Source organism: Agromyces sp. NPDC052230, assembly GCF_040679595.1.
Lineage (GTDB): Bacteria > Actinomycetota > Actinomycetes > Actinomycetales > Microbacteriaceae > Agromyces.
Genome location: NZ_JBFAVC010000004.1, coordinates 1 through 56912, shown reverse-complemented (window position 1 = coordinate 56912; position 56912 = coordinate 1). Strand labels below are relative to the sequence as shown.

The 56912-nt window shown below is 70.7% G+C and carries 49 protein-coding genes, 1 tRNA gene and 1 other RNA gene (1 of these 51 running past the window's edge); 19 read left to right on the top strand and 32 right to left on the bottom strand.

Annotated features, from left to right (window positions below; translation table 11 throughout):
• Positions 1 to 96: the beginning of a hypothetical protein gene (locus tag AB0K73_RS10305; RefSeq protein WP_360512913.1), read on the bottom strand. The gene continues 180 nt to the left of window position 1, outside the view; only the first 96 of its 276 coding nucleotides appear in the window; its start codon is at positions 94 to 96; the stop codon falls past the left edge of the window.
• Positions 97 to 113: 17 nt separating this feature from the next.
• Positions 114 to 374 carry a WXG100 family type VII secretion target gene (locus tag AB0K73_RS10300; RefSeq protein WP_360512915.1) on the bottom strand — a complete coding sequence of 87 codons (261 nt, stop codon included), beginning with the start codon at positions 372 to 374 and terminating at the stop codon, positions 114 to 116.
• A 181-nt stretch (positions 375 to 555) separates the two neighbouring features.
• On the opposite strand from AB0K73_RS10300, the gene AB0K73_RS10295 reads away from it, so the two are divergent.
• Positions 556 to 5268 (top strand): FtsK/SpoIIIE domain-containing protein, encoded by a 4713-nt coding sequence (locus AB0K73_RS10295; protein WP_360512917.1) that lies wholly within the window; start codon positions 556 to 558, stop codon positions 5266 to 5268.
• On the opposite strand, the gene AB0K73_RS10290 is transcribed toward AB0K73_RS10295, so the two are convergent.
• Both AB0K73_RS10290 and AB0K73_RS10285 read right to left on the bottom strand, forming a co-directional pair.
• On the bottom strand, positions 5232 to 6416 hold the full coding sequence (locus tag AB0K73_RS10290) for a BTAD domain-containing putative transcriptional regulator (protein WP_360512919.1): 1185 nt from the start codon (positions 6414 to 6416) through the stop codon (positions 5232 to 5234). The two genes, AB0K73_RS10295 and AB0K73_RS10290, sit on opposite strands and share 37 nt — an antisense overlap.
• A complete protein-coding gene (locus AB0K73_RS10285; RefSeq protein ID WP_360512921.1) occupies positions 6413 to 7057 on the bottom strand; it encodes a hypothetical protein in 645 nt (214 codons plus the stop codon). Before AB0K73_RS10285 ends, AB0K73_RS10290 begins: the two co-directional genes overlap by 4 nt.
• A gap of 370 nt (positions 7058 to 7427) precedes the next feature.
• Between AB0K73_RS10285 and AB0K73_RS10280 the strand changes: the two genes are divergently transcribed.
• Positions 7428 to 8438 carry a hypothetical protein gene (locus tag AB0K73_RS10280; protein WP_360513020.1) on the top strand — a complete coding sequence of 337 codons (1011 nt, stop codon included), beginning with the start codon at positions 7428 to 7430 and terminating at the stop codon, positions 8436 to 8438.
• A 35-nt stretch (positions 8439 to 8473) separates the two neighbouring features.
• Here AB0K73_RS10280 and AB0K73_RS10275 read toward each other — a convergent pair whose 3' ends face one another.
• Genes AB0K73_RS10275 through AB0K73_RS10265 form a run of 3 tightly spaced genes read right to left on the bottom strand, consistent with a single transcriptional unit; the run spans position 8474 to position 11501 of the window.
• Positions 8474 to 9265 (bottom strand): hypothetical protein, encoded by a 792-nt coding sequence (locus tag AB0K73_RS10275; protein ID WP_360512923.1) that lies wholly within the window; start codon positions 9263 to 9265, stop codon positions 8474 to 8476.
• Complete coding sequence (locus AB0K73_RS10270) at positions 9262 to 10746, bottom strand: hypothetical protein (protein ID WP_360512925.1); 1485 nt, start codon at positions 10744 to 10746, stop codon at positions 9262 to 9264. Before AB0K73_RS10270 ends, AB0K73_RS10275 begins: the two co-directional genes overlap by 4 nt.
• Positions 10743 to 11501: a DUF2510 domain-containing protein gene (locus tag AB0K73_RS10265; protein WP_360512927.1), complete on the bottom strand. Its 759-nt coding sequence runs from the start codon at positions 11499 to 11501 to the stop codon at positions 10743 to 10745. The genes AB0K73_RS10270 and AB0K73_RS10265 overlap by 4 nt, the downstream gene beginning before the upstream one ends.
• A gap of 314 nt (positions 11502 to 11815) precedes the next feature.
• Here AB0K73_RS10265 and AB0K73_RS10260 point away from each other — a divergent pair, with 314 nt between their 5' ends.
• The gene (locus tag AB0K73_RS10260; RefSeq protein WP_360512929.1) at positions 11816 to 13438 is read left to right on the top strand and encodes a tannase/feruloyl esterase family alpha/beta hydrolase; all 1623 of its coding nucleotides are present in this window, start codon (positions 11816 to 11818) and stop codon (positions 13436 to 13438) included.
• A 43-nt stretch (positions 13439 to 13481) separates the two neighbouring features.
• Here the strand turns inward: AB0K73_RS10260 and AB0K73_RS10255 are convergent, their stop codons facing one another.
• Genes AB0K73_RS10255 through AB0K73_RS10245 form a run of 3 tightly spaced genes read right to left on the bottom strand, consistent with a single transcriptional unit; the run spans position 13482 to position 15654 of the window.
• The gene (locus AB0K73_RS10255) at positions 13482 to 13841 is read right to left on the bottom strand and encodes a nuclear transport factor 2 family protein (RefSeq protein ID WP_360512931.1); all 360 of its coding nucleotides are present in this window, start codon (positions 13839 to 13841) and stop codon (positions 13482 to 13484) included.
• 50 nt (positions 13842 to 13891) lie between these two features.
• The gene (locus tag AB0K73_RS10250) at positions 13892 to 14497 is read right to left on the bottom strand and encodes a response regulator transcription factor (RefSeq protein WP_360512933.1); all 606 of its coding nucleotides are present in this window, start codon (positions 14495 to 14497) and stop codon (positions 13892 to 13894) included.
• Positions 14494 to 15654, bottom strand: coding sequence for a histidine kinase (locus AB0K73_RS10245; RefSeq protein WP_360512935.1), 1161 nt, complete (start codon positions 15652 to 15654; stop codon positions 14494 to 14496). Before AB0K73_RS10245 ends, AB0K73_RS10250 begins: the two co-directional genes overlap by 4 nt.
• 109 nt (positions 15655 to 15763) lie before the next feature.
• On the opposite strand from AB0K73_RS10245, the gene AB0K73_RS10240 reads away from it, so the two are divergent.
• A complete protein-coding gene (locus tag AB0K73_RS10240; RefSeq protein WP_360512937.1) occupies positions 15764 to 16654 on the top strand; it encodes a hypothetical protein in 891 nt (296 codons plus the stop codon).
• A 65-nt stretch (positions 16655 to 16719) separates the two neighbouring features.
• Positions 16720 to 17220 (top strand): GNAT family N-acetyltransferase, encoded by a 501-nt coding sequence (locus AB0K73_RS10235; RefSeq protein WP_360512939.1) that lies wholly within the window; start codon positions 16720 to 16722, stop codon positions 17218 to 17220.
• Between the two features lie 56 nt (positions 17221 to 17276).
• Here AB0K73_RS10235 and recR read toward each other — a convergent pair whose 3' ends face one another.
• Together recR and AB0K73_RS10225 are read right to left on the bottom strand one after the other, a co-directional pair.
• Positions 17277 to 17873: a recombination mediator RecR gene (recR, locus tag AB0K73_RS10230; protein ID WP_360512941.1), complete on the bottom strand. Its 597-nt coding sequence runs from the start codon at positions 17871 to 17873 to the stop codon at positions 17277 to 17279.
• A 3-nt stretch (positions 17874 to 17876) separates the two neighbouring features.
• A complete protein-coding gene (locus AB0K73_RS10225) occupies positions 17877 to 20081 on the bottom strand; it encodes a DNA polymerase III subunit gamma and tau (protein ID WP_360512943.1) in 2205 nt (734 codons plus the stop codon).
• Positions 20082 to 20161: 80 nt separating this feature from the next.
• Here AB0K73_RS10225 and AB0K73_RS10220 point away from each other — a divergent pair, with 80 nt between their 5' ends.
• On the top strand, positions 20162 to 20536 hold the full coding sequence (locus AB0K73_RS10220) for a TraR/DksA C4-type zinc finger protein (protein ID WP_360512945.1): 375 nt from the start codon (positions 20162 to 20164) through the stop codon (positions 20534 to 20536).
• A 3-nt stretch (positions 20537 to 20539) separates the two neighbouring features.
• On the opposite strand, the gene AB0K73_RS10215 is transcribed toward AB0K73_RS10220, so the two are convergent.
• Positions 20540 to 20743: a hypothetical protein gene (locus AB0K73_RS10215; protein WP_360512947.1), complete on the bottom strand. Its 204-nt coding sequence runs from the start codon at positions 20741 to 20743 to the stop codon at positions 20540 to 20542.
• 87 nt (positions 20744 to 20830) lie between these two features.
• On the opposite strand from AB0K73_RS10215, the gene AB0K73_RS10210 reads away from it, so the two are divergent.
• A complete protein-coding gene (locus tag AB0K73_RS10210; protein ID WP_360512949.1) occupies positions 20831 to 21289 on the top strand; it encodes a hypothetical protein in 459 nt (152 codons plus the stop codon).
• A gap of 145 nt (positions 21290 to 21434) precedes the next feature.
• Here AB0K73_RS10210 and AB0K73_RS10205 read toward each other — a convergent pair whose 3' ends face one another.
• Together AB0K73_RS10205 and pta are read right to left on the bottom strand one after the other, a co-directional pair.
• Positions 21435 to 22679: an acetate kinase gene (locus AB0K73_RS10205; protein ID WP_360512951.1), complete on the bottom strand. Its 1245-nt coding sequence runs from the start codon at positions 22677 to 22679 to the stop codon at positions 21435 to 21437.
• Positions 22676 to 24844 carry a phosphate acetyltransferase gene (gene pta / locus AB0K73_RS10200; protein ID WP_360512953.1) on the bottom strand — a complete coding sequence of 723 codons (2169 nt, stop codon included), beginning with the start codon at positions 24842 to 24844 and terminating at the stop codon, positions 22676 to 22678. Before pta ends, AB0K73_RS10205 begins: the two co-directional genes overlap by 4 nt.
• Before the next feature lie 140 nt (positions 24845 to 24984).
• Here pta and AB0K73_RS10195 point away from each other — a divergent pair, with 140 nt between their 5' ends.
• The 3 genes from AB0K73_RS10195 to AB0K73_RS10185 are packed head-to-tail and all read left to right on the top strand — an operon-like array spanning position 24985 to position 28309.
• Positions 24985 to 26394, top strand: coding sequence for an NAD(P)/FAD-dependent oxidoreductase (locus tag AB0K73_RS10195; protein ID WP_360512955.1), 1410 nt, complete (start codon positions 24985 to 24987; stop codon positions 26392 to 26394).
• Positions 26391 to 27362, top strand: a complete 972-nt coding sequence (locus tag AB0K73_RS10190) for a bile acid:sodium symporter family protein (RefSeq protein WP_360512957.1) — start codon at positions 26391 to 26393, stop codon at positions 27360 to 27362. The genes AB0K73_RS10195 and AB0K73_RS10190 overlap by 4 nt, the downstream gene beginning before the upstream one ends.
• Positions 27359 to 28309 carry an NAD-dependent epimerase/dehydratase family protein gene (locus AB0K73_RS10185; protein ID WP_360512959.1) on the top strand — a complete coding sequence of 317 codons (951 nt, stop codon included), beginning with the start codon at positions 27359 to 27361 and terminating at the stop codon, positions 28307 to 28309. Before AB0K73_RS10190 ends, AB0K73_RS10185 begins: the two co-directional genes overlap by 4 nt.
• A 37-nt stretch (positions 28310 to 28346) precedes the next feature.
• Here AB0K73_RS10185 and AB0K73_RS10180 read toward each other — a convergent pair whose 3' ends face one another.
• The 3 genes from AB0K73_RS10180 to ffs form a co-directional block, all read right to left on the bottom strand.
• The gene (locus AB0K73_RS10180; RefSeq protein WP_360512961.1) at positions 28347 to 30200 is read right to left on the bottom strand and encodes an amidohydrolase family protein; all 1854 of its coding nucleotides are present in this window, start codon (positions 30198 to 30200) and stop codon (positions 28347 to 28349) included.
• Between the two features lie 70 nt (positions 30201 to 30270).
• The gene (locus AB0K73_RS10175; RefSeq protein WP_360512963.1) at positions 30271 to 32025 is read right to left on the bottom strand and encodes an amidohydrolase family protein; all 1755 of its coding nucleotides are present in this window, start codon (positions 32023 to 32025) and stop codon (positions 30271 to 30273) included.
• Positions 32026 to 32369: 344 nt separating this feature from the next.
• An RNA gene (ffs, locus tag AB0K73_RS10170) (signal recognition particle sRNA small type) lies at positions 32370 to 32466 on the bottom strand.
• A gap of 209 nt (positions 32467 to 32675) precedes the next feature.
• Here ffs and AB0K73_RS10165 point away from each other — a divergent pair.
• Positions 32676 to 32763: transfer RNA gene (locus AB0K73_RS10165), tRNA-Ser, on the top strand.
• Between the two features lie 56 nt (positions 32764 to 32819).
• Here AB0K73_RS10165 and AB0K73_RS10160 read toward each other — a convergent pair.
• Entirely contained in the window at positions 32820 to 33827 is a 1008-nt protein-coding gene (locus AB0K73_RS10160) for a patatin-like phospholipase family protein (RefSeq protein ID WP_360512965.1), read from the bottom strand.
• A gap of 324 nt (positions 33828 to 34151) precedes the next feature.
• On the opposite strand from AB0K73_RS10160, the gene AB0K73_RS10155 reads away from it, so the two are divergent.
• Positions 34152 to 34628 carry a hypothetical protein gene (locus tag AB0K73_RS10155; RefSeq protein ID WP_360512967.1) on the top strand — a complete coding sequence of 159 codons (477 nt, stop codon included), beginning with the start codon at positions 34152 to 34154 and terminating at the stop codon, positions 34626 to 34628.
• A 41-nt stretch (positions 34629 to 34669) separates the two neighbouring features.
• Here the strand turns inward: AB0K73_RS10155 and AB0K73_RS10150 are convergent, their stop codons facing one another.
• Both AB0K73_RS10150 and AB0K73_RS10145 read right to left on the bottom strand, forming a co-directional pair.
• Positions 34670 to 35296, bottom strand: coding sequence for a GNAT family N-acetyltransferase (locus AB0K73_RS10150; protein WP_360512969.1), 627 nt, complete (start codon positions 35294 to 35296; stop codon positions 34670 to 34672).
• Complete coding sequence (locus tag AB0K73_RS10145; RefSeq protein ID WP_360512971.1) at positions 35293 to 37209, bottom strand: helicase HerA-like domain-containing protein; 1917 nt, start codon at positions 37207 to 37209, stop codon at positions 35293 to 35295. The genes AB0K73_RS10150 and AB0K73_RS10145 overlap by 4 nt, the downstream gene beginning before the upstream one ends.
• A gap of 217 nt (positions 37210 to 37426) precedes the next feature.
• On the opposite strand from AB0K73_RS10145, the gene AB0K73_RS10140 reads away from it, so the two are divergent.
• Both AB0K73_RS10140 and AB0K73_RS10135 read left to right on the top strand, forming a co-directional pair.
• On the top strand, positions 37427 to 37627 hold the full coding sequence (locus AB0K73_RS10140) for a helix-turn-helix domain-containing protein (RefSeq protein WP_360512973.1): 201 nt from the start codon (positions 37427 to 37429) through the stop codon (positions 37625 to 37627).
• Entirely contained in the window at positions 37624 to 38832 is a 1209-nt protein-coding gene (locus AB0K73_RS10135; protein WP_360512975.1) for a HipA domain-containing protein, read from the top strand. Before AB0K73_RS10140 ends, AB0K73_RS10135 begins: the two co-directional genes overlap by 4 nt.
• Before the next feature lie 39 nt (positions 38833 to 38871).
• On the opposite strand, the gene AB0K73_RS10130 is transcribed toward AB0K73_RS10135, so the two are convergent.
• Complete coding sequence (locus AB0K73_RS10130) at positions 38872 to 39333, bottom strand: SRPBCC domain-containing protein (protein ID WP_360512977.1); 462 nt, start codon at positions 39331 to 39333, stop codon at positions 38872 to 38874.
• 88 nt (positions 39334 to 39421) lie between these two features.
• On the opposite strand from AB0K73_RS10130, the gene ligD reads away from it, so the two are divergent.
• A complete protein-coding gene (gene ligD / locus AB0K73_RS10125; protein WP_360512979.1) occupies positions 39422 to 40684 on the top strand; it encodes a non-homologous end-joining DNA ligase in 1263 nt (420 codons plus the stop codon).
• On the top strand, positions 40681 to 41532 hold the full coding sequence (locus AB0K73_RS10120) for an aminoglycoside phosphotransferase family protein (protein WP_360512981.1): 852 nt from the start codon (positions 40681 to 40683) through the stop codon (positions 41530 to 41532). Before ligD ends, AB0K73_RS10120 begins: the two co-directional genes overlap by 4 nt.
• Before the next feature lie 35 nt (positions 41533 to 41567).
• Here AB0K73_RS10120 and AB0K73_RS10115 read toward each other — a convergent pair whose 3' ends face one another.
• From AB0K73_RS10115 to AB0K73_RS10075, 9 genes are all read right to left on the bottom strand, one after another.
• Positions 41568 to 42044, bottom strand: a complete 477-nt coding sequence (locus tag AB0K73_RS10115) for a nitroreductase/quinone reductase family protein (protein WP_360512983.1) — start codon at positions 42042 to 42044, stop codon at positions 41568 to 41570.
• 22 nt (positions 42045 to 42066) lie between these two features.
• Positions 42067 to 43374, bottom strand: coding sequence for an o-succinylbenzoate synthase (gene menC, locus AB0K73_RS10110; protein ID WP_360512985.1), 1308 nt, complete (start codon positions 43372 to 43374; stop codon positions 42067 to 42069).
• Positions 43374 to 44219: a hypothetical protein gene (locus AB0K73_RS10105; protein ID WP_360512987.1), complete on the bottom strand. Its 846-nt coding sequence runs from the start codon at positions 44217 to 44219 to the stop codon at positions 43374 to 43376. The genes menC and AB0K73_RS10105 overlap by 1 nt, the downstream gene beginning before the upstream one ends.
• Complete coding sequence (locus AB0K73_RS10100) at positions 44216 to 45490, bottom strand: saccharopine dehydrogenase C-terminal domain-containing protein (RefSeq protein ID WP_360512989.1); 1275 nt, start codon at positions 45488 to 45490, stop codon at positions 44216 to 44218. Before AB0K73_RS10100 ends, AB0K73_RS10105 begins: the two co-directional genes overlap by 4 nt.
• A 96-nt stretch (positions 45491 to 45586) precedes the next feature.
• Entirely contained in the window at positions 45587 to 46498 is a 912-nt protein-coding gene (pucL, locus tag AB0K73_RS10095) for a factor-independent urate hydroxylase (RefSeq protein WP_360512991.1), read from the bottom strand.
• Between the two features lie 2 nt (positions 46499 to 46500).
• On the bottom strand, positions 46501 to 46842 hold the full coding sequence (uraH, locus tag AB0K73_RS10090; RefSeq protein WP_360512994.1) for a hydroxyisourate hydrolase: 342 nt from the start codon (positions 46840 to 46842) through the stop codon (positions 46501 to 46503).
• The gene (gene allB, locus AB0K73_RS10085) at positions 46839 to 48269 is read right to left on the bottom strand and encodes an allantoinase AllB (protein WP_360512996.1); all 1431 of its coding nucleotides are present in this window, start codon (positions 48267 to 48269) and stop codon (positions 46839 to 46841) included. Before allB ends, uraH begins: the two co-directional genes overlap by 4 nt.
• The gene (locus tag AB0K73_RS10080) at positions 48266 to 49105 is read right to left on the bottom strand and encodes a bifunctional allantoicase/(S)-ureidoglycine aminohydrolase (RefSeq protein ID WP_360512998.1); all 840 of its coding nucleotides are present in this window, start codon (positions 49103 to 49105) and stop codon (positions 48266 to 48268) included. Before AB0K73_RS10080 ends, allB begins: the two co-directional genes overlap by 4 nt.
• Positions 49102 to 50403 carry an aldolase gene (locus AB0K73_RS10075; protein WP_360513000.1) on the bottom strand — a complete coding sequence of 434 codons (1302 nt, stop codon included), beginning with the start codon at positions 50401 to 50403 and terminating at the stop codon, positions 49102 to 49104. Before AB0K73_RS10075 ends, AB0K73_RS10080 begins: the two co-directional genes overlap by 4 nt.
• Before the next feature lie 86 nt (positions 50404 to 50489).
• Here AB0K73_RS10075 and AB0K73_RS10070 point away from each other — a divergent pair, with 86 nt between their 5' ends.
• From AB0K73_RS10070 to xdhC, 3 genes are read left to right on the top strand one after another with little or no spacing between them, the layout of a single operon-like run.
• Complete coding sequence (locus AB0K73_RS10070) at positions 50490 to 51980, top strand: FAD binding domain-containing protein (protein ID WP_360513002.1); 1491 nt, start codon at positions 50490 to 50492, stop codon at positions 51978 to 51980.
• Positions 51977 to 54430, top strand: a complete 2454-nt coding sequence (gene xdhB / locus AB0K73_RS10065) for a xanthine dehydrogenase molybdopterin binding subunit (RefSeq protein WP_360513004.1) — start codon at positions 51977 to 51979, stop codon at positions 54428 to 54430. Before AB0K73_RS10070 ends, xdhB begins: the two co-directional genes overlap by 4 nt.
• Before the next feature lie 12 nt (positions 54431 to 54442).
• The gene (gene xdhC / locus AB0K73_RS10060; protein WP_360513006.1) at positions 54443 to 55279 is read left to right on the top strand and encodes a xanthine dehydrogenase accessory protein XdhC; all 837 of its coding nucleotides are present in this window, start codon (positions 54443 to 54445) and stop codon (positions 55277 to 55279) included.
• Positions 55280 to 55428: 149 nt separating this feature from the next.
• Here xdhC and AB0K73_RS10055 read toward each other — a convergent pair whose 3' ends face one another.
• Positions 55429 to 56772, bottom strand: a complete 1344-nt coding sequence (locus tag AB0K73_RS10055) for a D-arabinono-1,4-lactone oxidase (protein WP_360513008.1) — start codon at positions 56770 to 56772, stop codon at positions 55429 to 55431.
• Between the last annotated feature and the right edge of the window lie 140 nt (positions 56773 to 56912).

Sequence of the window (56912 nt, the reverse complement as noted above, 5' to 3'; positions counted from 1 at the left end):
CACTTCGGATGTGTAACCGCACAACTCATCGGCGAGCGCCCTGATCGATGCAGCAGTCGCCCGCATCGAGCCGGGATTCTCCTGCACGGTCGTCATGTCGTCGTCCGCTGGATTCAGCTGCCGGCCTGGGCCAGCGCCTCACGACGGCGACTGACCTCGGTGGCGGCATCGTCGATCGCCTCGCGGAGGCGACGCAGGCTCGGTTCGAACTCGCCGCTCCAGGTGGCCCGGAATCGATCGGCGGCGGGGCCCTCCCACTGCACGTTGTTGAGCTCGTTGCGAATGGATGTGGTGAGCGCTTCGACTGCGCCGCTGTTGCGGGTGAGCGTGTTCTGCAAAGCGAAGAGCTGTTCGAGGTTTCCGCCGATAGCCATGATGTCTCCTTCGTTGGATGCGGCTCCGACGCCTTGCGGCCGTCGCTCCGGCAGACGAACCTGCCTGAGGTTCCCAGTGCACGCCTCTGCGCTGAAGGCTCGCTTAAGTCGTGCCGGCCGGTTCAGTAGACCGCCGTGACCGTCGGCGGTAGTGTCGACCCACCGTTGCGACGGATGGGGGATGGCAGTGCCGAGTGGTCCGTTGGTCCTACGTGTGGTCGAGGGGCCGGATGCCGGCGCCCAGGCCCCCGTGGACGGGCGCCTGCCGATCGGCCGCGCCGGCGGCGGCCTCACGCTCAGCGACCACCGAGTCTCCCGATTCCACGCCGTGGTCGATACCAGCACCGACGACGGCAAGCCGGAAGGCGCGATCGCCGTCACGATCGCTGATGCCGGTTCATCCGGCGGTACGCTGCTCGACGGTCGTGATGTCGATGCGCCCGCGCCGTTCGTGCCCGGATCGGTCGCGAGGGTCGGCGACTCCTCTCTGGTGCTGTTGGAAGGTCGGCGCTACAGCCTCGAGACGGGCCTGCGGCTGGAACTGACCGGGCCCGATGGCCGGACGGCTCCGGTGTTCGTCCCCCCCGACGGATCGGTGGTGGTCGGTCGACGCGGCGACGTCGTCATCGACGATCCCGCCATCTCGCGTCGCCACCTCGAACTGCGAGCCGTCGACGGTGACATCGTGGCCCACGACCTCGGTTCGCGCAACGGCATCTCGCTGCACGGGCAGCGGCTCGACCAACCATCCGCGCTCCGCGCCGGAGATGAGCTATTGCTGCGCGGGTCGGGCTGGATGCTCCGTGCCTCGGCCCCGGCCGAGCCGCTCGCCGCGACGATCGAACTCCTGGTCCGTTCGGAGCGCACCCCGTCCAGGTCATCGCAGCGGGCGCGGCCTCGCGCGGCGAGAGTGCGCGCGGAGGCTGCCGCCCGCGTCGGCGACGTCGCGCGAGCGATCGCCGGATGGCTGGGGCTCGACGGCGCGGACGACTTCGCGGGCGAAGTTGCGGGCGCCGCTGGAACCGAGGGAACCGCATGGACGCTCTATCGGGCGGCCGACGGAGTGCTGCTGCACCCCGACGACGCCTGGGCCGCCACACCGGTGGAGCGTGGCGAGACCTGGACGGTCGCCCGAGTCGCGTTTCCGGGAGATCCGGAACCACTGCCGGCTCCCGAGCGTGCCTCCTCGGTCGTGGATGTCGTGCCCCGACTCGCGGCGCATCCCCTTGCGCAGCGTTTCTCCGTGCCACGGCCACCCGAACAGGCCACCCTCCGCGGCAAGGGCCTGCTCTGGCAACTCGGCGGGGGCCTGCTCGGCGTGGCCGGCGGTGTCACGCTCGGTGCAGTGACCGGCAACTGGCTGTTCGCTGTGCTCGGGTCCTTCGCCGGGCTCGGCACGATGGGCTTCGGCATGCTGGCCGAGCATTCCCGCCGTCGCGCGCAGGTGGCGCAGTTCCGCGAACGGCTCGCGTCCCTCGAGCAGTCGATCGGGGCCGCGCTCGACGATGAGGCAGCCTGGATCGCCGCCCAGGCCCCGGACCCGGAGCAGTGGGAAGCGCTGCTCGCTCAGCGGGATCCGCTGCTGTGGTGTCGGCGCCCCGAGGACGAGGACTTCCTCGCGCTCACGCTCGGTACCGGCATCCGTGTCTCGTCGATCGAGATCGATCACACCCCGGGTGCGGAGACGGGCCTGCTTGCAGATGAAGCACGGGCGGCCACCGCCGCTCGACGCCTGCCGGCCGGACCGGTGCCGACCCCGACCACGGGGGTGTTCGGCATGGCCGGGCCCGCTCGAGCCGTCGACGCACTGGCGATGCGGCTTCTGCTGGAAGCCGCACTGGCGCATGCACCATCCGTGCTGCAGGTCGCTGTCGTGGCCACCGACCGAGTCTGGGAATGGGCGCGCTGGTTGCCGCATCTCGACAGTGGCCCATCCGGCGTGCTGCTCAGCCAGGACCCCGGCGGTGCGGTCCGGCTGATCGAGCAACTGCGGGCGGGCGCCACGAGTGCCGTCCACCACGGCACCGATGCCGGCACGAGCGCAACCCGCGCCGCCCCGAGCGTGCGTCGGCTCGTACTCGTTGCACGCGGCGCGGCGTCGATCGCAGCGCGGCTGCTGGCGGAATGGGGCGAGCACGACGGACTGCTGATCGTGCTCGCGGACGATGAGCGAGCGCTGCCGCTGGAGGCGAAGGCGCGCGCGATGGTTTCCGGCGCCGATCCGTCATCCAGCACGCTCACGGTGCTGGGCGACTACGCGGCGGTGCCGATCGGGGCGGTCGATGTGCAGGGGATCGACCGGGACACTGCAGAGCGGCTCGCCATGCGGATCGGCCGGCTTCGTGACCCACGTGCCCCGGACTCGCGCCGTACGGCGGCAGTGACCCTTCTCGACCTCGCGGGATTGCGCGATCACGGCCACCTCGATCTCCAGGCGGCACGCAGGAGTCGGCGCCCTCATGACCTCGCGGTCGAGATCGGCATCGGTGACGATGGCGTGCCGGTCGCGGTCGATCTCGAGCGTGACGGGCCTCACGGCGTGATCGCAGGCACCACGGGCTCAGGCAAGAGCGAGGTGCTGGCATCCCTGCTGGCCGCGCTGGTGGGGACGCACCGCCCGTCTGAGCTGGCGCTGTTCCTCATCGACTTCAAGGGCGGTGCGACCTTCGCCCGATTCGCCGGTCTCCCGCATTCGGCGGGGGTGGTCACCGATCTCGAAGGTGACGAAGCACTCGCCCGCCGCGCGTTCACCGCTCTCGAGGCGGAACTGCGACGGCGCAAGACGCTGCTCAGCCGGACAGGAGTGGCCGATCTGCGGGCGTATCGTGCCGCGGGAGCGCCACATGGGGCGGTGCCTTCGCTGCTCGTGGTGATCGACGAGTTCGCCCTGCTGGTACAACAACAGCCCGCAGTCAAGGCACGATTGGACACCGTCGCGAGTCAGGGTCGCAGCCTGGGAGTGCACCTGCTGCTGGCCACGCAGAGTCCGGGTGGGGTGATCACCCCGGCGATCCGGGCGAACACGAACCTGTGGCTGTGCCTGCGGGTCGTGAGCGAGGCGGAGTCGCGTGAACTGCTCGGAACAGCCGAGGCGGCCATGCTGCCGGTTGACCGCCCGGGCCGCGTTCTCGTGCGACGCGGCGCGGAGGCCCGCACGGTGGCATTTCAATCCGCACGGGTGACGGTGCCGTACTCGGATACCGTGAGCACGGTCACCGTCGAGCCGTTTGCCGACGATGCGCCGTTCTCGAACGATTCGCCCGCCGCAGAGACGAGCGCGCGAACCCAGCTGGCCGCACTGATCGATGCCGCCAGCGTCGCCTCGGAAGACGACGGCGAGCCGCCGGTCACGCCGCTGTGGCTGCCTCCGCTTCCGAACCTCCTGTCACTGGACGCACTTCCCGCCGCCGACGACCCGACCGACGTCCATGCACCCGTGGCCGTCATCGGCCTGGTCGATCTCGTCGCCGCGCAGCAGCAGCGCCCGCACTCGGTCGACCTCGCCACCTCCAACCTGATGATCACCGGTGCGCCGGGTCGCGGTCGCTCGACCGCGCTCCTCACGGTCGCCGCCTCGCTGGCCCGCGTCACCCCGCCGACGCGACTGCACATCTACGGGCTCACCTCGGAACGGTCATTGACACCGCTCGAGATGCTCCCGCACACGGCAGCGGTGGTGGGCGTGGGGGACCAGGAGCGAATCGACCGCCTGCTCGCCCGGCTGAACCGGATGATCGAAGTCAGGCGAAGCGAGGCGGCCGAGCCGGGGGAAGAGCGCCCGGCGGTGCTGCTGCTCGTCGACGACTATTCCCAGATTCGTGAGGTGCTCGGTGACGGCGACGCGTCCCGACTCGAGCAGTTGCACCGAATCATCACGAGCGGCCGACCCCTCGGCATTCACGTTGCCGTGACCGCGGTGCAGCCCACCGATCTGCGGCTCAGCGTTTCCGGCGCATTCGGAAACCGGCTCCTCTTGAGCGCGGTCGATCGCGGCGACTATCTCGCGATCGACTGGCGACCCCCCAACGACGAGCTTCCGCCCGACGTCCCCGGGCGGGCCATGGCGGCGGGGCCTGCTGAAGTGCAGATCGCGCACGTGGATGAAGGCATGCTCACCGATATCGCGGATCGGTGGACCGGGCAGTCTCGACCACGACCGATCGAGCGGATGCCGCGCAACATCCGGCACGCCGAGCTCGCGTCGACCTGGCCAGGCCTTGCCGTGATCGGCGTCGGTGGGCCTGAACTCGAACCGGTGGTGGCCGACACCCGCGCCGGCGCGCACCTGGTCGTGCTCGGTGAGCAGGGCAGCGGCCGAAGCACGGCGCTGGCGACGCTGATCGCAGCCGAGTCCGCCGCAGGCGGCGGGTCCTTCATGATCGCCAGTGCCCGTCCAGGCCCGCTGGATCCGGTCGCGAGCCACCGGGGGTGTGCAGCATTCGCCCGCAGCCGACCCGAGCTCGCTGAGATGCTCGACAGGCTCGACGAGCACGGCACGCGGCACCCGCGGCTGCTCGTGATCGATGACGCCGACGAACTCGTGGGCGAACTCGGCGATCGGCTGGAGCGGCTCATGCGAGCCGCTCGCGACACCGGTCTGCGCGTCGTCGTGTCGGCGCGCGCGGCCGACTGGGTACGCTCCTTCGACCCGTGGGTCAGGTACCTCACGAGCCTGCGCTCCGTGTTGATGCTCACCAATCACACGGAGCTCGCCCCGATGTTCGACGTGCGGCTGCCGTACGGTCCGTCGGCGCCGGCACCCGCGCCCGGTCGCGGATACCTCGTTGCCGCCGGAAACGCCACGCATGTCCAGGTCGCGGCCGCGGAACCTGCAGAGCTGCGCGGCGAACCCTCGCCTCAGTCAGCCTCCGACGGCTCGGACCCCATGCGATAGAGCAGCCGGCAGCGGCCGAGACCGATCTCGTCGCCATCGGCGAGCTGGGTACGTGACACGGCCGCACCGTTCACGAACGTGCCGTTGGTCGACGCGAGGTCTTCGAGTACGTGGGAACCGTGAACCGAACGGACCCGGGCGTGGAGCGCGCTTACCGAGGGATCTGCCACAACCACATCGCAGCCGGGTGCGCGCCCCAGCAGCACCGGTTCCGCGGCGACGATGGTCCGGCGATCGTCCGCGAACACGAGCTCGGCCCTCGGAGCGGACGAGGCGTCGGCCGGCAGGGTCACGGTGCGCGCGATTCGCCCGACGAGGTCATCGCCGGGCGCTGTCGCATTGGAGCGATGCTCGCTTGCCGAGACGACAAGCCCCGGGTCGTGACGCACCACTGCCGTCTCCAGCATGCGCAACCTCGGCCCCGGACTGACGCCGAGTTCCTCCCGCAGCGCTGTCGCGATGCGGCGCAGGCTCGAGAGTGCCCCCGACTGATCCCCCGCTTGGTACTGTGCGAGCGCGATCAGAGCCCACAGCGATTCACGGAGCGGTTGGCGTGCTCCACGCAGGAGGAGACTCGGGAGCATCTCGCCTGCACGTCCGAGTGCGAGCTCGTTGGCGGCGGATGCCTCGAAGGTCGCCAGTTCGAGTTCGTCGAGGTGCTCGGCTTGTGCACGCACGGAATCCACGGCCCGCAGATCGCTCAGTGCCCGGCCTCGCCAGACAGCGAGGGCTGTCGCGTATTCGTGCGAAGCGATGTCTCGCCGCCCCTGGGCGACCGCCGTCGACGCCCGTGACCTGGCCGCGAGGAATGCGTCGCGATCGAGGGCGCCATCGGGAAGGTCGAGTCGATAGCTGTGGCCGGCAGTGGTCAGCGCTGAATCGAGTCCTGTCTCGCGGAGGGCCTTCCGGATGCCGGCGATATACACCTGAATCGCGTTGCCGGCTGTCGGCGGCGGTGACTCCGCCCACACTGCGTCGATGAGGTCGGATGCCGGGATCGATCGCCGGTGATCGAGCAGTAGCAATGCCAACACCGCGCGCTGTTTCTCGCCGCCGAGCGGAATCGTGCCCTGAGGTGATCGCAGTTCGAGCGGCCCGAGCAGCGCCACCGGAGGCCCGTCGACGATGGGATCAGGCGCCTCGGTCACCACACCACGTCCTCGGTGTCGTCGTCGCTGAACTGCGGCGTCGGCGGCCGATCGATCCAATCCGCGAGCGTCGACGCGAGTTGCGTCGCACGTGAGGTCGCCCAGCGAAGCGCCCGAGCGAGTTGCTCCGGGTCACTCGCGGAGAGCGGCGCCGCGCCGCCCATGAACCTCGAGAGCGCCTCACGATCGGCGTCGCGCCCGATCGCGATCGCGACTCTCAGCGACTGCGCGCCCCACTCGGTGCCCAGCAAGGCGTCGAGGCTCGGCTCGTAGTCGTCGGTCGGCATCCCGTCCGAGACGAGAACCAGCGCGGGCGGGAGGGCATTCGGCGGCATGGGCGGAGATTCGAGCTCGGGCAGCAGCAGGTCGAGCGCGGCTCCGAGGTCGGTGTAGCCGGCGGCCACGACCGACCGCCACTCGAGCCGGCTGACGGGAGTCGGCTCGGCGAGGTGCCACGTGGCATCCGTCGAGAACGCGATCGCACGGATCAGCAGCTCTGCGTGCGGGTTCATCGCCTCGACGTCTTCGAGATGTGGCAGCGCTTCGCGTACCGCGGCGTTGAGCGCTTGGATCTTCCCGTCGGAGGCCATCGATCCCGAGCAGTCCAGGAGCAGGAAGCAGTGCAACGGCTGCCGTGCCATGGTCGGAAGTTCATCGGCCATTGCGCTACGCCCCGGTCGGGGTATGTGTCATGCTGACGCCATGCTGCAGGAGGGCACCGTGATGTCGCTGCGCGGGCTGGGCGGTGATTGGCGCGTGGGGTCGCTCATCGGCGAGGGCGGTCAGGGCTCGGTGTTCCGGCTCGACCCCGTCAACCGCGAGACGGCCGGGGACGGATCCACGATGACCGCTCCCGAGGCCCTCGCGATCAAGTGGTACCACGAACGATCCGCGAACCGGCACCAGCGGGAGGCGATCGCGCGGCTGATTGCGCGCGGCACACCCGGATCGATGTTCCTCTGGCCGCTCGCGCTCGTCGAACACAGCGGCGTCGACGGGTTCGGCTACGTGATGCCGCTGCGCGCTGACGAGCATCGGCCGATCGGCGAGCTGTTGCTGGGCCGGGTGGAGGCTTCTCCGAGGCTCGCACTGACCCTGTGCATCGGCCTCGCACACGCGTTCCTGCTGCTGCATGTCGAGGGACTCTGTTATCGGGACATCAGTTTCGGCAACGTGTTCTTCGATCCTGCCACCGGCACACCGATGATCTGCGACAACGACAACGTGGGCGTCGATGGGGATTCCTTCTCGGCGGTGCTCGGCACCCGGAAATTCATGGCTCCCGAGGTGATTCGCGGCGAGGCGATGCCGTCGGCGCAGAGCGACCTGCACTCGCTCGCCGTGCTGCTGTTCTATGTACTGGCGCGGCACCACCCGCTCATCGGACGCCTCGAATCCCGGTGGCGCGGAAAAACCGGTGAGGAGGAGATGCTCGGCACGCACCCGCTGTTCATCTTCGACCCGTCCGACGACCGCAACCGCCCCGACGAAGCCACCCAGCCCGCCCCGATCGCGCGCTGGGCGCGACTGCCGCGTTCGCTCAAAGTGCTCTTCGAGCAGAGCTTCACGACGGGACTGCATGATCCCAGCCGGCGCGTCCGGGAAAGCGTGTGGCGGGCCACCCTCACCCAGCTGCTCGACAGCCTGCATCGATGCGGCTGGTGCGGCGAGGAAAACCTCACCGAGGGCGGAGCCTCGACTCGCTGTGTGGCCTGCCGCCGGCACCTCGACCCGCCCGTGCGGCTCCGGAGCGAGCGTTGCACGCTGACCCTGAACGACGGTACCGTGCTCACCGCGCATCACGTTCATCACAACTACGATCTCGCGACCGGCATCGGCCGAGTGGTGCATGACGAGACACGAAACCGATGGGGGCTGCGCAATCTCAGCGCAGGCGCCTGGCGCCTCGAGCGCGTGGGGCGGGCCCCGATCATCGTGCAACCCGGACAGGCTGCGTCGCTGCTGCGGGATGCTGAACTCATCATCGATCGCACCCGATTCGTCTTCGAGGCTTCGCGATGACCAGCGTGTCCTCCGCGCTTCGCGACTGACCGCATTCAACCATCGGCCCACGCCTTCGCCACAGCCTCAGCACGCTTGAGCAGTCGCGATTGCAGAGCAGCCGAGACCTCCGCCTCGGCGGCCTCGTCGAGCAGGAGACCGGGCTCGTACACGCCGTAGCGGAAGATGGTGTTGCCCAGCACGGTCACTTCGGCGCGCGATTCCTCAGAGATCGGCGTCCCATCGAGCGTGTACTCGATGGTCTCCGCGCGTTGATACCCCGGCAGTCGGTCGCCGGCACTGCGCGTGAGCGTCGTCGTAGCGGTGTACGTCGTGGCGGAGCCGATCGAGCGGTCTTCGTGGCTCGCACACGCCTCATACGCGGCGACTTCCGATTCGAGGGCGCGGCGTGCGGCTTCCGCGCTCCTGAACACGATGGCACGGCTCCAGACGCTCGCTGTGGCATCACCTTCTCCCCAGTACTCACTTCCGATATCGGCCACCGGGGGGATGGTCAACCAGTGGATCGGATGGCAGCGCGCATCGAGACTTTCCAAGTCGACCCAGGTCGGGAACGTGTCGATCGTCGAGACGGCGGCATCTCTGCTGACCGCGACGAGCGGAGTGAGCTCGGGCTCCTGGGGCAGGAGCCGTCGGGCGTCGTCTGGAGTGAGCAGGACCTGCTCCCCGGCCTCCTCGATACTCAGCGCCGGCCGGTTGTTCGCTGCCACAGCCCACGTCACCATCACCGCGACCACGACGATCGCGATGATCACGGCGACGATGTTGACGATCGGCCACAGGAGTCTGCCCGGGGTCCGACTCGCGTCGGGGCTTCCAGTGCTCACTGTTCGTCTCCCATCACCGGCGAGTGCTCAGCGACAGCTCGTTCGAGTTCGTCCAGTAACTGTGCCGAGGTGGCCGCGCCGCCTTGGTAGGCGCTGGCGCGAAGCAGAGAGTGACAGACCACGAGATTGAGGTCGCGGGCGCAGGCGCGGCTCTCTTGACGGGTATCGAAGGTGAGTTCGGTTGCGAGGAACGCGGAGCCCTCCTCCTCCGGCGGTGTCGACACCTGGACTCGTCCGGTCTGCGTGATCCCGCCTCGCGATGTGACTTGGAGGCTCGCCGTGCATTCAGCCGGCACGAGCGCTCGCAGCGCCTCTTCAGCGTCCTCCTCTGATCGGTACGTGCGACCGTAGGAGGTGACCGACCCGTTGTCGCCATTCCAGGCGTAGCCGCCGAACACCTGTCCTGCGCCTTCGAGATACCCCGTCGAATACCACAGCACGGGGAGGCAGGTCTCGGGGCCGACCGTCGTGTCGGGAGGCAGGATCTCGCCGTAATCCAGCTGAGCCGGCGCCGACACCTCAGTGGCCTCGGGTGCGAACGCGCGAAGCTGAGCCTCGGTCAGTACGAAGCGCGAGAGCTCGCTGTTCGTGAAGATCCGAGGCGCGCTCTCGTCCAAGGTGCGCGGTGCCGCGGCTCGGGGAGGCTCCGCGACGATCATCGGCACCGTGATCGCCAGCGTCGCCGCGATGACGGCCACCGCTGCCGCGCCGATCCAAGGAGAACCGAGCCGACGCACGAGCCGCCCAGTGGCTTTCGGACCGGGCACCCCCTCGGGTGACGCGGGGCGCTGTGGTCCCGCGCCCAGTCCGCGATCGCGTCTCGGGCGAGCGGGGCGCCCTTGAGGAGGTGACAGCTCCGCGAGCTGTTCGAGGGTCGGTGGCGCCACGCGGGAGTCCTCGGCTGCGCGAACCGGCGGATCCGGTCTTGCCGCGAGGAGCGACTGATCGACGCCGATCGTGCGCGACTCATCGAACGTCATGCCGAATTCGGTCTCGCCCAGCACCTGTTCGGAGCTGGCGGGTGCGTGCTGCACGCCGCCGCCACCGTCATTCGCGGCCCCGTCGGTTTCCGAGAGAATCCCCTCGCTCACCGATGCGGTCATCTGCGCCGTCGCCGATGCGTTGAATGCCGTGGCCCAGGTGCGGGTCGCGAGCGCGGCATCGCGCAACGACAGCCCTGCGCGCACCAAGTCGTCGAACCAGCCTCTGATCTCGTCTTCGGTCGCCGACGTCCCGGGGTCGGAGTCGCGGATGTCCGACGCGACGCCGGCTCGCGACGCCGTGACGACGGCATCGATGCGAGCTCGCATCGATGCCTCGTCGTCGAGGTCGCCGCGCGCACCGCCGACCGTGTCCGCGAGTGCGGCTCTGAGCCGATCGGGGCGGTCGACGATGCGTCGTCCGAACTGCGCGATCACTTCGATCAGGACCCCGTCGATGTCGTCGCTCGCTGGTCCGGTGCGGTTTCGTTGCTCGGTCACGTCGGTGCGCCTTGCTCGGTCGGCTCGGGTGCCGAGGTCGCCGGTCGATCCGTCGGCACATCCGAGACGCCGGTCGTCCATGCCGCGCCACTCCACCATCGGAACGCCCGCTCGCCGATCGGGTCGGCATACCAGCCCGCCCGAGGTGCGGAGGGTGTGCGAAGAGCCTGCGGAGTCACCCTCGTACTGATGAACATCGCGGTTGCGAAGAGCAGGAGCACAACACCGATGCCGCCTGCCGCGAAGAGCGGATCGTCCGCGAAGGTCACCGACAACGCCAATATCCCGGCGAAGCACGCCAGCGGCACCGTTCTCACGCGGTGCGGCAGAGCGTCGGAACGGAGCATCGTCACGCCGAAGACGAGCCCGGCGACGATGATGACGAAACCCAGCGCCGGGAGGGCCACGGCCAGCTGCGGCATCCATGTGCCGGCGGCGGCAACAAGCAGCGTGACGAAGTAAAGTCCCGCGAGCACCCACGCTGAGAGACGCGCCAGTCGGCTGGGCGCGGTGAGCCCGCCGAACGCGAACCCTGCGAACGCAACGGTCATCGCCGCGGCGTCGACGACCGAGAGGACCGTGAAGAGCGCGGGCATCGAGTCGAGTACGACCACGCCGACGATCCGCGCCACGCCGGCAACTGCCAGGGCCGAGCCGATGACCGCCGGCGTGCCCAACGCTGCGAATGCGGCTTCGAGCCTCGGAGCCCCGGGCGATGTAGCGGAACCGGCATGACCGGTCGCGATGTCATCCATGTACGGCCTCCATCGGGTGCATCGTTGCCACCGGGTGAACACAGCATAGACTTGCGCCCCGCACCGTACGAGCCCTCCCGTGCGACGTCTTCGGGGGTCAAGGCGCCGGAGGCCGCGCCCCGGCCTCCGAGGGGCGTCGACCCATCTCGTTCGCGAGCGCAACACGATTTCCACTGAATGAACGACCACTTCCCGCGACCGAGCGGCGGGTCTAGCGTTGGCCTCGCCATCGGCGGCTTGCGCCGCGGATGACACGATGCGGCATTTGTGCCGCGGGCACCGTTGCTGCGCATCACTACGCAAGGGAGCGTCGGATGATTCCAGTGTTCAAGCGAGCGACGGCGGTGTCGATGGGCATCATCGCCGCGTTCCTCATCACCGCGGGGGCCACATCGGCTGCTGCGGCACCGGGCGGCAAGCATGGCGAGCCGCCCGTCCTCGCCGAGGCGGACTGCGCGCCGCTCGCCGAGCTCACGATTCCTGCCAGCGACATCGGACTGCCGACGAGCGGGGCCGACATCGATACCGCGGTCTGGGACGCGGCGGGGAACTACTGCGCCGTCACCGGCTGGATCCGCGCGGTGTCAGCGCCGCAGGACATGCAGTTCCGCGTCAACCTCCCCGCCGACTGGAACGGTCGCACGCTGCAGTTCGGCGGCGGTGGCTTCGACGGCTCGCTCGTCACGGCGACCGGCAACTACACGGCGCAGCCGACGGGCTCTCCCACCGCGCTCTCGCAGGGCTGGGTCACGCTCGGCTCCGACGGCGGGCACCAGGGCGGGCCGGGCTTCGACGGAACCTTCCAGCTCGACGAGGAGCTCTTCCTCAACTACGGCCAGTGGTCGGTGAAGAAGGCGCACGACGCGGCGTACGCCGTCATCGACGCGGCCTACGGTGCCGAGCCGCAGTGGTCGTACTTCATCGGCGGGTCGCAGGGCGGTCACGAGGCCCTCGACGCCGCAGCGCGCTACCCGAAGGACTACGACGGCATCATCGCCAACTACCCGGCGTACAACGTGACGATGATGCACGTCGGCGCGGTGAACTTCCGCGACGCGCTCCTGCTCGACGGCGGCGCAGGGCATCTCAACGCCGCCGAGACGGCGACCATCACGAACGCCGTGTACGCGACCTGCGACACGCTCGACGGCGCGGCCGATGGCATCGTCAGCAACGTCGGCGCGTGCGACGAGGCGTTCGACGTGCAGACGCTCGCCTGTCCCGAGGGCGTCGACCCGGCGACGGTCGACACCTGCCTCTCGGAGGTCGAGATCGCAGCGGCCGTGAAGATCACGACCGACTACGACCTCGGCATCGAGATCGAGGGCAACTCGGTGTTCGCGAAGAGCGCGCTGTTCCAGGGGGCGCTGTACCAGGGCTTCGCGGGCTTCGGCTCCGGACCGCTGTCGCAGGGCCTGCAGTTCCAGGTGTTCAACGCGACGATGCAGTACGGCGTGGCGGGCAATCCGCCCGATTGGAACGGCTACACCGTCGACCCGCTCGACTACGCCGACCGCGTGCAGGAGGTGGGCGAGATCATGGATGTGACGGATGTCTCGCTCAACAAGTTCCGCGCGTACGGCGGCAAGGTCATCCTCACCCATGGCACGATCGACGACTTCATCACGCCGCACAACACGCTGCAGTACTACGCGGCGCTGCAGGACGAGTTCGGGAAACGGCTCGACTCGTTCCTGAAGTTCTACATGGTCCCGGGGTGGGGTCACGGGCAGGGGCGCTTCGTCGCGCAGTACGACGGCCTCGACACGATCGTGGACTGGGTGGAGCAGGGCGTCGCGCCGTCAGGGCTCATCGCACGTGACGGTAACGCGGGCGCGGACCGTACTCGTCCGATGTGCGAGTACCCGTCGTGGCCGAAGTATCAGGGGTACGGCTCCCTCGACCAGGCGAGTTCGTACGAGTGCGTGACGGAGTGATCGACCGCCCCGCTCGTCGCGGCGGCGGCGAGCGGGGCGCCCGTCAGGCCTGATGCTTGCGCGGCATGTACCACTCGGTGAACTCGGTCGCCCGCCCGGCGGCATCGAGGCGCACGACCCAGAGGTTCAGGTAGTCCTTCTCGGCCGGGTACTGCGTGCGGCCCTGCACGAGCACGAAGCCGTCGTCCTCGTGGATGATGTTCCAGTCGAACGACCAGGCACCGGGCTCGTTGCGATCCTCGAGCCAGCCGGCGACGATCTGCCCGTGACCACGACGGGGCTCGTGGTCGGGAGCGGTGAGGTAGACCCCGTCATCGGCGAACAACGCTCTGATCTGATCGGGGTCGTTCGATTCCCACGCCTGCACGTATCCCTCGACCCAACGGGTTCCTGCGCTCGTCATGCGTCCGTTCTATGCGCGCCCACCGACAGCGTCAACGGTCGGCTCGTGGTTCAGATCCATCCGGCGTCCCTCGCGAGGCGTGCGGCATGATGACGGTCGGATGCGCCCAGCTTGGCCTGCACCGAGGCGAGATAGTTGCGCACCGTACCCGGGGCGAGGTGGGCTCGCGCGGCGATGCCTGCGTTGTCCCACCCCTCGGCAACGAGACGGAGCACCTCCAGCTCGCGTTCCGTCAGCGGCGAAGGCGGAATGGCGAGGGCGGCGGCGGCAAGCGCAGGATCGACGTAACGTTGCCCGTCGTGCACGCGCCGGATCACGTCGGCGAGCGCCGAGGCGGGCGCACCCTTTGCGAGGAAGCCTCGTGCGCCGGCCGCGAGCGCCTGCTGCAGGTGCGCGGGCCGGCCCCGCCCGGTGAGGATCACGACCGAGCACGTCGCAAGGGAACGGCTGAGTTCTGCCGCGACCTGCATGCCGTCGAGGGCCGGCATTTCGAGGTCGACGACCGCGACATCGGGACGGTGTCGCAGCGCTGCGTCGAGCGCGTTCCGCCCATCGGTCGCCTGGGCGACGACCTCGAGGTCCTCCTCGAGGTCGAGGAGCTGCGCGAGCGCGACCCGGATCAGTTCCTCGTCGTCCGCGACGAGCACGCGGATCATCCCACGACTCCGATCGTGGCCCGGAGTACGAATTCCCTGCCGTTCGTTTCGACCTCGAGCGTGCCGCCCGCCTCCCGGAGACGCTCGCGCATGCCGATCAGGCCACTGCCGGCAGCGTCGCCGCCCGCACCGACGCCGTCGTTCTCGACCGTCAGGATGATGGCGTCGCCGGCGCGCCGGAGCGACATCCCGCAGCGGGAGGCGCGGCTGTGGCGCATCACGTTAGTGACGGCCTCGCGCGCGACCGGCGCCAGCACCCCGGCCGCCTTCGGTGGCACGTCGATGGTCGCACCGTCGGGCGCGTCGACTGTACAGCGCACACCGGATGCCTCGAGCACGCCACGGAGGGCCTCGAGTTCGCGACCGAGGTCGACCCGCCGCGAGTCGGAGACGGCAGAGCGGACCTCCCCGAGGGCGGTCGCGGCAAGGCGACGGATCTCGGCTGCCTCGCTCGCCGCGGCATCCGGGCGATCGACGGCTGTGCGGCTGACGAGCTCGGCCTTGAGGGCGATGATCGAGAGGCGGTGCCCGAGCAGGTCGTGCACGTCGCGGGCGAATCGCAGCCGTTCCTCGGTGACGGCGAGGGCGGCACTCGACTCCCGGCCGGCGTGCGCGTCGGCGACGAGGCTCCAGAGCCAGACGGGGCTCCAATTCACGAGTGCGATTCCGCCCCCGAGGCCGAGGATGATGAGGAGGGTCTGGAGCGGCGAACCGCCCATCGCGAGGGCCACCCCGACGCCGACGCAGGCGGTGACCGCGGCAACCGCGACGGCGCGGACCGGTGAGAACAGCAACGGGACGGTTCCCACGATCGCCGCGCCGATCCACGACCACGTCGCCCAGTCCCCCGGTGCCACCGGGGCCACGAGCGCGAGTGAGAGCCCCGCCGCCGCCCCGAACGCCACGAGCCAGCCGCGGGCGGCCGCGACCGACCTTCCCGGGGTGACCGCTCCGTACAGGACACCCGCCTGGGCTGTGGCGAAGACGACGATGCCGAGCGTGCCGAGCAGCACCCACAGCGACCGGGTCTCGCGGAGCACCCCGACCCCGGGCATGAGCACGCTGCTGAACACGGCGGTCGCGAGCCAGACCAGCGTGAGCACGCGGGCGCGACGAACCCGCAGAGCGCTGCGTTCGGCATCGACGGTGGCGCTCACACATCGGAGTCTAGGCGCTGAGGGTGCACGGCCGACCCGTGCAGAACGCACATCGAGCGATGACATCCTGCCTCGCCTCCCACGCGCCTACCCGGCAGAGGCTGGCCTCATGAGCGAACACACACAACACCTCGTCGCCGAGCCGGCGACCACCCGCCCCGTCGGGCCATCCCGGCAGGTCATGGCGCGCGTCGCACTCGGCACGCTCGAGCTGCTCCTCGTCGCGACACTCTCGATGTTCCTCGTCGATCAGGTGACCTCGGCGTCGATCGCGGCCCTCGACCTCACCACCCTCCTGCTGCGACCCGAGGGTGTGGCTGCGGTGATGACGATCGACATCGCCCTCGGCACCGCGATGTGGATGCTCCACCGCCGCCGCACCACGCGATCCATCATGGCGGTGCTCGGGGCGATCGCAGCGGCCTTCGCTGCACCGCTCGTGCCGTTCTGGTTCGGAGCGGTCTCAGCGATGGATGCGGTGCTCCTCGGACATCTCCTCGTCATCCCCGCCGTCGCGGCGGCCGTCGCGCTTCGTGCTCGGGAACTGGGTCCGGTCGGGCATCCTGCGGCGATCACGGCGGCGGAACCCGGCGCGTCCCGTCGGCAGCTCGAGCGGATCGCACGGCGTTGGCCGACGGTGCTCGCGTTGCTCCTCACCTTCGGCAAGATGCTGGATCCGAGCATCGTCCCTGCACCGATCCTGATCCTGCTGGGCGTCGAATACCTCGTGATCGGGGCGCTCCGCCGCCAGTTCCGCGATGGTCGGCTCCTCGCACTCCATGTGCTCGGCGCGATCGCCTACACGGCGCTCGCCGCGCTCGCGATGGTGGTCGACCCCTTCGTCGCCGGCATGCTGATCGCCGCGGGATGGATCCTCCACGCCGGGTGGGACGCCGCGCTGCACCGGGCGAACGTCGTGGTCTGGCGCTGGTACGCCGAGGCGTGCGCGGTCTTCGATGTCGTCGTCGGCGTCACCGTGCTCGTCGCAGTGCTGCGTTGAGCAGGCCCAATGCGGGTCGTCACGCGGCCCGAGCCGGCCTTCCGCGTTCACATAGGATCGTGCGAATGATCCCCAGCCCCACCGCCAGACTCCGCTTTCGCGAGATGTCCGGTGCCGACCTCGACGACATGGCCGGGTTGCTCGGTGATCCCGAGGTGATGCAGTTCTACCCGGCTCCGAAGATGCGTGATCAAGCAGGCCAGTGGATCGAGTGGAATCTCCGCAACTACGACGAATGCGGCCACGGACTCTGGATCGTGGAAACCGTCGACGGTGAGTTCGTGGGCGACTGCGGCCTGACCTGGCAGCCCGTCAACGGGGTGCGAATGCTGGAAGTGGGATACCACGTACGCAGCGACCTGCAAGGACTCGGGTACGCCACTGAAGCAGCGGCCGCGTGCCGGGACTTCGCTCGCGACGAACTCGGCGCAGCCGAGCTGGTCGCGATCATTCACCCCGACAACGCCGCGTCCCGCCGCGTCGCCGAGAAGATCGGAATGACCCGCACTGACGACGACCTCGTCGGTGGGATCGTTCGAACCGTCCTCAGCATGTCGTTGCGTTGACGGCATGGGGGCCGGGACCGACAGCTCGGCCACCGCCGCGCGGCGGGTGCCGCGGCTCAGCCGACGACGCGTCGGCCCTCGAAGGCGCGACCGAGCGTGACCTCGTCGGCGTACTCGAGGTCGCCGCCGACGGGAAGGCCCGACGCGAGCCGCGTCACCCGGATCTCGAGGGTCGTGAGCAGCCGGCTGAGGTATGTCGCCGTGGCCTCGCCCTCGAGGTTCGGGTCGGTGGCGATGATGACCTCGGTGACGGTGCCGTCGGCGAGGCGCTGCATGAGCTGCCGGATGCGGAGCTCGTCGGGACCGATGCCGTCGATGGGGCTGATCGCGCCGCCGAGCACGTGGTAGAGGCCACGGAACTCGCGCGTGCGCTCGATCGCGACGACGTCTTTGGCCTCTTCGACGACGCAGATGAGGTGCGGGTCGCGTCGCGGATCGCGGCAGATCGAGCATGTCTCCTGCTCGGACACGTTGCCGCAGATCTCGCAGAAGCGCACCTTGTCACGCACGTCGGTGAGGATCTCGGCGAGTCGACTGACGTCGAAGTGCTCGGTCTGCACGATGTGGAATGCGATGCGCTGCGCGGACTTCGGCCCGATGCCGGGCAGGCGGCCGAGTTCGTCGATGAGTTCCTGGACGATGCCTTCATACACGGGTCAGCCACGCTCCCCGAAGCCGGTGCGCCCGGGCGCCTCGACCTCCTCGAGGAAGGTCGCGCCGAGCACCTCGCGCACGACGGCCTCGCCGTACCGCTGGATGCCGCCCTCGGTCGGCGTGGTCGACGGCGCGATGTCGACGACGATCTCGGGCGGTGGGCCCGGATCGAACGGTGGTTCGACGTCTTCGGGAGGCGCCTCGATATCGTCGGGCACGTCGACGAGGTCGGCGGATGTCGCGGCCGGCGGCTCGGCCACCGCGATCGCCGTGGCGCTCGGCGCGACGCGCATGCTCTGCACGCCGGCGGCCGGAGCGGTCGCGGATGCGTTGGACCCGGCCGGCGGTACCGGCACGTCGGGCTCGTCGGTCGGGATCGCGACGGTGGCCCAGGAGTCGACGGGCGCGGCCGGGGCCGATGCAGGCCGTGCGGATGCCGGCTTCGCGACGGCCGGGGCGGACTGGGCGGGCGCGACCGGGTCGGGCGCGGGCATTCGGTCGGCCGCCTGCACCGACGGGGCGGGCGAGGGCGCAGACGGCGCGTCGGGCTGAGGGGCCCCCGCCGGTGCCGTCTCTGGTGCCGTGGCCTGCGCCCCGACCACCCGCGGCAGGAACTTCACCTGTACGCCCAGCACGTCAGCGATGGCCCGCCGCAGCAGCTCGGCAGGACTCTGCACGCCCGTGCCTCCGCGGAGGTCGTTCACGTCGTTCTGGCTCGGGAAGCCGAGGACGAGCACCTCGTCGGCGCGGTAGTCGATGACCTTGGCGGTCATCGCGGCCATCCACGCGGTGCGCTTCGTGCGTTCGAGCACGCCGAGGATCTCGGGCCACGCATCGCGGATCAGCTGCAGGGTGACCGGGCCGACCGGCGTGGGGGCGGGCGGGGTGGGCTCGGCAGGTGCGGGGCTCTCGAGACGAGACTCCGCGGCTCCCCGACCAGCGTCACGAGCCGCCACGGGCGGTGCGGGCGTCTCGATGCGCGGTGCGCTTCGCGTGGCGCCACTCGACGACCCGACCTCCTCGGCGTCGGCCGCGGCATCCGTCACGCCGACGCGGCGCTCGAGCCGCTCGACGCGAGCCAGCGCGCCACGCTCGGTGTCGTCGCTCGAGGGCACCAGCACGCGCGCGAGCATGAGCTCGAGGTGCAGTCGCGGCGACGTCGCCCCGGTCATCTCGGTGAGCGTCTGGTTCACGAGGTCGGCGACGCGGGAGAGCTCGGCCGGGCCGAACGCCGCGGCCTGCGTGGCCATGCGGGTGAGCTCGTCGTCGGGGATGCCGCGCAGCACGGCAGCTGCCGCCTCGGGCGACGACGCGGCCACGACGATGAGGTCGCGCAGCCGCTCGAGCAGGTCTTCGACGAAGCGCCGCGGGTCTTGACCGGTCTGCACGACCCGGTCGGCCGCGGCGAACGCCTCGGCGGCGTCCTTCGCGCCGATCGCGTCGACGACCTCGTCGAGCAGCGCCCCGTGCGTGTAGCCGAGCAGGGCGACGGCCCGCTCGTAGTCGATGGTGGGCCCTTCCGACCCGGCGATGAGCTGGTCGAGCAGCGACAGCGTGTCTCGAGGTGAGCCGCCACCCGCGCGGACCACGAGCGGAAGCACGCCGGGCGCCACCTCCACGCCCTCTTCGGCGCAGAGCTTCTGCACGTACTCGAGCATGGGCCCGGGCGGTACCAGCCGGAACGGGTAGTGGTGCGTGCGCGAGCGGATGGTGCCGAGCACCTTGTCGGGCTCGGTGGTGGCGAAGATGAACTTCACGTGCTCGGGCGGCTCCTCGACGAGCTTGAGCAGCGCGTTGAAGCCCTGCGGCGTCACCATGTGCGCCTCGTCGAGGATGAAGATCTTGTAGCGGTCGCGGGCTGGTGCGAACACGGCGCGCTCGCGCAGGTCGCGGGCGTCGTCGACACCGTTGTGGCTCGCGGCGTCGATCTCGACGACGTCGAGCGAGCCGCCGCCACCACGCGAGAGCTCGATGCAGCTCGGGCAGACGCCGCAGGGGGTGTCGGTCGGGCCCTCGGCACAGTTGAGACAACGGGCGAGGATGCGCGCCGAGGTCGTCTTGCCGCAGCCGCGCGGCCCACTGAACAGGTACGCGTGATTCACCCGGTCGGTGCGAAGCGCGGTCATGAGCGGCTCGGTCACCTGCGACTGGCCGATCATCTCGGCGAACGTCTCAGGCCGGTAGCGGCGATACAGGGCGGTGACCACGTGTCAATCGTAGTTCCCGCGTGTGACACCGCCTCCGGATATCCGTGGCGTAACATGCTCTGAACCGGAAGGGGGGCGAGATGACGGCGACGACGATGACCCCGGCGCAGCTCGCACGGTTCGAGGCACGGCTCCGCGCTGAGCGGGCCGATGCAGAGGAACGGCTCGCGGAGTTCGGCGATGCGATGGCCGAGGTGCGCACCGCGAGATCGGATGCCACTGCCGACGACGAACATGACCCCGAGGGCCCGACCATGACGCAGGAGTGGTCGCAGCGCACCGCGGTGCTCGCCGACGTGAAGTCCGAACTCTCCGAGGTCGATCGAGCGCTCGCCCGCATCGCCGACGGCAGCTACGGCGTCTGCACCCGCTGCGGCAAGCGCATCATGGTCGGGCGCCTCGACGCGCGCCCCACCGCTGACCTCTGCATCGACTGCGCGCGGCTGGTGCGCTGACCCTCACCCGGCGGTCTCGACGAGGCGGGCCTCACGCCGTCGCGCGAATCGTGTCAGCCGGCCCACGGCCGCGCGAAGCCGTCGGGCGCGGGTCGCCCGGGCGCGGGCCCGCGGGAACCCGCGCAGCCGTTCGCGATCGGCGAGTTCGGCGAGCAGCGCCTCGTGCTCGGCCTTGATCACCAGGTACATCCCCAGTGCGTCGTTCATCTCTGTCCTCTCGTCTCGGGCGTTCCGCCCTCGAGACGACATGCTGTCGACGCGGTCTTCCCTCACGATGCCCCGCACGGGGAACTCGTGGGGCGCCTCATCGGCGCGAACGGGCGAACCGCACAGTTCGATGCAGCCCTCGCCGGCCGCGTGGCGGCCGCCGATCGCGTCATGCGTCGTACCCTCGACCGCATCGACGCGGTCATCTCCCGCGACGGGCTCGACGCGGGAGTGCCCGATCGACCCACCCAGTTCAGTCCGCATGAGGCGCCCACGTCGCTCGACCTCGTCGGCGGCGGCATCCGCACCGTCATCTGGGCCGGTAGCTACCGGCGGGACTATTCGTGGCTGCCCCCGTTGCTGCTCGACGACCGCGGCGAGCTTCGCCATCGGCACGGGGTCACGGGGATCCCGGGGCTCACCGCCGTCGGCCTCCGCTTCCAGCGCACCCGCCGATCGAGCCTCATCGACGGCGTCGGAGCGGATGCCACGATCGCCGCCGAGCTCGCACACGCCCGCGCCTCGGCCGCCGTCACCGCCGCGTGACTGTGCAGCACCCGCGCACGCTGCTGCGGAGATACGATCCGCCACGCCGGGAGGTCACCGCACAGCACGGTGTGGCGGATCGTATATCCGCTGGGAGGGACACTTCGCGCGCATCGAACGGCAGCACCTGCCGACCCGTCGGTCGCTACCCGCGCGTCGGCGACCCCGCCTCCACCACGGCGAGGGTCTCGCGCGCGATCTCGAACTCCTCGTCGGTGGGCACCACGAGCACGGTCACCTCCGAGGCATCCGTCGAGATCCTCCGGGTCTGGTTCGACCGCTCGGCGTTGCGTTCCTCATCGATCTCGATGCCCAGGCGCTCGAGCCCCGCGAGCGCGGCGGCGCGCACGGGCGCTGCGTTCTCGCCGACTCCCGCCGTGAAGGAGATGGCATCGAGCCGGCCAAGCTGTGCATAGTAGGCGCCGACATAGCCCTTCAGGCGATGCACGTACACGTCGAATGCGAGCGTCGCCGCCTCGTCGCCATCGGCACGGCGCTCCAGCACGTCGCGCATGTCCCGGGTGCCCGACAGGCCGACGAGGCCGCTGCGCGTGTTGAGCAGCGTGTCCAGCTCGTCGAACGAGAGGTCGGCCTTTCGGTGCAGGTGGAACAGCACCGCGGGGTCGAGGTCGCCCGATCGGCTGCCCATCACGAGTCCCTCGAGGGGCGTGAGCCCCATCGAGGTCTCGACCGATCGGCCGCCGTCGACCGCCGTGATCGAGGCGCCGTTGCCGAGGTGCAGCACCAGCTGCTTCACCGCCGCGAGCGGCATGCCGATGAACTCCGCGGCCTGCTCGGACACGTACTTGTGCGAGGTTCCGTGGAACCCGTAGCGCCGCACGCGGTACTTCTCAGCCACGTCGGCCTCGATCGCGTACGTGTAGGCGGCCGGCGGGAGCGTCTGGTGGAACGCCGTGTCGAACACGGCCACGTGCGGGACGTCGGGGAACATCGCCTGGGCAGCCTCGATGCCCTGCAGGTTCGCGGGATTGTGCAGCGGCGCGAGCTCGGCGAGATCGTCGATATTGATCTTGACGAGGTCGGTGATGATCGTCGGCTCGAAGAACCGCTTGCCACCGTGCACGACGCGGTGGCCGATCGCGACGGGCTGGTGCACCTCGAGCGACGGGCCGCGCTCGGCGAACGCCTCGAGCATCACCTGGAACGCCGCGGTGTGGTCGGGAATGGGCAGCTCGCGGGTCGACTGGGAGGGGGCATCCGCTCGCTCGACCGATGGTGTCGAGGAGACGGGCACGGTGTGCGTGGCGCGGCCGGCTCGCTCGCCGATGCGCTCGATGAGGCCCGACGCGAGCGTCTCGCGCGCATCCACGTCGATGAGCTCGTACTTCAGCGACGAGGAACCCGAGTTGATGACGAGGATGACGCTCACGAGGCATCCGCCGCCTGGATCGCCGTGATCGCCACGGTGTTCACGATGTCCTGTACGAGCGCGCCCCGGGAGAGGTCGTTGATCGGCTTGTTGAGGCCCTGCAGCACCGGGCCGATCGCCACCGCGCCCGACGAACGCTGCACCGCCTTGTACGTGTTGTTGCCCGTGTTGAGGTCGGGGAAGATGAACACCGTCGCGCGGCCGGCGACCGTCGACTCGGGCAGTTTCGTGCGGGCGACGGCGGCATCGGCGGCGGCGTCGTACTGGATCGGGCCCTCGACCGGCAGCTCGGGGGCGCGCTCACGCACGAGCTCGGTGGCCCGTCGCACCTTGTCGACATCGGCGCCCGTGCCCGACTCCCCCGTGGAGTACGACAGCATCGCGATGCGCGGCTCGATGCCGAACTGCGCCGCGGTGGCCGCGGAGGAGATCGCGATGTCGGCGAGCTGCTCGGCGGTCGGGTCGGGCACGATGGCGCAGTCGCCGTAGACGAGCACCCGGTCGGCGAGCGCCATGAGGAACACGCTCGAGACGACCTCCACGCCCGGCTTCGTCTTGATGACCTCGAACGCGGGCCGGATCGTGTGCGCGGTCGTGTGCATCGCGCCCGAGACCATCCCGTCGGCGAGTCCCAGGGCGACCATCATGGTGCCGAAGTACGAGACGTCCTGCACGGTCTCGCGTGCCTGCTCGAGCGTGACGCCCTTGTGCGCCCGCCGGCGCTGGTACTCGTCGGCGAAGCGGTAGACGAGCACGTGGTCGTGGTTCGAGAGGACGGTTGCCCGCGAGATGTCGAGGCCGAGCGCGATCGCACGGGCCCTGACCTCGATCTCCTCGCCGAGGATCGTGAGGTCGGCGACGTTGCGCGCCAGCAGGGTGGCGGCGGCGCGGAGGATGCGGTCGTCGTACCCCTCGGGCAGCACGATGTGCTTGCGCTCGCGTCTCGCGCGCTCGAGCAGGCCGTACTCGAACATGAGCGGCGTGACGACCTCGGGACGGGCGACGTCGAGCAGGTCGAGCAGGTCGTGCCCGTCGACGTGCTTCTCGAAGAGCGCGAGGGCCGTGTCGCGCTTGCGCTGCGATTCGGCGGCGAGGCGTCCACGGGTGTGCGTGATCGCGAGCGCGGTGTCGTAGCTGCCGAGCTCGGTGCGGATGATCGGGAGGTCGGCCTTGAGCCCGTCGACGAGCCGCTCGATGGCCTCGGACAGGGGGAACCCGCCGTTCAGCACGATGCCAGAGACCGAGGGGAACGTCGCGGCGTTCTGAGCGGTGAGCACGGCGAGCAACACCTCGCTGCGGTCGGCCGGGACGACCACCACCGAGCCCTCGATGAGCCGGGTCAGCACGTTCTCCATCGACATCGCGGCGACCACGACACCGAGCGCCTCCCGGTTCAGCAGGTCGGGATCGCCGGCGTAGAGCTCGCCGTCGACGGCCTCCATGATGGTGCGCATCGAGGGGGCGACGAGGAACGGGTCCTCGGGGATGGCCCACACGGCGACGGATGTCTCGGAGTCGGCCATGGCAGCGAGCGCATGCCCGCCGCCGGGGTTCGGTAGGGCCGCATCCTGCACCGAGGCGACGATCGCGTGGAGCGCCTCGGGGTCGGCCCGGTTCACGACGATGCCGAGCAGGGTCGCGTGTTCACGCGAGAGCTCCTCGAGCGCGAGCTCGGTGATCTGTGCGAGGTCGCCCGGCGTTCGGGCGTCGGAGTACCCGAGCCGCTCGGACCGCCCCTTCCCCTGCGTGACGCGACCTCCGAGCACGAGCAGCACGGGCGCACCGAGGTTCGCGGCGATGCGCGCGTTGAATCCGAGCTCGGTGGGGCTTCCGACATCCGTGTAGTCCGAGCCGATGATGACCACCGCGTCGCAACGTTCCTCGACGTCGTTGAACCGCTGCACGATGGTGGCGAGGGCGGCCTCGGGGTCGGCGTGCACGTCGTCGTAGCTGACCCCGATCGCGTCCTCGTAGTCGAGCGGCACGACGCCGTCGTGCGCGAGGAGCAGGCCGAGCACGTAGTCGCGTTCCTCGGTGGACCGCGAGATCGGGCGGAACACCCCGACGCGCGTGGCGCGCCTCGTGAGGGTGTCGAGCATGCCCAGCGCGACGGTGGACTTGCCCGTATTGCCCTCGGCGGAGCAGATGTAGATGCGGTGCGCCACGCGTCCAAGCCTACCCAGCCGCCTCCGCGTGAATCCGACGACGGATGCCTCGAGCGGAATCCGATGTCCGGTTCGCCTATGCTGATCGGGCACATCGCCGTGCCCGATCCCTCGCGCGCGAACCCGTCCCAGGAACCATCGTGAACCCCATCGCCCTCATCGGAGCGGGCCCCTCCGGCCTCGCCGGGGCCCGCGCCCTCTCCCGCGCCGGCCTCCCCTTCGTCGGATTCGAGGCCGGCCCCGACGTGGGCGGGCTCTGGAACATCGACAACCCGCGATCGACCATGTACGAGTCGGCACATCTCATCTCGTCGCGAACCACGACCGAGTTCGCCGAGTTCCCGATGTCGTCGACCGCCGACTACCCGGGTCACCGCGAGCTCCTCGCGTATTTCCGCGCCTACGCCGACGCCTTCGCGCTGCGCGAGCACTTCCGGTTCGACACGCGCGTGACGGCGGTGGAGCCGGTCGGGCCCGTCGGCGCCGACGGCGCGAGCGGCGCGAGCGGCTGGCGCATCACCGCCGTGACCTCCGCCGGCGAGACCATCACGGGCGAGTACTCGGCGGTCATCCTCGCCAACGGCACGCTCGCCGAGCCGAACGTGCCCGCCTTCCGCGGCGAGTTCGCGGGCGAGGTCATGCACACGAGCGCGTACAGGTCCGCGAAGGTGTTCGACGGCAAGCGCGTGCTCGTCATCGGCGCGGGCAATTCGGGCTGCGACATCGCGGTCGATGCGGTGCACCACGCGGCATCCGTCGACCTCTCGGTGCGGCGCGGCTACTACTTCGTGCCCCGGTACCTGTTCGGCCGCCCGGCCGACACGCTCAACCAGGGCCGGCCGCTGCCCGCCCGGCTCAAGCAGTTCATCGACACCCGAGTACTCCGCGCGTTCACGGGCGACCCGACGCGATTCGGGTTCCCGAAGCCCGACTACCGCATCTACGAGTCGCATCCGATCGTGAACACGCTGATCCTGAACCACCTCGGGCAGGGCGACCTGCGGGTGGTGCCCGACATCGACCGCTTCGACGGGCACACCGTGCACTTCGTCGACGGCACCGCGGCCGACTACGACCTCGTGGTGCTCGCGACCGGCTACACGCTCGACTACCCGTTCGTCGACCGCACGCACCTCGACTGGACCGCGGCGGCGCCGAAGCTCTTCCTCAACATCTTCCCGCCGTCGTTCAACGGGCTCTTCGTGATCGGCATGATCGAGGCGTCCGGCATCGGCTGGCAGGGACGCTACGAGCAGGCCGAGCTCATCGCCGCCTACCTCGCGGCCGAGCGCCGGGCTCCCGATGCCGCATCCCGATTCCGAGCGGCGGCGGATGCCCCGTGGCCCGACCTCACGGGCGGCTACCGCTACCTCGGACTCGATCGCATGTCGTACTACGTGAACAAGGACGCGTACCGACGCACCATGAAGCGGATGCTCCGCACGCTGCCCGCGGCGACGGGCGCTGCGGCGGCATCCGGAACCCCCGCGACATCCGGCACCCCAGCGGCATCCGACCAGCCCACCTCGACCGCAGGGACCCGAGCATGAACATCGACGACGTCGTCCTCAACTTCTCGCCCGGCTCGCTCATCGCGCTCAACATCGTGCTCGGGCTCATCATGTTCGGCATCGCGCTCGACACGTCGCCGTCGGACTTCAAAGCCGTCGCGCGGGCACCGAAGGCCATGGTCATCGCGCTCCTGGCGCAGATCGTGCTGCTGCCCGCGGTGACGTTCGGGCTCACGCTGCTGCTGAACGTGCAGGCGTCGATCGCGCTCGGCATGATCCTGGTCGCGTGCTGCCCGCCCGGCAACATCTCGCAAGTGCTCACGTACCGGGCTCGCGGCAACGTCGCCCTCTCGGTGTCGATGACGGCCGTGGCGAACGTGATCTACATCTTCCTGCTGCCGGTGAGCCTCGCGTTCTGGGCCAGCCTCCACCCCACCGCGAGCGAGCTCGTGCGGGCCGTGAGCCTCGACGGCTGGCAGATGCTGCTCGACATCTTCCTCATCATCGGCCTGCCGTTCCTCGCGGGGCTCGGCATCCGCGCGCTCTGGCCGCGCTTCGCCGGCCGCGTGCAGCCGTACGCGCGCTGGGTGAGCCTCATCGGCCTGGTGGGTTTCATCGTCGCTGCCCTCGCCGGCAACTGGGCGACCTTCATGGCGTACATCGGCATCGTGCTGCTCGCGGTGTTCCTGCACGACGCCGTGGCGCTCGGCCTCGGCTACGCGAGTGCCCGCATCGGCGGCCTCCGCGTGCCCGAGCGCAAGGCGATCACGTTCGAGGTCGGCATCCGCAACGCGGGCCTCGGCCTCGGGCTGGTGTTCTCGTTCTTCGGCGGACTCGGCGGCATGGCGATCGTCGCCGGCTGGTGGGGCATCTGGGACATCATCGCGGGCCTCACACTCGCGACGCTCTGGGCGAGGCGAACGAAGCGAGCGGATGCCGCGGCCGGGGTTGCGGCGCCGGCGGCACCGGCGGCCGCCTCGGCGCCCGAACCCGAGGCCGGCGCATGAGGCGCGTCCTCGTCACGGGCGGCAGCGGGTTCCTGGGCTCGAACGCCGTGCGCGCGCTCGCCGCGCACCCCGAGGTCGGGCTCGTCGTGTCGGGCGATGTGCGTCCGCCCGCGGCATCCGTGCCCGACGGGGTCGTCGTCGAACCGTGCGACGTGACGGATGCCGCAGCCGTCGCCTCGGTGGTCGAACGCCACGCGATCGACACGATCGTGCACCTCGCCGCCATCGTGAATCCGGGCGGGCTCAGCGAAGAGCTCGAGTACCGCGTCGACGTTGAGGGCACGCGCAACGTGCTCGACGCCGCCGTCGCGGGCGGCGTGACCCGGATCGTCGTGTCCTCGTCGGGCGCGGCGTACGGCTACCACGCCGACAACCCCGAGTGGCTGACCGAGGACGACGCGATCCGGGGCAACGAGGAGTTCAGCTACTCGCGGCACAAGCGACTCGTCGAGGAGCTGCTCGCGACGTACCGCACGGAGCATCCGTCGGTCGGGCAGGTGGTGCTGCGCATCGGCACGATCCTCGGGCCGACCGTCGCGAACCAGATCACGGCGCTCTGGGACGGGCCGCGCATCCTGCGCATCGCGGGCTCGGAGAGCCCGTTCGTGTTCGTGTGGGTCGACGACGTGGTCGGCGCGATCGTGCGCGGCGCGACGGGTGACGTGACCGGCGCGTTCAACGTCGCAGGCGACGGGCGCGTCACCGTGACCGAGATCGCTGCCGCCCTCGGCAAGCGCACGATCACTGTGCCGCCCCGGCTGCTGACCGCGGTGCTCGGCGTGGCGCACGCCCTCCGCCTCACCGTGCACGGCCCCGAGCGCGTGGGCTTCCTCCGGTATCGGCCGGTGCTCGACAACACGCGGCTCAAGCAGGTGCTCGGCTACCTCCCGGCGAAGACGAGTCGCGAGGCGCTCGACGCCTACCTGGCGGCGCGCGCCGGCCGGTGATCGGGCGTCGCCGACGCGACGCCCGATCCATCGAGCGCTACCCGCTCACCGCGCCGGTGTCGTGCACCACGTCACCGCCGATGATCGTCATCACCGGACGGATGTCGCGCATCTCCGCGTCGCTCACCGAGAAGTAGTCCTTGTCGAGCACGACGAGGTCGGCGAGCTTGCCGACCTCGACCGAGCCGAGGTCGTCCTCGCGGTTCAGGTACCAGGCATTGCCGCGGGTGTACGCGCGGAGCGCTTCCTGACGGGTGAGTTGCTGCCCCGGGTTGATCTGCTGGCCCGACACGTTCAGCCCCGTGGTGGCGTAGTGCAGCGCGAACCACGGGTTGTGCGGCGCGATGTGCACGCCGTCCTCGTGCAGCCCCATGGCGATGCCGCTGTCGTGGATCTGGCGGAACAGGGGGCCGACGGGGAGGCCGTCGGCGCGGGGCGTGCCGCCGAGCCAGCGGAAGCCCGACGTCGAGACCCCGCAGTTCAGCGCCTTGAGGCGAGCGAGCTGGTCGGGCGTCGCGAAGTCGGCGTGCTGCAGGCCCCAACGCAGGTCGGTGATGCCGAACTCGGCCTCCATCTGCTCGTAGGTCGCCACGACCTGCTCGATGTTCTGCGTGCTCGTCGGGCTGCCGCCCTGCGCGTTCTCATTGCGCCAGCGCGCCTTGGCGACGAGTCGTTGCGATTCGAGCCAGACCGCGTAGCCGTTGGCGTTCGTCGGTGCCGCGAAGGGTGCCGCCCACTCGCCGATGCCGCCCGTGCGCAGGAGGTCGTCGCCGAAGAAGGGGAACTGGTTCTTGAGCCGCTCCTTGAGCTCGGGCAACTGCTGCTCGAGGCCGCCGAGCTCTGCGATGTATCCCTGGTTGTGCAGGAAGTTCATCTGGAGCCGGAGGAACGCGCGACCCTCGGCGTGCAGCGAGAGCCAGGCGTCGTACATGCGGAAGTGATCGAGCCGGAAGAGCGCGTCGGTCGGCTGCGGCGGCAGGAGCGACGGGTCGAGCGTGGCCCCCGCGGTGGCGGGCAGCACTTGGTCGAGCACCGTCGTCACGCCGACCGCCGCGGAGAATGCCATCGCGTCGAGCGCACTGCGTCGCTTGTCCTCGAAGGTCTGCGCGAGCCGCAGGTGGTAGAGCGCGCGGTTCGCCATGCTCGGGTTGCCGCCGGCGATCGTGCCGTCGGCCCCGACGGTGACCGGCAGATCGACGATGGCCTCGAAGTACTGCTTGCCGAGCGTGTTGACCCGAGCCGGACCGAACCCGCTCTGGTAGAGGAAGACCGGTCGGTCGGGGATGACCGCATCGATCTCGGCGAGGGTGGGCAGTCGCTGTTCGGCGAACATGCGCGGAGTGCCTGCGCCCATGGCGGTGATGAACTGGCCCTCGGGAACCTCGGGACGGCGCGCGGCGAGGTAGGCCAGCACCTCGTCGATGTTCTTCGCGAGCTCCCACTGGGCGACGTGGTAGCCGGGCCGGTTCGCGAGGCTCACGAAGTGGGAGTGGCTCTCGACGAGACCGGGAACGACCGTGCGCCCGCGGAGGTCCACGCGCGTCACGGCGTCGCCACGAAGGGCCTCGGAGCCGACCGCTGTTAATCGGCCGCCGCTCACGCGCACCGCCTCGACCACGGCGTCGCCGTCGTCCATGGTGTGGATGCGGCCGTTCACGAGGAGCAGCTCGCCGACCCCGGGTCGGCTCGAGGTGTACGCCGGGATGGACGCGGCCACGCCCGCGGCGATGGGTGCGGCTGCAGCCGCGACGGCGGCCGGGGAGCCGGCCGCGAGGACCGCGGCGGCCGCCGCGCCGCCGCCACCGAGGAGGAGTCCCCGCCGGCTGATCCCACCGGCCGATTCTGATGGAGTGGTCTCGCGGTCGTCGCCGCGCTTCGATTCACGTGTCATGTCTCTGCTCCTCGTTCCTGTCGTGGTGTGGTGCAGTCGGGCAACGGTGCCGTGCCGGGATCCGCCGAGGTCAGTTGCCGCGCCCGGGAACCACCCCGGCGTCGTGCACCACGCGTCCGCCGACGACGGTCATGACGGAGCGCACCTGCGGGATCTCGGCCTCGGGCACCGAGAAGAAGTCGCGATCGAGCACGGCGAGATCGGCATGGTTCCCGACCGCGATCGGGCCGAGGTCGTCCTCGCGCAGGAACCAGGTGTTGGCCGCGGTGGCGAGCCGGATCGCCTCGTCGCGGGTCACGGTCTGCCCCTCGTTGATGAGGTCGCCGCGGAGGTTCCGGCCCGTGACCATGGTGTAGAAGTTCAACCACGGATTGATGACCGTGATGTCACCGCCGTCGGAGTGGTACCCGACCGGGATGCCCGTGCCGAGGATCGTGCGATAGGCGGGTCCCACCCCGACGCCGCTGCGCACTGGCCCCCAGCCGACCTTGAGCCCGCCGCCGAGCGCCTTCAACCGGAGCACGTACTCCTCCGACATGAACGGCACGTGGGCGATCACCCAGCGCAGTTCGCCGATCGGGAACTCGGCATCGACCTGCTCCCAGCCCTGCACGATGAGCTTGTAGTCGTTCTGGGTCAGCGAGTGGTTCTCGTTGCGCCAGCCGGCCCTGGCGACCTCGCGGGTGCCGAGGAGCCACACGGGGCCGCCCTCCTGGCCGATCCCCTGCGCCGTGAACTCGCCGATGCCACCCGTGCGCAGCATGTCGTCGCCGAAGAACGGGAAGGAGTTCTTGAGGCGTTCCCGGAGTGTGGGCAGCGTGTCGACGACGTCCTGGTGCAGGAAGTCGATGCGGACCCGAGCAGGGAGCGATGCTGCGGCGTTGAGGGCGAGGAACGGCTCGTGCATCGTGAACACGTTCTCGCCGAAGATCGCGCCGTTCGGTGGGTCGGCGTGGAACGCGCCGGCATCGAGATGCGTCGTGACGCCGAGCCCCGTGTAGTACTGCAGGGCGTCGAGCGCGGTGCGCTGCCGGCTCTCCGGGGTGAGGAACTCCTGACGCAGCGTGAGGAGCGCCGCGCCCGCGGCGCCCGTGCCGAACGGGCTGCCGGGCACGGTGCCGTTCGCGGCGATGCCCGTGATGCCGCGGCTCTCGAAGAAGGCCTTGCCGAGGCTGTTCGTCACGGTGCCGCCCTGCGCGGCCATCAGGAAGACCGGACGCGGCACGGCATCGAGCTCGGTCAGGTTCGGCAGCCGCCGCTCGGCGAACTGCATCGCCGAGATCGGCCCGATGGTCGTGACGAATTCAGCGTCGGGCACCGATTGCGCACGCGACACCAGGCGGGCGACGGCGTCGGGGATCGTGAAGACGTCCTCCAGTGCAACGTGGTGCCCCGGCCGGTTGCCGACGAGCACGATGTGGTTGTGCGAGTCGATGATCCCCGGGATCACCGTTCGACCCTGCAGGTCGACGGTGGCCGCCTGGCCGACAGCGCCCCGCTGCGCTTCGGCGCCCACGGCGACGAAGCGGCCGTCGCGGATGCGGACCGCCGAGACGACCGAGCCCTGCTCATCGAAGGTGTGGATGCGGCCGTTGACGAGCAGCAGGTCGCCCTCGCGATCACCGCCGGGGTCGCCCGGGGCTGCGGGAAGCACGGACCGCGGGTCGCCGACTGGTGCGGCCCCCGCGGCCGCTCCGTGCCCGAACGCCACAGATGCGGCCGACGCCGCTGCGGCACCTCCGCCGAGGATGAGCCCGCGGCGTGAGAGCCCCGATTCCGACGGACGTGGTTCGCGCCCTTCGCCGTCATCCGATCGATTGCGCATGGAATCTCCCCGATCTGTCGACACTGACGATGCGCATGCGTCATCGCACGCGTAGAGAGCGGCCGGTGCAGTGGCCCGTGGACCATGGACGGGAGTGGTTCGACTGCATCGACCTCGCTGGACGACCGGCGTCCGCTTGGGGCTGAGGCTAGCAACGATTGCAGTCAGACTGCAATCGTTTTAAGTGTCGGCATACGAAATCGTCGAGGAGGACTGCATGGCATCCGTTCATTGACGGCGTTCCGGTTCGCGGCGGGGGCGCACGGGTGCCCGGGAAACAGAAAAGACTCCTCACGCACCCCTGCGCGCATGAACGCAGCCCCGGTTGCCTCGGGCCCGGGAACAGAAAAGACTCCTCACGCACCCGCCAGAGCCCGGTTACCCTTGCTGCGTTTCCGCCCTGGGGGAGTTGGCCTGGATGGCGCCACGTGAGGAGCCGTCGTCCAGTCTACCCGCTCGGCGCGGCGGCGTGCACGCCGCCCCCGTCACCAGAACATGGCGGCGCGCCGCCTCGTCATCGGAATCAGGCGTGTCCGACCTGACGCCGGACGCACAGCATGTTCCCGCGATGAAGCGGCGGCGAACTTCGCCGCTCCCGAAGTCGGGTACGATTTCATGAGGTCGCGCGCGTTCCCGGATGCCGCGCCCACGGAGGATTCGCCTAGTGGCCTATGGCGCACGCTTGGAAAGCGTGTTGGGTGAAAGCCCTCGGGGGTTCGAATCCCCCATCCTCCGCCAACGTGACACCACGAGACGACCCGGCCGATCGAGTCGTCTCACCCACGGGCACAGCGTCAGAGCGAGTCGTGTCCCAACTCCGTATCGCCGTTCCCGCGGCTCTCGTACTGATCGAGCGCGGCGATCGCGAGTTCCCGCCCCTGCTCGATGAGCTCGTCGGCGCGATGGAAGTCGAGCATCCGCGCCGAGCTCTTCGGCACGGTCACGTAGACATCGGCCGGGTAGCCCGCCAACCGGTAGTTGCCCACGATCGCCTGCATCGCCTCGAGGCTCAGCTGCATGACGTCCAGCATCCGCAGCCCCGCAGGCAGCTCGCCGAACACCTCCTCGACGGCCTGGTCGGCCGCCGTCGCCGGCTCGGCGGTCTTCCCGCCCGAGAAGCGCTTGGTCACCATCCGCACGATGTCCCGGTCGAGGACGCCCGCGGCCGTTCGCCGGAACCGGTCGAACCAGTCCTCCGGCGGCTGGATCTCGGCAGACACGCGCTGCGGCACGGCTGCCTCCGACGTCGCGTCGCCCGAGAGGATCACCGCGACCGTGAGATCCGCCCGCGCAGCGGCCGTCGGGGCGACGGGCACCGGATTGAGCAGCCCCCCGTCGGCCAACAGCCGGCCGTTCAGCATCACGGGCGTGATGAAGCTCGGCAGCGCGATCGAGGCCCGGATCGCGACATCCACCGGCCCTCGCTGGAACCACACCTCACGTCGTGCGATGAGGTCGGTTGCGACGGCCGTGTACGCGATGGGCAGGTCTTCGATTCGGGCGCCGCCGAGGAGTTCGCTCACATGCGTCATGATCTTCTCAGCGCGGATCGCGCCGGGCGCCTTGAGTCTCGGGTCCAGCAGGCGCAGCACGTCGCGCTGGGTGAGCGTGCGCACCCACTGGCTGTACTCGTCGAGCACGCCGGCGGCGTAGAGGCCGCCGACCGCTGCGCCCATGGAGCTGCCCGCCACGGAGACGATCTCGTAGCCGCGCTCCTCGAGCTCCTCGATGACCCCGATGTGCGCGTACCCGCGCGCGCCTCCGGAACCGAGCGCGAGGGCCACACGTCTGGGCTCTGGCATCGGCTCCGCTCCTCACGCGTTCACCGGTGCGAACCCGCTCGGCAGGGCTTCCCGGCTGCCTGCCACGCTACCCCCGTGAGCGGCTCGCGGCCGCGGCATCCGCCCGCGTTCCGCCGGCATCCGGGCCGTGTCCTCATTAATGCCGAATAGCGCGCACCGGCGTCCGCGCGGATGATGTGAGAGATGTCAACGGCACCGATGGACACGAGGAGCGGGGACGCAGGGGGCTCCTCCCCCGGACCGACGACAGCAGGGGGCGACGGCCTCAGGGTCACGACCCTGAGGCCGCGTCGCACGCTCGGGTGGAGCATCGGATTGCCCGTCGTGGCGCTGGTGCTGCCCCTCCTCGCCGCGGAACTGTGGCTGCTGGATCCGCAGGGCGGCTGGCCCGTCGTCGCCGTGACGGCGGTCGTGACGGCGTCGCTCATCATCGCCGCGTGGGTCTCGTACCAGCGTACGCAGGCTGAGGTGAGCGGCTACGGCATCGTCGAACGCGGGTTCTTCGGCGGCACCTACACCGTGCCGGCGCGGGACATCGTGGGCGTGCTGCGCATCCAGCTGTACCGCGGCAACAGCCTCGACACCACCCAGGAGCTGTTCGTCGTCAATCGCGAGGGGCGGGGTGCGTTCCGCATGCGCGGCCGGTTCTGGGACACCGAGACGATGGATCGGGTGGCCGGCATCCTCGGCGTGGAGGAGACGGTGCGGCCCGAACCGGTGACGCTCGCCGAACTGCGACGCACGGACCCGAAGCTCCTCTACTGGTTCGAGCGACGCGCGGGGTTCCTTCCGGGTTCCTGACGTCCTGAACGGGCGAGCGACGCTGCGAAGGGTCGACGAGATCAGCGCGTGGCGATGCCGAGCAACGGGACATCGGGCCGGCTCGACGGCAGCTCGTGGAAGCCGAGGCGGTCGTAGAACGCCCGGGCGCCCGTGTTCGCCGCGTCCATGCCGAGGTGCACGGCGGGCACACCGCGTTCGGCGAGGGCGGCGCGAAGGGTGTCGATGAGCCGCCGCCCGAAGCCCTGCCCCTGCAATTCGGGCAGCAGGTCGATGTGCAGGTGCGCCGGGTACGCGTCGACCTCGGCGATGAGCATGCGCTCGGGATCGTAACCCGCCTCGAGCAGCTGCGCTTCGGTGAACCCCGGGTTCCGCCCGCTGGGCGCGCCGGGTTGCGGATGCCGCGCGCGGAACCCGGGGGCCCATTCGCTCTTCCACCACTCCACGAAGACGCGCGTGTCGGCCACCCCGATGACGTAGCCGATCGCTCGCTGCCCGCTGCCGGCGTCGACGACGAACGCGAGTTCGGGTGCGTACTCGACGTACGGCATCGCGAACACCTCGGGCATGAGCGCATCGTCGGAGTAGACGCCCGTCGCGTCGCCGCCGCCAGCCGCGGTGCGCAGGCAGATCTCGAACACGTCGTCGCGGTCGGCAGGGCGGTACGGACGGATGAAGGGCACGCTCATCGGCGACGCCGCGTGCCGAAGATGCCCTCGAGGACCCCGGTGAGCACCCGCTGGGTCGTGCGCGAGCCGAGCACCTCCTCGAGCGGCGACTTCTCCCGACGGCTCGACGTGCTGCGCGACCGCGACGACGACCTCGACGAGCCCGACGTGCGCTTCATGAGCCGCTCGTACTCGGCCTGCGCGGCCTTCTGCTCCTTCTCGCGCTGCTTCTCGATCGCGGCCTGCTGCTTCGCGAATTCGGCGTCGGCCTTCGCCCTGGCCTCGGCCTCCTCCGCAGCGGTCGCGGCGGCCGCGGCAGCATTCATCTTCGCGGTGAGCAGTTCGTGCGCCGACTCGCGGTCGATCGGGGTGCCGTACTTCGCCTGCAACGCGGATGCCGCGACGGCCGTGTCGATCGCCGCATCCGGGCTCGGCGACATCGACGCCTGTGGCGCCCGTAGCCGCGTCCAGGCGACGGGGCTCGGCGCGCCCTTCTCGTTCATGACCGTGACGATGGCCTCGCCCGTGCCGAGGATCGTGAGCGTCTCCTCGAGGTCGTAGCCCGAGTGGGGGTACGTCGACACCGTGGCACGCAGGGCCTTCGCGTCGTCGGGCGTGAACGCGCGCAGCTGATGCTGCACGCGCGACCCGAGCTGGGCGAGCACGTCGCCGGGCACGTCCTTCGGCGTCTGGGTCACGAAGAAGACGCCGACGCCCTTCGAGCGGATGAGCCGCACGGTCTGCACGACCTGCGCGAGGAAGTCCTTCGACGCGTCCTTGAAGAGCAGGTGCGCCTCGTCGAAGAAGAACACGAGCTTGGGCTTGTCGAGGTCGCCCACCTCGGGCAGGTCGTTGAAGAGATCGGCGAGCAGCCACATGAGGAACGTCGAGTACAGGGCGGGCCGGTCGGCGACGCCCGGCACCTCGAGCAGGCTCACGATGCCACGACCGTCGGATGCCACTCGCAGGAACTCCGCAGTGTCGATCTCGGGTTCGCCGAAGAACACATCGGCGCCGGCCTCGGCGAATGCGACGAGTTCGCGGAGGATGACGCCGACGGTCGCCTTGGAGAGCCCGCCGAGATGCTCGAGCTCCGCCTTGCCGTCGTCGCTCACGAGGTACTGCAGCACGGCGCGCAGGTCTTCGAGGTCGAGGAGTGCCATCCCGGCATCCTCGGCCCAGTGGAAGACGAGCGCGAGGCTCGACTCCTGCGTGTCGTTGAGGCCGAGCACCTTCGAGAGCAGCAGTGGCCCGAAACCCGAGATCGTCGCGCGGATCGGCACGCCCCGGCCGATGCCGCCGAGCGAGAAGAACTCGACGGGGAAGGATGCCGCGCTCCACGCCTGCCCGATGCCCTCCGTGCGCGTGAGGAGTTTGTCACTGCCCTCGCCCGGCGTCGCGATGCCCGACAGGTCGCCCTTGATGTCGGCCGCGAACACGGCGACGCCGTGTGAGGCCAGTTGCTCCGCGAGCACCTGCAGCGTGCGTGTCTTGCCGGTGCCGGTCGCGCCGGCGACGAGCCCGTGCCGGTTCGTCATCGCGAGCGGGATGCGCACCGGGACATCCGGCATCGCCTCGCCGTTCACGAGCGCCCCCATCTCGAGCGCGGCAGCCTGGAACGCGTAACCGTCGCGGATCGCGGCGACCTGGGTCGCGTCGAGCGGGCCGGATGCCGCGGGCTCACCCCCCGCTTCAGACGCCACGACCTCTTGCGCGGCGGAGGACGGCTGCGACGAGTCGTCACCCGTCGAAAGGTCGTCACGCTCCGTCGCCGCGGCGGCCGACGCCTGCTGCGCCTCGAGTGCGGCCTGCGCGAGCGCGGCCGCCTCCTCCGCCTTGCGGATCGCCTCCTGCGCCTGTTGCTGCAGCGCTGCCGCCGCTGCCGCCGCTGCGGCGGCTGCCTCCTGAGCTTGCTTCACCGCATCGTCGGACATGCCCCGATCCTAGCGACGGCGGCTTGCGGCATCCGTCGGCAGCACCGCGCAGCGCCGATTGTTCAGGGAGGCAGAATGTTGCCGGATTGTTGCCGAAGCCGCCCTTGAACCTTGCATTCGAGGGTAATCGGCAGTATTCTGCCGAAATGCACTGCCCACGGTGGGCGCAGTGGTCGAGGACGTGTGAATCGGCAGTATTCCGCCGGAAGGAGCCGCCTTGAACGCACCACGAGACATCGGCGCCCGCATCCGTGAGGCCCGCAAAGCGGCCGGTCTCACGCAGGAGCAGCTCGCCGAGCTCGCGGACACCTCGACCCGCACCGTGCGCGACATCGAGAAGGGAACGGGTGCGACCGGGCTCGGCGTCGTCGCGCGAGTGGCCGAGGTCGTCGGCCTGAGACTGGTGGCCGAGGGATGACCGAGGAGCTCGAGCGTCTCCGATTCACCGCCGCCGCCGACGTGTTCAAGGCGGGCGTCCTCGCCGGACGCATCGAACGCCGGGCCGACGGCTCCACGGTGTTCCGCTACCTGCCCGAGTACCTCGACGGGGCGCCTGACGGGGCGCCGACCCGGCCCATCGCCACCTCCCTGCCCCTCACCGACGGCGACGTCGTGACGCCCGGCGGCGCCCTGCCGCCCTTCTTCGCCGGCCTGCTCCCCGAGGGCCACCGGCTGTCGGTACTGCAGCGCGCCGTGAAGACGAGCGCGAACGACGAGCTCAGCCTGCTCCTGGCGGTCGGCCAGGATGTGCCCGGCGACGTGCAGGTCGTCGTCGCGGGCGAGGGCCCGATCGACCCCGCTCCCCTGATCGGCGGCGTCGCACCCGACGCCATGGACTTCGCCGAGCTCGTCGAGGGCATCGACCGCCACGCCATCCCGGGCGTGCAGCGCAAGGCCAGCGCCTCGATGATCAGCACGCCGCTCGCCACCCGCGCCGGCCGATACATCCTGAAGGTGTCGCCGCCGCAGTATCCGCTGCTCGTGCAGAACGAGGCGGCGCACCTGCGGGCGGCGAAGGCGCTGAAGGTGCCCGTCGAGCGGTCGACGCTCGTCCACGACCGCAACGACGTGACCGGCCTGCTCGTCGAGCGCTTCGACCGGATGCCGCGTCCCGACGGTTCCTGGCAACGACTCGCCCTCGAGGACGCCACGCAGGTGCTCGCGGTGCCGCCTGCCTCGAAGTACTCGATTCCCGCCGACGAGGTCGTGCGGTCGCTGGCATCCGTCACCTCGGCGCCGCTCGTGGCGACGCGCAACCTGTACCTGCAGTTCCTGTTCGCCTGGCTCACCGGCAATGGCGACCTGCACGCGAAGAACCTCTCGGTACTCGAGTCGCGGCCGGGCACCTGGACGGTGGCGCCGGTCTACGACGTGCTGTGCACGCTCGTGTACGACGATACGTCGATGGCCCTGCCGATCGATGGCCGCACGCGCAAGCTCCGTGCTCGGCACTGGCACGCCTTCGCCGAGGCCATCGGGCTCCCCGAACGTGCGGCGAGATCGGCCGAGGCCCTTGCGCTCCGAGCCTCGGCCGACGTCGACCTCGCCGGGGTCGGGTTCGAGGGGTCACCGCTCAACGGCGCCGTGCGCGAGCTCCGGCTGCGCCGCAGCGAACTCGCCTGAGCGCTGGGGCCGAACCCGCCGCCGCGGCATCCGCTCGCCTCACGACGGGTCGATCGGCGGAATCGCCTCGCCCGTCTCGATCCACGACTTGAGGCTCGACAGCACCATCGGCCAGCTCTCGACGGTGTCGGCCTGCGACGGATGCCCCGGGCTCCACTCGTCGTTGGTGAACGTGAGCTTCGTGAGCCCGATGGCCGCCTGCTCGAGGCGCCACGTCATGCGGCTCGAGAGCTCGGCGTGGTTCTCGCGGTAGATGGGTCCGGGGTGCTCGATGAGCTGCAGGATGTCGCCGGGGTCGGCCTGCAGCACGTCGCCGTAGACGTGCACGGTCTCGTCGCCGCCGGCGCCCGGACCGACGTATTCGAACTGGCCGCCCGACGCGAGATCGCCGCGCAGCATCGTTCCCCACATGACGGCCCGGTTGCCCTCGTCACCCGTGATCGCGTCCCACACCACCTGCGGGTCGGCCTTGATGTAGATGATCATCTCGAAGTCGTGCATGGGCCCCACGATACTGACGGTCTCCGACACCGCAACGCGCGGGCGCAAGGGGTCCCGAATCCGCACCCGCCGCCCTAGGGTGAACAACGTGAGCCCCACGACGAGCAAGGCCACGACACTCGAGGTCGACGGCCGAGAGGTGCGCATCTCGAGCCCCGACAAGATCGTCTTCCCCGAGCCCGGCATCACGAAGCTCGATCTCGTGCGGTACTACCTCGCCGTCGCCGACGGGGCGGTGCGAGGTGTGGCCGGAAGGCCCATGGTGCTGAAGCGATTCGTCAAGGGCATCGAGGCCGAGGCGTTCTTCCAGAAGCGGGTGCCCGAGAACCGACCCGAGTGGCTCGACACCGCGACCTTGCACTACGCGTCGGGTACGTCGGCCGAGGAGGCGGTGGTTCGGGATGCCGCTGGGCTCGCCTGGGTCGTGAACCTCGGATGCCTCGACCTCAACCCGCACCCGGTGCGCGCCGAGGACCTCGATCACCCCGACGAGCTCCGGGTCGACCTCGATCCCATGCCCGGCGTGGACTGGGCGCAGATCGTGGACGTCGCCATGGTCGTACGCGAGGTGCTCTCCGATCACGGCCTCATCGGCTGGCCGAAGACGTCGGGATCACGGGGCATGCACATCTACGCACGCATCGAGCCGCGCTGGACGTACCGCGAGGTGCGGCTCGCGGCCGAGACTCTGGCGCGCGAGGTCGAACTGCGTGCGCCCGGCCTGGCAACGGCGCGGTGGTGGAAGGAGGAGCGCGGCGAGAGCGTGTTCGTCGACTTCAACCAGAACGCGAAGGATCGCACGGTCGCGTCGGCGTACTCGGTGCGTCCCCTTCCCGATGCGCGGGTCTCCGCGCCGCTCGAGTGGCACGAGGTGCATGACAGCCGGCCCGAACGGTTCACGGTGACGACCATGCTCAGGCGCTTCGCCGAACGCGGCGACGTTGCGGCAGGCATCGACGACGCGGTCGGCAGCCTCGATGGCCTGCTCCGGCTCGCCGAGGAGCTCGGGCCGGCGGAGAAGGCGCCGAAGTCGTCCGACGGCAGCGGGAGGCGGCAGTCGACGATGCCCCTCATCGAGATCGCTCGCGCGAAGACCAAGCCCGAGGCGCTCGAGGGCCTCGAACGCTGGAAGGCGAAGCATTCCGAGGTCGTGCCGCTCCTGCAGCCCGCCGATGTCCTGGTCGACGGCATGCGCGGCTCGAGTTCGCTCTGGTACCGCATTCGGGTGAACCTGCAGCACGTGCCCGAGGCGCAGCGGCCCGCGCAGGAGACGCTCGAGGTCGACTACGACCCGTGGGCGGCGTACCGCGACGCCGAGAACCCCGAGCCCGGGGAGCGCCCTCAGTCGTGAGCGATCTCGGACCCGTCGACCCCGGACACGCGGCCGACGCCGCCTGGCTGCGTCGCTGGCGGCTGCGCCCCGTGGGCGATCTGCACACCACGTCCTCGAGCTTGCTGATGCCCGTGCTCACGGAGGAAGGCGGCCCGGCGATGCTGAAGATCGCGCACACCGAGGAGGAGGAGCGCGGCGGGGAACTGCTCGCGGCACTCGACGGCCACGGTGCCGCGCGAGTGCTGCGACGAGAAGGCGAAGCTGCGCTCATCGAGCGGGCCACGGGCTCCGGCGATCTGGTGCAACTCGTCAGAGCGGGTCGCGATGACGAGGCAACGCGCATCATCTGCGCGGCGGCCGCGGCGATCCACGCGGCATCCGCTCAGGTCCTCGGCGCCGATCCGTCACCGCGCCTCATCGAGTTGCGCACCTGGTACCGGCACCTGTTCGCCCACGCCGACGAGCTCGGACCGCTGCATCGGCGTGGCGCCGAGTTCGCGTCGGCGCTGCTCGACGATCCTCGCGATGAGGTCGTGCTGCACGGCGATCTGCACCACGGCAACGTGCTCGACTTCGCCGAACGCGGCTGGCTGGCGATCGACCCCAAAGGGCTTCTCGGCGAACGGGCCTTCGACTACTGCAACCTGCTCTGCAACCCGTCGCACGAACGAGCGCTCGAGCCCGGTCGCCTCGAGCGCCAGTTCGCGCTCGTCGTCGACTCGGCCGGCTTTGATCGCGATCGTCTGGCGCGATGGCTCGTCTCGTGGTGCGCGCTCTCGTCGACCTGGTTCACGCTCGACGACGACGCCATGCACGCCGAGTCCGCCGCGGCGATCGGCGAGCTCGCGCTGACGCTCGTGAAGTGACGGCCGGGCGCCCGGGCCCCAGGCCCCCAGTCGTCTCAGTCGGCGACGCGGTCGACCCGGTCGACGCGGAACACCGGGTACTCCCCCGCGACGCGCTCGACCTCACGGCGCGGCGAGTTCCACCGCACCTTCATGTGCGGCCGCGCGCCGAGCGCGACGAGCAGGTACCGACGGAGGATGGGCGCACGCTCGGTCACCGGCACCTCGGTCAGCACCACCTCTTCGCGGTGGCGGCGGATGATGGCGGCGCGGCCGCCCGCGGCGTGCACGTTGCGCACCCAGCCGACGTCGTGCCCCAGCATCGACACGAGGTAACGGATGCCCCGTCGCCGCACCATCACGAGCGGCACGCGTCGCGGCTGTCCACTCGTGCGACCACGGGTCTCGAGCACGACCGAGAACGGCGCGAGCCCGCGCTCGACGATCCGCATGAACCGGCGCTGAATGTCGAGCGCCTCCTCGTTGGGCCGGCCCCCGGGGTAGCGGGCGCGAGCGCGTTCGAAGAATCCCACGTCGCCGATTCTGGCACCTTCGTCAGAGCGCGATGACCACGGGCTCCGCGGTCGCCCACTCGCGCACGAGTTCCTGGCGCACGGTGACGCCGGTGCCCGGGGCATCCGGAACCCTGAGCTGCCCGCGATGCTCGCCCTGGCCGAGCTCGAACGGCTCGGTGAGGTCCTCGGCGAAGTACCGCGACGAGGCCGACGTGTCTCCGGGCATGGTGAAGCCTGGCAGCGCGGCGAGTGCCACGTTGGCCGCGCGACCGACTCCCGTCTCGAGCATGCCGCCGCACCACACGGGCACGTCGCGGTCGCGGCACGCGTCGTGCACGCGCAGCGCCTCGAGGTAGCCCCCCATGCGGCCCGGCTTGATGTTCACGATGCTGGTCGCGCGCCGCTCGATCGCATCGATCGCGGTGGCCGTGTCGAGGATCGACTCGTCGAGGCACACGGGCGTCTCGCACGCCTCGGCGAGGCGCACGTGCGTGGCGAGGTCCTCCTCGGCGAAGGGCTGCTCGATGAGCAGGAGCCCGAACGCGTCGAGGCTCGCGAGCAGCGGGATGTCGTCGGCCGTGTAGGCGGTGTTCGCGTCGACCTGCAGGAGGCCGTCGCGGCCCATGAGCTCACGCACGGCGCCGACGGGCACGAGGTCCCAGCCGGGCTTGATCTTCAGCTTGATTCGGCGGTAGCCCTGCTCGAGGTACCCCGTGACCTCGTCGAGGAGCTCCTCGAGCGTGGGCGCGATACCGACCGACACGCCGCAGTCGACCCAGTCGCGCACGGCGCCGAAGCACTCGGCCATCGACCGGCCCTGCGTGCGCAGCTCCGCGTCGAGCACGGCGGCCTCAAGCGCGGCCTTGGCCATGCGATGGCCGGCGACGAAGGCGAGGGCCGGGGCGACGGATGCCGCGATCGGCACGCTGCCGATCGACGCCGCCGCTCCGACCGACGTCGGCCCCGGGGCATCCGGAACCTGCTGCTCGCGGTCGTCGACCCAGATGTCGGCCTCGTGCGCCGGGTCGTCGATGAGCACGCCCGACATGTGGCCGTCGTCTTCGACGTGAGCCGCCGGCGCTCGCAGCAGGGCGGGCGCGAGGTAGTGCTCGATGACGGATGCCGCACCGCCCACGTACTCCGACGAGTAGAACGGATCACGTCCCGCCACGCACTCGGCCCACCCCTCACCGGCGTCGGTCACGGCCCGCACGAGGAGCACCTCCCGCACCGTCTCGCGTCCGAACGAGGTCTCGAAGGGCCGCACGAGGGGCACCTCGAGGCGATGGAGCTCGATGCGCTCGAGGGTCGGGGTCGAAGTCGCGTTCGGGGTTTGGGTCGCGGCCATCATGCCTCCCGGTCGGGGTCGTCGTGGGTGAAGACGTAGTCGCCGTCGGCATCGAGCTCGACGCGGAGCGAGGCGTCGCGCGCGAGCACCGCGAATGCCTCGCGCGAGGCATCTCGCAGACGCATCGCCGTGTCGGGGTCCTCAGCGCGCACCCCCTCGTAGTCGGCTACGAGTGGGAGCCCGCCCTCGGCGCGCCAGTCCGGCACGGGACCTCGGGCGAGCGCCCTCGTGGTGCGGGGCGAGTCGAGCCGCCAGCGCACCTCGAATCGGTCGCTGCGGTCGGCGCCCGTGATGGCGTCGCGAAGTTCACCGTAGAAGTCGGGCAGGAAGGCCACGACCTCGGCGCCGAGACGCACGAGGTTCATGCGGGCGTTGCGTCGGATGAGCGGATCGTACGTCCACCGCATCTCCGTCACGCCATGCGCGAGGCAGACGACCCGCTGTCGCAGCTTCAGGGCGACGCCGATGCCGCGACCCCGGGCGGTCGGGTCGACGGCGTTCATGTGCGAGTGCACGTGGATTCCGCCCGACCAGCCGAGGAAGCCGAGGGTGGCGCCGAGGGGAATCGCTGGCGGCGGGGTTCGAGGCGCGTCCTTCGTCGGGCGCTCCTCGGCCCGCGGGACCGCCACGAGCAGTGTGTTCCCAGCGTGCTCGAGCGCCTGTACGGTCGCGCGGTCGGCGCCGCGTCCGACGCCCCACGTGGCCTCGAACCGGGCGAGCACGCCGTCGAGCTCGTCGATGCGCGCCGGGCGGGTGTCGATGCCCGCTCGTGCGTCTGCGGCATCCGCTGCCTGCTCGGCCTCGGTGACGATCGATGACGGCACCTCGGACACCGAGACGTTCACGCCGACCGATCCTCCATGTGCCAGGGCTGCCCGTAGCCGCCGAAGCGCTCGGGGCGCGCCATGAGTTCGAGGAACGGCGCGGCGTCGAACGCCTCAGGGCCCAGCACGCCGCGCCCCTGCCACTCGCCGGTGGCGAGCAGCTCGAGTGCGACGACGGGATTCAGGGCGGTCTGCCAGACGACGCACTGTGCGTCGTACTCGGCCATCGTCCACTCGTTGTCGCTCACGTGGTACAGGTACACCTCGCGCGGCGTGCCGTCGGTGCCCGTGCCGGTGACCCAGAGGCCGGCGCACGTCTTGCCCGTCATGCGCGGACCGATGGTCGCCGGGTCGGGCAGCGCCGCGGCCACGACATCGCGGGGCGCGACATGCACGGGACCGTCTTCGCTGCGCACCCGGATCGGGCTCGTCGAGTCGAGACCCAGCAGGTGCAGCGTACGCAGCACGATGATGAACTCGTCGCCGAGTCCGTACTTGAACGTGACGCGCTTCGCGTCCACCCAGCGCGGCATGAGGAGCACCTCCTCGTGCTCGACGTTGACGCACTCCACCGGCCCGATGCCCTCGGGGAAGACGAACACCTCGGGCTCCGAGAACGGCGGCGTGGTGTACCAGCCCCGCTCCTCCTCCCAGACGACGGGCGGGTTCAGGCACTCCTCGATCGTCGTCCAGATCGAGAACGACGGCGCGAAGATCTCGTTGCCCGCCTCGTCGCGCACCACGAGGTTGGCGCCGTCGCGCACGCCGAGCTCGTCGATCTCGCTGAAGAGGTGGTCGGCGGCGTAGCGGGCGAACACGTCGCTGAGCCCCGGCTCGACACCCATGCCGACGAGCGCGAGACGACCGGCCGCATCCCAGTCGGTGGTCTGCGCGAACTGATCGTCGCCGAGCTTCACGCCCGTCTGCGCGTAGGGGTCGGTCGGATGCGGCTCCGACAGGCTCATGGCCATGTCGACGTAGTCCGCCTCGGCGGCGAGCGCCCCCGCGAAGATCGCCGGCACGAACTTCGGCTCGACGGCGTTCATCACGTGGGTCGCCGCGTGCTCGCGGGCGACGGATGCCACGACCTCGGGGTCGCTCGCGTCGATTCGCGCCGTGGCGAACCGGACCGCGACGTCGTCGCCGTGCCGGGCCCGAATCCACTCGACCGTGCGCTCGGCCCTGGACACGTCGTAGTCGCTGACGACGAGGAGCTCGAAGAAGTCACGACGCGCCGCGATCTTCACGATGGCGTCTCCGACGCCTCCGGCGCCGACGAGGAGGATCCGCATCCCTCGACGCTATCGCGGCCGGCGCGGCGTGACGACCGTTCGCCCGGTGGAGGACGCCTGCGAATCGTCGTGGGACGGCAAATGGTCGTCGCGACGCTAGCAGAAGCCGGCGATGCCCTCCCAAGCGGCGGCCGGACTCGCGACACCCTCGCGCGCGACCGTCGCCTCGATGAGACCGTACGGGCGGTCGGCCGCGAAGAACACCTCGTTGGGGTTGTCGAGCCCGAACGGCGCGAGGTCGACGACGAAGTGGTGCTTGTTCGGCATCGAGAAGCGGATCTCGGCGATCTCGGGATGTGCCTCGAGCACCGCACGTCCCATCTCGAAGAGCGTCGCCTGCAGCCCCGGCGAGTACCTCGCCGCGAAGGCCTCGAGGAGCAGCGTCCGCACGCTCGCGTACGTCGCGTTGTAGTCGACGTCGGGTCGCCCGTAGCGCCATCTGGCGGCGACCTCCGTGGCCAGGATGCGGTCGGATGTCTCGGGCAGCGTCGTGTACCGGTCCTTCGGGTAGCCCTCGAACCCCGACCGGGTGGTCTTCAGCACCGTGAGCTCCTTGAGCCCGGCGACGACGTGCCGATCGGCACCGTCGGCGACGACGGCCGCCGTGCGCACCTCCTGCCCGGCGCGCACGAACGCGTGATCGTGCTCGGCTCCATCAACCGGGATGCGCTGCCACACGAACTGCTCGGCCTCCCAGCGCCCACCGGTCACCCACTCGAACGATCCCGTGAAGTGGTCGGCGAGCCGCAGCAGGAACGCCTCGGGTGAGCCGACGCCGTCGCGCGCGAACGCGAAGATCGTGTTCTTCTGGGTGTCGGTGGGCACGACGTGCGCGTTGTCGCCGGCCAGGTGCGCCGCCGCGAAGTCGCCGCGCAGCTGCGACGTGACGTTGAGGTCCTCGATCTCATGCCTGGTCGTGTCGCGCGTGACCTTGACCACGCGCACCTCGGCCTTGCCGTACCGGTTGGGTCCGAGGACGATGCGGTCGGATGCCGCGGACTCGGCCATGCTCAGCTCCCCCGGTAGGTGGAGTACGAGAACGGGCTGAGGAGGAGCGGCACGTGGACGTGTCGCCCGTCGTCGGTCACGAGGAACGTGACGACGGCCTCGGGGTAGAACGTCTCGACGTTCCGTGCGCGGAACCACGCCCCCGTGTCGAAGCGGATGCGGTACTCCCCCGCGGGCAGGTCGTCGCCGCCGAGCCGCATGATCCGGCCGTCGGCGTCGGTCGTGCCCTCGGCGAGCACCCGCCACGCGCTGCCGTCGCGCCCGGAGAGCTCGACGTGCATGCCCTCGGCGGGCACGCCGGTTGCGGCGTCGAGCACGTGCGTCGTGATCCTCGATCTCGTCATCTCGTCTCCGATCTCGTCGGCGCCCCCGCAGGCGCCGTCGTAGGCAACGTCGCAGGCGCCCGCCGCAGCAGCCGACCGCGCGGGGTCGCCCGGTCGACGGGCACGCCGGCCAGGTAGGTGGCGCGCACGACGCCGGTGAGCTCGCGTCCGTCGTACACGCACACCGGATGCCGGTGTTCGAGCGCCGCGGCGTCGACGATGAACGTCTCCTCGGGGGCGACGACGACGAGGTCGGCCGCGGCGCCCTCGGCGATGCGCCCCTTCCCGGTGAGCCCCACGCGACGGGCGGGCGCCCCCGACATCCACTCGACGACCTGCTCGAACCGGATGCCGCGACGACGCGCCTCGGTCCAGACGAGCGCCAGCCCGAGCTGGAGCGACGCGATGCCGCCCCACGCCTCGGCGAAGTCGCCGCCCGCGGCGGTCTTGAGCTCGGCGGGAGCCGGCGAGTGGTCGGAGACGATGAAGTCGATGATCCCGGCCTCGAGTCCCCGCCAGAGCGCGTCGCGATTGCCGGCCTCGCGGATCGGCGGGCAGCACTTGAAGGCGGTCGCGCCCGCCGGCACGTCCTCGGCGCAGAGCGCGAGGTAGTGCGGGCACGTCTCCACGGTGAGCCGCACCCCGTGGCGCTTCGCGGTCGCGATGCGGTCGAGCGCGTCGGCCGAGCTGAGGTGCAGGATGTGCGCCCGCACCCCCGTGCGCGCGGCACGCTCGATCACCGCCCCGATCGCCGCGCCTTCGGCCTCGCGCGGACGGGAGGCGAGGAAGTCGGCGTAGTCGGAACTGTGCGGATGCGGCGCACGCTCGATGAGGGCGGCGTCCTCGGCGTGCACGACGAGGAGCGAGTCGTCGGCGCCGGCGAGCACCGCCATGGCGCGCTCCATCTCGTCGGCCGTCACGGGCGGGAATTCGTCGACCCCCGAGTGCACGAGGAAGCACTTGAACCCGAACACGCCCGCCTCGGCGAGTGGCTCGAGGTCGGCGAGGTTGCCCGGAACGACTCCGCCCCAGAATCCGACGTCGACGAACACGCGGCCCTCGGCGACGCGGCGCTTCTCGTCGAGCGCCCCGATCGTGGTCGTCGGTGGGATGCAGTTGAGCGGCATGTCGATGATGGTCGTGACTCCGCCCGCGGCCGCTGCCCGGGTTGCGGTCGCGAAGCCCTCCCACTCGGTGCGACCGGGTTCGTTCACGTGCACGTGCGTGTCCACGAGCCCCGGGATGAGCACCTCGTCGGGACGGAATCGCGCAACGCGCGCACCCTCGAGCCCTGCTCCGAGCGGCGCGAGCTGCACGATCACGCCGTCGCGCACGCCGACCTCGGCGGGTACGAAGGCGCCGTCGATGAGCACCCGGTCACCCCGGATCACGAGGTCGAGGGCCGCGTCGTCGAGGGCCGCGTCATCGAAGCCCGAGGCATCCGTCATCGCGGCCCGCTCGGTCGAACGCCGCCGGTGAGCCGCACCTGGCGGTTCACGTCCTTGTAGAGGAGGTAGCGGAACGGCCCGGGGCCGCCCGCGTAGCAGGCCTGCGGGCAGAACGCGCGCAGCCACAGGAAGTCGCCCGCCTCGACCTCGACCCAGTCACCGTTCAGCCGGTAGACGCCCGTGCCCTCGAGCACGAAGATGCCGTGCTCCATGACGTGCGTCTCGGCGAACGGGATCTTGCCGCCCGGCTGGAACGTCACGATGTTCACGTGCATGTCGTGAGCGAGGTCGTCGGGGTCGACGAAACGCGATGTGGCCCAGGCGCCGTCGGTGTCGGGCATCGGCTGCGGCTCGACCGCGGCGTCGCTCGTGACGAACGAGGCGGGCAGCCGTACTCCGTCGACGGGCTCGTACGCCTTTCGGATCCAGTGGAAGCTCACGAACTCGGCGCCCTCGTTCGCGACCGACCACGGCGTGCCGGGTGCCAGGTAGGCGTAGCCGCCGGCCCCGAGCACGTGCGTCTCGCCCTCGATGGTGAGGGTGAGCTCGCCCGCCGTGACGAAGACGACGCCCTCGACGCCGAGCTCCTGCTCGGGTCGCTCGGCGCCGCCACCGGGGCCGATCTCGACGATGAGCTGAGCGAACGTCGTTGCGAACCCCGCGATCGGACGCGCGAGGATCCACGACCGGGTGTTGGTGAAGCCCGGCAGGTTGCTCGTCACGATGTCGCGCATCGCGCCCTTCGGGATGACCGTGTACGCCTCGGTGACGATCGCGCGGCCGGTGATGAGCTCGGCCTGATCGGGCAGGCCTCCCTGCGGCGTGAAGTAGCTCATGTCCTCCCCTTCGCGAGTCCCGGGTGGGCGAGCGCGGTGAGCGCGGCCTCGTCGAGACCGGTGTCGGCTGGGACCTCCGCCGGCGAGATCGCCCCGCATCGCACGCCCTGCAGCACGAACGCGGCGAGCGCGCGCACCGTGGCCGGTTCGTCGAGCACCGCGGCGGATGACGCGGCACCGGATGAGCCGGAACCGGCTCCGGAGCCGGATGCCCCGACCTGAGCCGCGAGCCGACCGGATGCCTCGGCGTACCCCTCGCGGTAGAACGCGTACGTCGCGAGGTACCGCGTCGGCAGCTGGTGCGGATGCAGGTCCCAGCCTTGGCCGAAGCCACGCTCGAGCGACCGGCGCACGAGTCGCGCGTGCAGCCGCCACGCATCGGCGGTGCGCTCGCCGATCGGCAGCACGTTCGTCGACCCATCGGAGAGCCGGATGCCGGTGCCTGCCACGGCGAGTTGCATGATGCCCTTGGCGAGGTCGGCGGAGGGATGCGCCATCGACTGGTACGGACCGGGGATCTGCAGCGACGCGCTGTAGTCGTACGTGCCGTAGTGCAGCCCGCTGATCCGTCGGGGCGCGGCGTGCGGCAACCGCGCGACCGGCGAGGTCCCGTCGGCGCCGAGCACGAGCTGGGGCGTCTCGACCTGCACCTCGAAGCGCAGTCTCCCGTCGGGCAGGCCGTGCGCACGCTCGAGCGCCGCGACGACCTCGGCCATCGCCTCGACCTGCGCGACGGTCGACACCTTCGGGAGGGTCAGCACGAGGCCGTCGGGCAGCCCGCCGTGCTCCACGAGGGCGGTCACGAACAGGTCGAGGGTGCGGATGCCTCGTGCCCGCGTCGCGGCCTCGAACGACTTGAACCGGATGCCGATGAACGGCGGCGCGAACCCCGCGCCCTCGGCGGCGACGACGCGCTTGGCGGCGCGCACGGCATCGGCGTCCTCGACGGTATCGCCGCGGTCGCCGTAGCCGTCTTCGAAGTCGATGCGCAGGTCCTCGATCGGTTCGCGTTCGAGCTTCGCCTGCACGTTCGGCGCGACCGCGGCCGCGAGTCCATCGTCGATCCCGGCGATGGCGGCGACGGCCTCGACGCCCCCGGCGTCGGCCACGGCGGCGAGCGCCGCCCGCCCCCACACGGCGGGGAGTTCGGGCGCATACCGGTCGGCGGGCACGTACACGGTGTGCACCGGCTGCCGCGAACCGTCATCGCCCGGATACGCGTGGGCGAGCAGCTCGTCGGTCTCGGCCAGCCGGGCATCGACGGCGGCGAGGTCGCGAGCGGTGAGCGCGGGGCGCATGCCTCATCTTCGCGCAGATGCGCACGTGGCGTAACCGGAACCCGCGGTGCGCCCCGGCGTAGACTCGCGAGACAAGGAGCTCGACCATGGATCACATCGCGGTGACGGTCAACGGGCGGCAACGCCCGTTGCGGGGCATCTCCGCGCACACGACGGCCCTCGACTGGCTGCGCGCGAACGGACTCACCGGGTCGAAGGAGGGCTGCGCCGAGGGCGAGTGCGGTGCGTGCGCGATGCTCGTCGCGACATCCGACGACCAGGGCGGCACGCGGTGGACGGCGGTCAACTCGTGCCTCGTGCCGGCAGCCGCCCTCGACGGTCAGGAGGTCGTCACGGCCGAGGGCCTCGGCACCCCCGAGCAGCTCCACCCCGTGCAGGCCGGACTCGCCGAGGCCGGCGGGTCGCAGTGCGGCTACTGCACCCCTGGCTTCGCGTGCAGCATGGCGGCCGAGTTCTACCGCGCCGATCGGGTGCCGGCAGAGCACGCGGATGCCCCGAGCCGAGCGGATGCCGCAGACCGACCGGAAGTCGCAGCCGACGCGACGCACGGACCGAACGGCTTCGACCTGCACGCCCTCAGTGGCAACCTCTGCCGGTGCACCGGCTATCGACCCATCCGCGACGCCGCCTACGCCCTCGGCGATCCCGGCGCCGACGACCCGCTCGCCGAGCGGCGCAGCCGGCCCGCGCCGGAACCCCGGGCGACCCTGCTCGAGGCCGGCGGCGAGCGCTTCATCCGGCCCTCCACCCTCGAGGAGGCGCTTCGGGTGCTCGCCGAGGAGCCCGCCGCCGTGGTCGTCGCGGGTTCGACCGACTGGGGCGTCGACGTCAATCTCCGAGGTCGACGAGCGACGCTCACGATCGCGATCGACCACCTCCCCGAACTCCGCGCCGTCACGTTCGGCGACGCCTCGGTCGAGATCGGCGCGGCCCTGCCGCTCACCGACGTCGAGCGCCGGCTCGACGGCCGGGTGCCGCTGCTCGGCGAACTCTTCCCGCAGTTCGCGTCGCCGCTCATCCGCAACCGGGCCACGATCGGCGGCAACCTCGGCACCGCCTCCCCGATCGGCGACACGGCGCCCGCGCTCCTCGCGCTGGAGGCACGGGTCGTGCTCGTGTCGGGCGACGGCGAGCGGGAGGTCGACCTCGCGGAGTACTTCACCGGGTACCGGGAGACGCTGCGGCGCCCCGACGAGCTCATCCACTCGGTGCGCATCCCGCTGCCAATCGCGCGGTTCACCGCGTTCCACAAGATCGCGAAGCGACGCTTCGACGACATCTCGAGCGTCGCCGTGGGCTTCGCCCTCGACCTCGACGGCGACGTCGTGGCATCGGCACGCATCGGGCTCGGCGGAGTGGCCGCGACGCCGCTGCGCGCCCGGGCGACGGAGGCGCTGCTGGCCGGACGCCCGTGGGACCTCGAGACGGTGCGGGACGCGGCATCCGTGCTGGCCGCGGAGGGCAGCCCCATGTCGGATCACCGAGCGAGCGCGGAGTACCGGTCGCGCATGCTCGGCACGGCCCTCGAGCGGCTCTACCGCACGCGGCCGATGACCGCCGCGGAGGTGCCCGCATGAGCGAACTCGCCGCACGCCCCGCGCACCCCGCGGTCGGCCAGCCCGTGCCGCACGAGAGTGCCGTGCTGCACACCACCGGCGCGGCCGTGTACACCGACGACCTCGCCGCACGCCGGAGCGACGTGCTCACGGCCTGGCCCGTGCAATCCGAGCACCCCCATGCGCGTGTGACGCTCGACGTGACCGAGGCGCTCACCGTGCCGGGCGTCGTGCGAGTACTCACGTCCGCCGACGTGCCGGGCGTCAACGACGCCGGGAGCGCCGGCGACGAGCCGCTGTTCCCCGACGAGGCGATGTTCCACGGGCACGCGCTGGCGTGGGTGCTGGGCGAGACGCCCGAGGCCGCACGCCTGGGCGCGGCCGCCGTGCGCGTGACGTACGAGACCCTCCCGTCGATCATCACCGTGGCGGAGGCGATCGAGGCCGGCTCGTTCCAGGGCATCCCCCGCACGATCCGGCGCGGCGACCCCGAGCGCGCCCTCGGTGACGCGCCACATGAGTTCGAAGGCACGACGCTCATCGGCGGCCAGGAGCATTTCTACCTCGAGACGCACGCCTCGCTCGCGCACGTCGACTCCGAGGGACAGGTGTTCGTCGAGTGCGGCACGCAGAACCCCACAGAGGCGCAGCACGTCATCGCGCACGTGCTCGGCGTTCCGAACAACCGGGTCACCGTGCAGTCCCTCCGCATGGGTGGCGGGTTCGGGGGCAAGGAGGTGCAGCCGCACGGGTTCGCCGCCGTCGCCGCCCTCGGCGCCGTCCTCACGGGGCGTCCGGTGCGCGTGCGGCTGACTCGCACGCAGGACCTCACGATGACCGGCAAGCGGCATCCGTTCCTTATCGAATGGAAGGCCGGATTCGACGACGAGGGGCACCTCATCGCCCTCGCGACGACACTGACCTCCGACGGCGGCTGGTGCCTCGATCTCTCGGAGCCCGTGACGGCCCGCGCCCTCATGCACGTCGACAACGCGTACTGGATCCCGAACGTGGTCATCCAGGGCCGCATCGCGAAGACGCACAAGACCTCGCAGACGGCGTTCCGCGGCTTCGGCGGCCCGCAGGGCATGTTCGTGATCGAGGACATCCTCGGCCGGGTGGCGCCCCTCCTCCGCATCGACGCGCCCGCGCTCCGGGAGCGGAACTTCTACGTCTCCGGTCAGACCACGCCGTACGGACAACCCGTTCGCCACGCCGAGCGGCTGCACGAGGTGTGGACCCGGCTGCTCCGCGAGAGCGCGTTCGACGAACGCCGCGGGCAGGTCGCCGCGTTCAACGCCGAGCACGCCGACTCCAAGCGCGCCCTCGCCATCACGCCCGTGAAGTTCGGCATCTCGTTCACGCTGACGTCCTACAACCAGGCGGGCGCCCTCGTGCACGTCTACACCGACGGCTCGGTCCTCATCAACCACGGCGGCACCGAGATGGGACAGGGCCTGCACACGAAGATGCTGCAGGTCGCCGCCACGGCCCTCGGCGTGCCCGCGGAGACGGTACGCCTGGCACCCACCCGCACCGACAAGGTGCCGAACACGTCGGCGACGGCGGCCTCGTCTGGCGCCGACCTCAACGGCGGCGCGATCAAGGATGCCTGCGAGCAGATCCGGGCGCGGCTCGCCGCCGTCGCCGGGCGGATGCTCGGCGTCGACGCGCGCGACGTGCGGTTCTCGCGTGGCCGGGTCTCGGGCCTCGGCACCACGGGCCCGTCGGTGACGTTCGCCGAGGTGGTCGGGGCCGCCTACGATCAGCGCGTGCAGCTGTTCGCCGCCGGGTATTTCCGCACCGAGGGGCTGCACTGGGACACCGAGGCGATGCAGGGGTCGCCGTTCAAGTACTTCGCCTACGGCGCCGCCGCGAGCGAGGTCGAGGTCGATGGGTTCACGGGCGAGTACCGTCTCCGTCGCGTGGACATCGTGCACGACGTGGGCGACTCCCTCTCGCCGATCGTCGACCTCGGCCAGGTCGAGGGCGGTTTCGTGCAGGGTGCCGGCTGGCTCACCCTCGAGGATCTCCGTTGGGACGAGACCGACGGCCCCGGCCGCGGGCGCCTGCTCACGCAGTCGGCGAGCACCTACAAGCTGCCGAGCTTCTCGGAGATGCCCGAGGTGCTCAATGTGCACTTCTTCGAGCGGGCCACGGAAGACGGCGTGGTCTACGGCTCGAAGGCCGTGGGCGAGCCGCCGCTCATGCTCGCGTTCAGCGTGCGCGAGGCGTTGCGGCAGGCGGTCGCCGCGTTCGCGCGACCCGGATACAGCGTCGATCTCGCGTCGCCAGCCACCCCCGAGGCGGTGTTCTGGGCGATCGAGGCGGCGCGGCGTGCCGGTCGTCCGTCCGAGAGCGCGGGAGACGGCGCAGCCGGAGACGGCGCTCATGGCGGTGAGCGAGCGGATGCCTCGGGGCGCGGGACTGCGGCCGACGCCGAACGCCCGCTCGTACCCTTCGACCGCTGACCGGGAGGCCACGTGGACTGGGTGGATGCCGTGCAGCGCCTCCGGGCGCAGCGCACGCCGTCGGTGCTCGTCACCCTCGCCATGGTGCGCGGGCACGCACCGCGCAACGGCGGCGCCAAGATGGTGGTGGCTGCCGACGAGCTGTTCGGCACCGTCGGCGGCGGCAACCTCGAAGCCACGGCGATCGCTCGCGCCCGCGAGCTGCTCGCCGACGGGGCATCCGAACCCGAACTGCTGACGCTGACCCTGAGCGACAAGACCACGACCGAATACGGCGTGCAGTGCTGCGGAGGAGAGGTCACCATGCTGCTGGAACCGGTGCGCGTCGTGCCGACGGTCGCGATCTTCGGGCTCGGCCACGTCGGGCTTGAGCTCACGCGGATCCTCGCCCGGCAGCCGATGCGACTCGACCTCGTCGACTCTCGGTCGGAGATGGTCGGCCCCGGACGTCTCGGGGTGCCCGGCGGGCGCGGCATCCTCGCCGACGCGGTCGCCGACGTGCACGTGCATCACCTTCCCGTGCCGGAGTCGGCGCTCGCCGACCTGCCGCCGGGCGCGCACGTGCTCATCATGACCCACGACCACGTCGAGGACCTCGCGATCTGCGACACCGCGCTGCGCACCGACGGACTCGCGTCGATCGGACTCATCGGCTCGCGCTCGAAGTGGGCGCGATTCCGGCAGCAGCTCGGCGAAGCCGGACACGACGAGGCGGCGCTCGCGCGCGTGACAACACCCATCGGCATCGCCGGCATCCGCTCGAAGGACCCGGCCGCGATCGCCGTGAGCGTGGCCGCCCGCGTGCTGCAGCTCGTGGAGGAGACGGCCGCGAAGCTCCCCGCCGGATGACGTCGGGGTCAGCGCTCGTCAGCGCTCGTCAGCGTGCGCGGGCAGGACCACGGTGCTGCGGAGGTGCTCGTACACGATCGACGTGCGCACGTCGGCGGCCTGGGCCTGATGCGCTGACCTCCCCTCACGGCGACGCCGAGGTGGGGAGCTCAGAGCCCGATGCGCTCCAGGAACGCGTTCCGCAGCCGGCCCTCGGGGTCGAACCGCGCCCGTAACGACGTGAAGTCGTCGAAGCGCGGGAAGCGGCGGCGCAGCTCCTCACCGGGCAGCGTGAAGAGCTTTCCCCAGTGCGGACGCGCCGTCGCCGGCAACGCGGCCTCGAGCTCGGGCAGCAGGGCGCTGACGGCGAGCTGGTCGGGCTTCCACGTGAAGTGCACCGCAACCACGTCGGTGCCGCAGGCGGGACTCAGCCAGAGGTCGTCGGCGCGCACCGTGCGCACCTCGCACACCTGCAGCAGCGGCGCGATGCGGTCGGCGAGGGAACGCACCGCCTCGATCGCCGCGACCGCATCGGTACGCGGCACGAGGTACTCCGACTGCAACTCCTCCCCCGCCGACGGCGTGAACTCGAGCCGGAAGTGCGGCAGGCGCTCGTGCCATGGCCCCGCTGCACCGAGTTGCGGCGTGCAGGCGTCGGCGGGAATGCCGATGATCGGATGTCTCGGCACCGTCGCCGCGCGGGCGCCGAGGCGCGCGACGACCGCGTCACGCTGCGCCGCGGCATCCGCGTCGATCGGAAGGCGCTGCTTGACCCAGAGCTGGTCGGCGACGTCGGTGCGTGCCCAGGTCGTGAAGATGCTGACGCTTGTGCCGAGCGTGGTGACCGCGTCGAGATCGTCGAGGATGGCGTCCCACGCGGGCCCCTCGAACACGATCTGCGCGACGTCGTACGTCGGCTCGACGTCGAGCTCGAGGGCGGTGACGAGCCCGAGCGCTCCGAGATGCACGACGGCGCCCGCGAAGTCGGCGTCGCCGCGCCGCAGGAGGCGGTGCTCGCCGTCGGGGGTCATGAATCCGATCGCGCGCACGGCGGTCGCGAGGGAGCCGATGCCGTCGCCCGAGCCGTGCGTTCCGGTCGCGATCGCACCCGCCACGGAGATGTGCGGCAGCGACGCGAGGTTCGCGAGGGCGAGCCCGCGTTCGTGCAGCCACGGCGCGAGGTCGCCGTAGCGGAGGCCGCCGGTCAGCCGCACCACACCCCGCGCGCTGCCCGAGTCGAGGTGCGTCGGCATCCGGTCGGTCGCGATGAGCGTGCCCTCGGTGTCGGCGAGGTCGTTGAAGGAGTGCCGCGTACCGAGGAATCGGACCGGCCCGCCTTCCGCGAAGATGCGCCGCACCTCGTCGACCGTCTCGGGGTGCACCACGCGCGCGGCACGATATGCGAGGTTCCCGGCCCAGTTGCGTCGCTCGGCCGCGTCACCGGGTTCGGTGGAATCGGGAGCGCCGCCCGCGGCGCCGCCCGCGGCGGGCGCGCGAAATGCTGGGCCACTCATGCGTTCTCTCACGGGTCGTGCACGGGACATCCGTCATCCTCCCATTCCCGTGGTGCGGATCCCATGATGACCGGACGCGGTGCGGCGGCATGGACGACCGCCGCACCGCGACCGGGAACGCCCGTGCCTCGACGACCCGG

What these genes read in the sequence shown, in the direction of transcription:
- AB0K73_RS10135 (WP_360512975.1), top strand. Translation starts at nt 37,624, where the DNA reads ATGACCGAGGAGCTCGAGCGTCTCCGATTCACCGCCGCCGCCGACGTG.
- AB0K73_RS10145 (WP_360512971.1), bottom strand. Translation starts at nt 37,209, where the DNA reads ATGTCCGACGATGCGGTGAAGCAAGCTCAGGAGGCAGCCGCCGCAGCG.
- AB0K73_RS10185 (WP_360512959.1), top strand. Translation starts at nt 27,359, where the DNA reads ATGAGGCGCGTCCTCGTCACGGGCGGCAGCGGGTTCCTGGGCTCGAAC.
- AB0K73_RS10280 (WP_360513020.1), top strand. Translation starts at nt 7,428, where the DNA reads ATGCCGCTGCGCGCTGACGAGCATCGGCCGATCGGCGAGCTGTTGCTG.
- xdhB (WP_360513004.1), top strand. Translation starts at nt 51,977, where the DNA reads ATGAGCGAACTCGCCGCACGCCCCGCGCACCCCGCGGTCGGCCAGCCC.
- AB0K73_RS10070 (WP_360513002.1), top strand. Translation starts at nt 50,490, where the DNA reads ATGGATCACATCGCGGTGACGGTCAACGGGCGGCAACGCCCGTTGCGG.
- menC (WP_360512985.1), bottom strand. Translation starts at nt 43,374, where the DNA reads ATGGCCGCGACCCAAACCCCGAACGCGACTTCGACCCCGACCCTCGAG.
- AB0K73_RS10285 (WP_360512921.1), bottom strand. Translation starts at nt 7,057, where the DNA reads ATGGCACGGCAGCCGTTGCACTGCTTCCTGCTCCTGGACTGCTCGGGA.
- AB0K73_RS10080 (WP_360512998.1), bottom strand. Translation starts at nt 49,105, where the DNA reads ATGAGCTACTTCACGCCGCAGGGAGGCCTGCCCGATCAGGCCGAGCTC.
- AB0K73_RS10160 (WP_360512965.1), bottom strand. Translation starts at nt 33,827, where the DNA reads ATGCCAGAGCCCAGACGTGTGGCCCTCGCGCTCGGTTCCGGAGGCGCG.
- AB0K73_RS10240 (WP_360512937.1), top strand. Translation starts at nt 15,764, where the DNA reads ATGAGCGAACACACACAACACCTCGTCGCCGAGCCGGCGACCACCCGC.
- AB0K73_RS10235 (WP_360512939.1), top strand. Translation starts at nt 16,720, where the DNA reads ATGATCCCCAGCCCCACCGCCAGACTCCGCTTTCGCGAGATGTCCGGT.
- AB0K73_RS10055 (WP_360513008.1), bottom strand. Translation starts at nt 56,772, where the DNA reads ATGAGTGGCCCAGCATTTCGCGCGCCCGCCGCGGGCGGCGCCGCGGGC.
- uraH (WP_360512994.1), bottom strand. Translation starts at nt 46,842, where the DNA reads ATGACGAGATCGAGGATCACGACGCACGTGCTCGACGCCGCAACCGGC.
- AB0K73_RS10180 (WP_360512961.1), bottom strand. Translation starts at nt 30,200, where the DNA reads ATGACACGTGAATCGAAGCGCGGCGACGACCGCGAGACCACTCCATCA.
- AB0K73_RS10175 (WP_360512963.1), bottom strand. Translation starts at nt 32,025, where the DNA reads ATGCGCAATCGATCGGATGACGGCGAAGGGCGCGAACCACGTCCGTCG.
- AB0K73_RS10250 (WP_360512933.1), bottom strand. Translation starts at nt 14,497, where the DNA reads ATGATCCGCGTGCTCGTCGCGGACGACGAGGAACTGATCCGGGTCGCG.
- AB0K73_RS10300 (WP_360512915.1), bottom strand. Translation starts at nt 374, where the DNA reads ATGGCTATCGGCGGAAACCTCGAACAGCTCTTCGCTTTGCAGAACACG.
- AB0K73_RS10190 (WP_360512957.1), top strand. Translation starts at nt 26,391, where the DNA reads ATGAACATCGACGACGTCGTCCTCAACTTCTCGCCCGGCTCGCTCATC.
- AB0K73_RS10100 (WP_360512989.1), bottom strand. Translation starts at nt 45,490, where the DNA reads ATGCGGATCCTCCTCGTCGGCGCCGGAGGCGTCGGAGACGCCATCGTG.
- AB0K73_RS10215 (WP_360512947.1), bottom strand. Translation starts at nt 20,743, where the DNA reads ATGAACGACGCACTGGGGATGTACCTGGTGATCAAGGCCGAGCACGAG.
- AB0K73_RS10260 (WP_360512929.1), top strand. Translation starts at nt 11,816, where the DNA reads ATGATTCCAGTGTTCAAGCGAGCGACGGCGGTGTCGATGGGCATCATC.
- AB0K73_RS10255 (WP_360512931.1), bottom strand. Translation starts at nt 13,841, where the DNA reads ATGACGAGCGCAGGAACCCGTTGGGTCGAGGGATACGTGCAGGCGTGG.
- AB0K73_RS10220 (WP_360512945.1), top strand. Translation starts at nt 20,162, where the DNA reads ATGACGGCGACGACGATGACCCCGGCGCAGCTCGCACGGTTCGAGGCA.
- pucL (WP_360512991.1), bottom strand. Translation starts at nt 46,498, where the DNA reads ATGGCCGAGTCCGCGGCATCCGACCGCATCGTCCTCGGACCCAACCGG.
- AB0K73_RS10295 (WP_360512917.1), top strand. Translation starts at nt 556, where the DNA reads ATGGCAGTGCCGAGTGGTCCGTTGGTCCTACGTGTGGTCGAGGGGCCG.
- AB0K73_RS10150 (WP_360512969.1), bottom strand. Translation starts at nt 35,296, where the DNA reads ATGAGCGTGCCCTTCATCCGTCCGTACCGCCCTGCCGACCGCGACGAC.
- allB (WP_360512996.1), bottom strand. Translation starts at nt 48,269, where the DNA reads ATGACGGATGCCTCGGGCTTCGATGACGCGGCCCTCGACGACGCGGCC.
- AB0K73_RS10075 (WP_360513000.1), bottom strand. Translation starts at nt 50,403, where the DNA reads ATGCGCCCCGCGCTCACCGCTCGCGACCTCGCCGCCGTCGATGCCCGG.
- AB0K73_RS10265 (WP_360512927.1), bottom strand. Translation starts at nt 11,501, where the DNA reads ATGGATGACATCGCGACCGGTCATGCCGGTTCCGCTACATCGCCCGGG.
- AB0K73_RS10130 (WP_360512977.1), bottom strand. Translation starts at nt 39,333, where the DNA reads ATGCACGACTTCGAGATGATCATCTACATCAAGGCCGACCCGCAGGTG.